Below are 52,065 nucleotides of genomic sequence, written 5' to 3' on the forward strand. Positions count from 1 at the left end.
CCTCAGCGCCGTTCCCGTGTGCAGCGACGTTTCCGTCGTTGCGAGCCGCCCATTATAGCGGGCTTTTCCGCTTCGTCAACACCTTTTTTCAAGGCCGTCTCACCGAAGTGGACGTTGTTGACTCTGCTGCTTCGACGTTGAACCCGAAGGCGTTTCGTCGTTGCGAGCCGCCTATTATGCCGGACTTTTCGAGTCCGTCAACACCTTCGTTCGATTAAATCGTTCGGCGGTGGTGGCGTGCTGTTTCCGCTCTGTTTTCCGAAGAAAGCGTTGCGTTGCAGCGAGGGAGCGAATTGTAGAGATCCTGCAGGATTCGTCAACACCTTTTTTCAATTTGATGACACTCGCTTTGCTGCGTGGTGTCGGCGGGGGTGCTGGCGCCGGCGCTGTGCTGCCGCGCGCGCGTTGCGCGCACGGCAGCACAGCGGGTATCAATGGAGGGGTCTTGCAGGGAACACACAACAATGGATGCGCTCGTACGCCGCCCGTGGTGGCGCGATCTCTCGCTGCCCGCTGTAGTGGCCGGCTTCATTACCGTCCTGGTGGGCTTCGCCAGTTCAGCGGTGATCGTCTTCCAGGCGGCCCAGGCCGTCGGTGCCGATCAGCGTGAGATCGCTTCATGGATGTGGGCGCTTGGCCTCGGCATGGGCGTTACCTGTATCGGCCTTTCACTGCGCTATCGGATTCCGGTCGTCACTGCATGGTCCACCCCCGGTGCCGCGATGCTGGTGGTGGGTGCGGGTGGCGTCAGTCTGGCCGAGGCGATCGGTGCGTTCCTGCTCGCGGCTGTCCTCGGTGCGCTCCTCGGCTTCTCCGGCATCTTCGCCAAGGTGATGAAGCGTGTGCCGATGGCATTGGCGGCCGGCATGCTGGCTGGCGTCCTGTTGCGGTTCGGGCTGGATGTGTTCGTCTCCATGGGGTCCCAGTTCGGTATGGGCGTGGCGATGTTCGCGACCTGGCTGGTCGGTCGGCGCTGGCTGCCCCGCTATGCGGTGATCCTTACCCTGGCGGTCGGCATTGCCTTCGCGGTGGCGCAGGGACAGCTTCATCTGCAGGGCGTGACCCTGCAGCTGGCCGTGCCGGTGTGGACCACGCCGCAGCTGAGCTGGGCGGCGGTGGCCAGTGTGGCCCTGCCCTTGTTCGTGGTCACCATGGCCTCCCAGAATATTCCCGGTGTCGCGGTGATCCGCGCATCTGGCTATCAGGCACCTATCTCGCCGGTGATCGGTTGGATCGGCGTCGTCAATGCGGCACTTGCTCCTTTCGGTGCGTTCGCGCTGAACCTGGCGGCGATCACCGCCGCGATCTGCATGGGGCGGGAGGCGCATGAGGATCCTGCGCGTCGTTACACCGCGGCGATGGCGGCTGGCGGGTTCTACCTGCTGGTGGGTCTGTTCGGCGCAACGGTTGCGGCGGTGTTCGCCGCCTTCCCCAAGGAACTGATCGCGTGCGTGGCGGGGATCGCCCTGTTCGGCACCATCGGCAACAGTCTTGCCAGTGCGCTGGCCGTGGAGCGGGATCGCGAGGCGGCGCTGGTCACCTTCCTGGTGACCGCTTCCGGATTGGCATTGGGGGGAATCGGGTCGGCGTTCTGGGGGTTGGTGGCCGGTGGCGTGACGCTGATCGTGCTGCGACCGCGGGCGGCTTGATGCCCGGGCGGGTAAAGCCCCTGGGTAGTGCCGACTGGGTAGTGCCGACTTCAGTCGGCACCGTCGTTCAGCAGCCGACTGAAGTCGGCTCTACCTCGCTGCGTCGCGAAGCCGACTGAAGTCGGCTCTACCTTCTACAGTGGTTGCACGGTCAGGGTCTGCTTCAGCACATGCCGGCCGCCGGCGGGGACCGTGACCACATCCGGGCCGGCGTTGGCGGCTTCCAGGCAGACATAGTCACGCCAGCCGTCGCCGACGTCGGCCATCTTCGCGGCGGCCTCAGCGCCGGGGTTCCACGCTACCAGCGCGCGGCTGCCCTGGGTGTCGAGGGTGATCCGGCGCTTCATGACCGGATCACGCAGTACGTAGCGGCCCCCCGCCTGTGTATAGATGCGGTCGCTGCGCCCGGGATCGCGCGGGTCGCGCAGGTTCCAGGGGCCCTGCTGGCGTCGCGGCTGGGCGTAGTTCTCATACTTGTCGAGATAGTCCAGCCCGTCCACGCCCTCCACGTCCACGCGCGTGGCGTCACCGACGCGGAAATAGTTATGCAGGGCCTGGGTGATGCTGGCCGCGCTGCTGCCGGTGTTCTCGGTAACCAGGGTCTGCTCCAGGGTCGCGCCGATCACCAGCACCATCTGCAACCGCAACGCCAAGGTATCCAGCACAGGCGGTGCGAGGGTGAGTTCGATACGGCCGTCCGGCAGCGTGCGCGCCTGCTTCAGCTCCCATGGCAGGGTCCGTACGAACCCGTGTGACGGGACGTCGGTGCCCTGCCCCTGCCGACCGAAGTACGGCCAGCACACCGGGCTGCCGCCGCGGATGGGGGTGGGCAGCTCCGCGCGGCGCGGCGACAGCCACATCACGTCCTGTCCCCCTCTCGGGACGAAGGACAGCAGTTGGCCACCGAATACGCTGATGGCCGCGGTGGACTGTGGGGTTTCGACCAGCCAGGCATCGAGTCCCTGGAACTGGCCACTGGTGACGCCTTTGATCTGCTGCACGTTGGAAGCACTCCGCAGCGCCGGCGACTGGGCCAGCGCGGTGTAGTTGGAAGGAAGGGTGAAACGGGTGGCCGCAGGGGCCGCGGTGGACTCGGCCTGCAGCGCCTGCAGGATCCGCCGCCCGGCGCGACCGTCCGGCGTCGGCCAGCCCAGTCGTTGCTGTTCGGCCTGGATGGCGCGGCGGCTGGCCGTCCCGATCATGCCGTCGACCGGTCCAATGTCATGGCCGCGGGCGGCCAACAGGGTCTGCAACTGTCGGCGCTCACGGCGGCCCAGGCCAGGGTCATCGGTCGGCCACGCGGTGGCCAGCCCAGCCCCGCCGCGCAGCCGGTCGGCCAGGGTCGCGATCGCCAGGGCATAGCTTTCGGCGGCGTTGTAGCTGTAGATCGCATCGTAGTTGCGGAACACCAGCAATGCCGGTCCCTTGATCCCCGCCGGCAGCAGCAGGGCGGCGCGCGCATCGCCGGGCAACCCCGCCGGCGCGATGGCATCGCCCTGCAGCGTGGTCACGCCAAGCGCCTTCCATTCGGACACGGGGCGGCGCTGGGTGCGGCCGGCCTGGTTGACGGCGAATCCTGCCGGCACGCGTACTTCCATGCCCCAGGGTTCACCGGTCCGCCAACCAGCACGCTTGAGATAATTGGCGGTGGACGCCAGCGCGTCCGGAATGCTCGCCACCAGGTCGCGACGTCCATCGCCGTCCCCGTCCACTGCAATACGGGCATACGTGCTGGGCATGAACTGGGTGTGGCCGAACGCACCGGCCCACGATCCCACCAGCCCTTCACCCTGCAGGTCACCTTGGTGGATCAGTTTCAGCAGCGCCAGCAGTTCGCCACGGAAGAAGGCCTGGCGTCGCCCGGCGCAACTCAACGTGGCCAAGGACTGCAACAGGGGCCGCTTGCCGAACACGCGTCCGTAATCGCTCTCGACGCCCCATACGGCCACGATGGTCGCCGGGTCGACACCGTACTCGGCAGACACGCGCTGCAGCAACGCTGCGTGCTGCGCCAACATGGCCCGTCCCTCTTCCACCCGCTGGTCATCCACCAGGGCAGCCAGGTAATCCCAGATCGGCGTGGTGAACTCCGGTTGCGCATCAAGCAGGTCAAGCACGGTCGGATCCGGTTGCACCGGCGACATCATCGCGGTGAAGCGCTCTGCCGGGATGCCCTGCTTCAGCGCGGCACCCTGCAGGGTGGACAGGCAGGTCGCGAAGGCGGGATCGACCTGCTGGGCATAGGCCATCGGACTTGCCGACACCGCGACCAGCAGGATCAGGGAGCGCTTGAACATGGATATCCTCCGTGCCGCCATGGCCCGGTCATCATAGCGGCAGCGGTGCCGACTCAGCGGCGTTGCAGCAGGCGCAGGCCGAATGCCGGCTCAGGTGCAACCGAATCCCACCGGCCGACGATCTGCAGATCCGCCGCGTCAAGCAACTGCTGGAAGCTCGCCTCGGTGTATTTGTGGCTGTATTCCACCTGGATGGCGTCGCCGGGCGCGAAGTGGAACTGCTGGCCCGCCACGGTGACATCCTGCTCACGGTCACTGACGAGTTGGGTTTCAATCCGCAGGTTCGGCACGCTGTAGCGCGCGCGGTGATGGAAGGCCTGCAGGTCGAAGTCGCTGCCGATCTGTTGGTTGAGCCGCCGCAGCAGGTTCAGGGTGAACGCTGCGGTGATCCCGGCGGCATCGTTGTAGGCGGCCTCGACGGTCGCGGTGTCCTTGTGCAGGTCGATGCCGATCAAGGCCATCCCCTCGCGTCCCATGGTCTGGTGCATGGCACGCAGCAGGGTGATGGCTTCGGCCTGCTCGAAGTTGCCCAGCGTGGAACCGGGAAAAAACATCAGCCGACGGCGCGGCTCTTCTTCTGGTTCCGGCACCTCCACCGGGTGGGTGAAGTCGGCGCAGACCGGCAGCATCTCGATCGCCGGCAAGGCAGGCGCCAGATGGTCGATGCTGGACAGCAGCGCTGCACGGGATATTTCGATGGGGGTATAGGCCACCGGTTCCCGCAAGGCCTCCAGCAGCAGCGCGGTCTTGCGGCCACTGCCGCTGCCCAGCTCCACGACATGCGCCTTTTCGCCGACTGCGCGGGCGATGTCCGGCAGGCACCGGGCCAACAGGGCAAGCTCGGTGCGCGTGGGGTAGTACTCCGGGGTGCGGGTGATCTGCTCGAACAGCGCAGAGCCGGCGGCATCGTAGAAATACTTCGAGGGCAGCCGCCGTGGCTGGCTGGACAGGCCACGGAGTGCATCCTCCAGCACGCGCTCGCGGCTGGGGGTCAGGTCGGTAAGCGCCTGCCGCGCCGCATGTACGGTACTCATTGAACGTTACTCACTGAAGGTCGCGGGCCAACCGCACACCGGCAAACTGCCAGCGCGCGGAAGGATTGAAGAAATTGCGGTAACTGGCGCGGACGTGGCCCCGGGGCGTGGCGCAGGAGCCGCCGCGCAGGATCCACTGGCCGGACATGAACTTGCCGTTGTACTCGCCCAGGCTGCCAGGGAAGGTCCGGAAGCCCGGATAGGGGCCGTACGCACTGCTGGTCCATTCCCACACGTCCCCGTGCATCTGCTGCAGCCCGCGGTCAGGCGAGGCGGCCGCACTGGGATGCAGACGGTCATCGTCAGCGAAATGCCCGTCCGTCGCCTGCTCAGGCGCCGCCGCTTCCCATTCGAACTCGGTGGGCAGACGTGCACCGGCCCACCGCGCGTAGGCGTCAGCCTCGTAGTAACTGATATGGCACACCGGGGCATTCGGATCCAGTGCGCGCCAGCCGCCCAGCGTGTACTCGCGCTCCAGCGCGTCATCCCAGTACAGCGGATGCTGCCAGCCTTCGGCCTGGCTCAAGGTCCACCCCTCGCTCATCCAGAGCTGGACCTGACGGTAGCCACCGTCGGCAATGAACGCAGCGAACTCCGCGTTGTTGACCGGCCGGCTGGCCAACGCGTGGGCGGGCACGATGACGCGATGGGGGGGCGACTCATTGTCATACGCGAATGCAGCGTTGTCCGGCCACGCCGGTGCGCCGATCCACGCAATGCGCTCTGGGCTCTCGATCCACTGCAACGGCTGCAGGCTGCCGGTGGTTACCGCCAGGTCCTCGCGATATGCCGGCTGCAGCGGATTGCTCCACAGCGCGTGCTTGATATCGGTCAGCAGCAACTCCTGGTGCTGCTGCTCGTGCTGCAGCCCCAGCTGCAGATGATCCAGCGTTTCGTCGTCCAGGACTTCGCGGCGCAGCAGGTTGAGCACCTGCTCGTCGATATGCGCGCGGTATCGGCCCACCTGGTCGAGACTGGGCCGCGACAGAAGGCCGCGCTGCGGCCGCGCATGCGCCGGGCCGATGGTCTCGTAGTAACTGTTGAACAGGAAATGCCATTCCGGCTGCAGCGGCTGGTAGCCGGGCTGCGTACCGAGCACGAAGCGTTCGAAGAACCACGTGGTGTGGGCAAGATGCCACTTGGTCGGGCTGGCATCGGCCATGCTCTGCACCATCGCATCCTCGGCGCTCAGCGGCGCGGCCAGGGCGAGGCTGCGTTGGCGCACGTGGGCGAAATGGTCTGCCAGCAGGGCGTGGCGGGACGAGGCGGAGGGGACGGTAGCGAGCGATCTGTTCACCCCCGCAAGCTTCGGGGAGCCGGGGTGAGGATGACGTCATCGGCTCGTTTCGTCAGGGTGTCGGCCGCGGTGTGGAGCCCATCAGATCGCGTCGAGGTAGAACCAACGTCCGTCGCGGCGGAGGAAGCGGCTGTGCTCGGTCATCTTTACCGCGCTGCCGCCGCCTATCCGATAGCGTGCGGTGAAACGCACCTGGGCGGTGTCCCCCTCGTGGGTGTGCGCATGCACGGTCAGGCCCAGCCATTGGGTTCGCTGGCCGGGTTCATCCTGAACCGACAACCCGGTCGGGCGCGTATCCGTTGCCCAGCTGTCCAACAGGTAGTCCGCCCGCTGCAACACATAGGCGCTGTAGCGCGAACGCATCAGGCTGGCGGCATCCGGGGCGGGCGTGCCGGCGTGATAGCGGCCGCAGCAGTCCGGGTAGGCCTTGCCGAGGTCGCAGGGGCAGGTGGCGGGCGTATTCTGGTTCATTTCGCTATTTTTGCACGGCCGGGCTGCGGCCGCGCTGCTGGACACGGGGCAGTGGGCGTATCCTGTCGCCCCGCTCTGCAGGCTGTGACCCGTGCTGGAACTGATCCCCCCCGAGCTCTGGTGGCTGGTGGCCATCGCGTTCATCGCCGGCCTGGTGGATGCAGCCGTCGGTGGCGGCGGCCTGGTGCAGTTGCCGGGCTTGTTCACGGTACTGCCGCAGCACACGCCGGCGATGCTGTTCGGTACCAACAAATTCAGTTCGGCCTTTGGTACGGGCGCCGCAGCGTGGCGCTATGCGCGCAATGTGCGCTTTCCGTGGCGCCCGGTCCTGTTCGCGGCGGCGACGGCCTTCGTGTTTTCGTTCCTGGGAGCGACGGCGGTCAGCCTGCTGCCGAAGGACGCCGTGCGACCGCTGGTGCTGGTGCTGTTGATCGCCATGCTGGGCTATACGCTGTGGAAGAAGGATTTCGGCGCGCTGCACCGACCCCGTGACGTGGGGCGTCGCGAACTGTGGATCGCGTTGGCGATCGGCGCGGCGATCGGCTTCTACGACGGGTTCTTCGGACCCGGCACCGGCAGCTTTCTGATTTTCCTGTTCGTGCGCTTCTTCGGGCTGGATTTCCTGCGCGCGTCTGCGGCATCCAAGGTGGTCAACGTGTCGACCAACGTGGCCGCGCTGTCTTTCTTCGTCCCCACCGGTAACGTGCTGCTGATCTTCGCCCTGCCGATGGCGGTGGCGAACATCGTGGGATCGGTGGTGGGAACACGGCTGGCGTTGCGCGGCGGGACGCCGTTGATCCGCAAGCTGTTCGTGGGACTGGTGGTGGTGCTGATCGCGCGGATGGGCTGGGATACGTTCGCCTGATCCCGTCGAGGTAAGCCGACCTCGGTAGCACCGAGCCGTGCTCGGCGAGCGCGCAGCGCGGTCTGTGTCGGCGGCCGCGAAGTCGGTCGGGGGCATGGCCAAGAGCAGCCGACTGAAGTCGGCTCTACCTGGGCGTCATGCCTCGCAGACGAGGAGCATCGTGGACGACGAGCCGGTAGCGCCGAGCCGTGCTCGGCGAGCGCGCAGCGCGGCCTGTGTCAGGGGCCGCGAGGTCGGTCGGGGCGCGTGACCAAGAGCAGCCGACTGAAGTCGGCTCTACCTGGGCGTCATGCAGCGCGGCCTGTGGCTCAGGCGGGTTCCGGTTCGCTGGCCTGCTGGCGACTGCGTTCGGGCAACTTCAGGCGCTTGCCGTCTTCGTCGTACTCGATCAGCAGCACGCCGGAGTCGTGGCGGCCGCTGATCTCGACGAAGCAGGCGCCGCCGATGAAGGGCTCCAGCGTCATCACTGATTTCAGCGGCGTGGCCACCACCATCTGGAAGCCGAAGTTGTCGAAGATGTTCATTGCCAGTGCGGTGAACTCGTTGTCGGCCTTGTCGAAGGCCTCGTCGAGCACCACCGCGGCATAGCTGGGCAATTGCCCATCGGCGCCACCCAGCTGGTAACGCAGGGCCGCCGCCAGGCAGGTGGTGGCCAGCTTCTGCCGCTGACCGCCGGACTTGCCGGCACCGCTGCGATAGATCTCGACCTGCTGGCGCGTCGCCGCATCCAGTTCCACACCGATGAACTCGACGTGCATGCGCACATCCAGCACCAGCTCGCGCCAGCGCTTGTCCTCACCTTCCTGCGAACCCAGGCGGTTGACCAGCACGCGCAGCACGGCGAACTGGGCTTCGGCCAGCTCGCGCTGTTCGGTCTGCTGCTGGGTCAACACCTCACGCAGCTGATGATGGAACTCCAGCACTTCCGGCAGGCGACGGTCGCTGAGTTCGATGGTCAGCAAGGTCCCGCGGTTGAACGGCACCTGTTCCAGGCTGGCGTTGACCTCGTCCAGACGCTGGCCGATCGACTTGCGGGCTTCGGCACTGTGTCGCTGCAGCGCAAGCAGATTGTTCTTGCTCTGGTTCTGCAGCAGATCGAAGAAGCGTTCCTCATGCTGCGGCAGGCCGTCGCGCTCCAGCCGCTCCAGACGTGCGAGGAAATCGTCTGCCGACGCCACCGACACCGTGAAGTCACCGGATTCCTCCGGCCAGCCCTGCACGAAGCGGCGGAAGCAGCCGAGCAGCTGGTTCTCCACGCGGTTGACGTCCTGCTGCGATGACGACAGCGCTTCGTTGAGTGAATTGCTGACCTGGCGCATGTGCGCCTCGAGCGTCTCCAGGCTCAGTGGGCCCAGTGCATCCAGCCGTGCCTGCAGGCCGGCTTCCTGTGTGCTGCCCAAGGCGGGCAGTATCAAGGCGCGACTCTGCTGGCGGGCCCGGTCCAGCCGGTCGCGCTCCTTGACCAGTTGGCCGCGCTCCACCCGGGTGTCTTCGTAGGTGCGGCGTGACTGTTCGATATCCGCGCGCGCGGCGTCGATCTGGCGGGCCAGCTTTTCCAGATCGGCATTGCCTTCACGCAGGTCGCGCAGGGTGGCTTCGATGTCGGCCAGGCGCTGCTGCGGGGTCGCGATGTCGATCTCGTTCCAGCTCATGCCCACCAGTTGGTGGCACGCCAGGCGGCGATCGTTGTCGAGGTCGCGCTGCGCACGCAGGCGGGCGACGTCCTCGTCGCAGCCCGCGATGCGCAGGGCAAGCTCCTGCGCTTCCTTCTCGAACACCGCCAGCTTGTCGCGGTTGTTGAAGCCCAGCAGCCAGCGGCGGCGGTCGGTGACGGCGCTGCGGTCATCCTTCTCGAAGCGGTCGCCCGGGTGCTTGACCTGGCCTTCGCGGGTGATGCCGCGTTCCACGTTGCGCAGCTGACGGGCATCCACGCACTCGTAGTCGAAGCGCTTGCCCAACTCGCGGCGCAGCCAGCCTTCGAAGACGTGGTCGCGCAGCTCCAGCTTGTGCAGCAGCGAGCGCGGCGACGGATCGCGGGCAAACGCCTCGTCGTTGCGGCGCACGCGGTAATAGGTGAAGCGCATGCCGAGGTGGGTACGGTTCACCCAGTCGGCGACTTCGTTGTAATGCTTGTCATCGACCAGCAGCGACTGCGCGAAACCGAACAGGACGCGCTCGATCGCGCCCTGCCAGGCGAGGTCGTCCTGCCCTACCTGGATCAGTTCGCCCACGAAGGGCAACGCCGCTTCCGGCAACCCGGTCTCTTCGACCAGTCGCGCACGCAGTTTCTGCAGCGGCGCAGGAATGCTGGAGGTGTTGCGCTGCATGGCATCAAGTTCGGCACGCACATCGCCGAAGCGACGCTCGTCATCGCGCCGCCCCCCCAGCCGTTCGCTGATCGCATCGTCCAGCGCCGATGAGGCGCGCTTGCGGTCCAGCAGCTCGTTCGATGCGTGCTCGACCAGCTCGGCAAAGCCGTGGGCATCGTCGGGCAGGGCTTTCTGCAACTGCGCTGCCGCCTCGCGGGCCTGGGCCAGCTTCGCATCGCGACGGTCACGCTCGGCCTCCGCACGCCCCTGCTCGCGTTCCAGCTCCTCGATGCGTTCGCCACCTTGCTGGCGGCGCTGCAGTTCCAGCTCTCCGAGTTTGGCCTGGTGGTTGTCCAGCGCTGCGCGCCGCTGCGATTCCTCACCCAGCAGGCCGCGGTCACGGGTATCCAGCTCGCGCAGACGCGCGTCGATCAGCTGTTGCCGACGGGTCTCACGGAAGCTGTCGATGCCCAGCTTGAGCGTCTCATCGTCGGCACGCCGACGGTTCATGGCCTTCAGTTCGTTGTAATGCGCGCGCGCCGGCGACAGGGTTTCGACCTGGCGACGGGCGGTGACCACGGCTTGGTGCGCGCCGTCCAGTTCGGCGAAGTCGTTGACCAGCCGCTCGGCCGCGTCGAAGGTCTTCGGCGTGTCCAGCATGAAGTCGCGCAGGAAGACGTTGAGGTCACCCAGGTTCTTCGCTGACTGGGTCTTGTGCAGCAAGCGCAGGGCCATCTCGTTGTCGATGCCCAGCAGGTGGCGGAAACGCTCGGCATAGGCGGCGAAGCTGTCGAAGTGATGCACGTCGGCGAGCTTCTGCTTCAGCTTGCGCAGGTCCAGGTCGAAGCCGCCCAGATCCTTGGCGACGTCGAACGGACGTTCGGCCACCATGTAGTGCTTGCGCACATCGGCGGCCGTGGTGCCGTTGCCGGCGATCCAGAACAGGCGCACCAGGCTGACCACGCGGCCATCGCCACTGCGATACTCCAGCACCACGGCCGTCCAGGTAGCGCCCTTGCGCAGGTATTGGGTGGCGATCTCACCGGTGCCGCGGTCCTGCTGGTCGGCCCATGCGCCGCGCACGTACGACACCAGGTTGCGGTCGCGGCCACTGCGTTCGGCTTCGCGCGCCGCCGCGTTGAAGTCGACGATCGCCGGCGGCACCAACAGTGCCGACATCGCGTCGAGCAGGGTGGACTTGCCCGAGCCGGAACGGCCGACGAACAGGAAACCGCGCTCGGCGATCGGCACTTCGGTGAGGCCGTTGAAGGTGCCCCAGTTGTGCACCTGCAGGCGGCGCATGCGGAACTGCTGCTGGCGCGCGTCGGGCTGGCCTTCGTTGAACAGGGCGGGGGTGTGCTTGGAAATGGCCATGGCGTGCTTCCGTGGTTCAGGCTTCGGCGGCCGGGGTCTCGCGCAGCTGGCGGTACACCGCCGACAACGCCGAAACGTCCTCGGCCGAGAACAGCAGCTTCAAGGCCGGTGACACTTCGTGGCGGTCTTCCTGGCCGGCAAGGCGGGTCAGGATGTGGTTGTCTTTCATCTTCTGCACGGCACTGGCGACGCGGCGGTTGAAGCCGGCGCGGTCGGTGGACAGGTTCTTCTCGTAGACCGCCAGCGCTTCGGCCATCTCGGCGTCGGCGACGACCGCGCGATTGCCGCGCGCATCGGCCTCACCCAGCTGCTGGCGCAGGTACAGCAGCAGCACCGAGTCGATGAAGGTCAGCGGCGAGGTGCGCAGCAGGACCGGCGTATCCAGATCTTCGGTATCGGCCTGGCGGGTGAAGGCGACGCCGCTTTCGCGGTCAAGCACCAGCTCCAGGAACAGGTCGGCCAACGCGGTGCGCAGGGCGGCTTCGTTGCGCAGCAGCGCCGGCCACAACTTGGCGTGGCGCTGCTGGTCGATGCTCGGCCCGATCAGCAGCTGGCACAGCGCGCGGCGCGCATCCACCGGCAGACGGCCGGTGTCGCCCAGATACAGCACGTCGTTGCCACGGCGCGGCAGCGGAGTCACCACCACCGGCTCGGCGTCGTGCGGTTCTTCGTCCCGCCCCAGGCCTGCGGTGTTGATCGGATCTTCATTCCAGCTCATGGCGTTTCTCCTGGGTGAACCAAACCAGCGGGATGCGGGCGCGCCGCCAGTGACCGTCCCCACCGCGCCAGTGCGCGAGCTCCTGCTCGCCCTCGACGACGCGGCCGAAGCGCGTACCCAGCGACAGGTAACCGATGACGCTGCCCAGCCCCTGCGGCGCTTCGCGCTGAGACAGGGCCTGGGCAATACTCAGCTGCGGCTGCATGCCCAGCAGGTCGTGCAGGTCGCGGCGCAGGGTGCGGAAGTCGATTTCCGAGGAAGCTACCAGGTCGCCGACGCTTTCCAGGCTGATCGCCGCGATGTCGTTGCGTTGCACGCTGCCATCGACCTGCGCGCTGCGCGGATCGTGCAGCTTCCACTGCGACCACGAACGCAGGCGGGTGGTGGTCAGCTGCAGGTCGCGGCCGATGGCGCGCTGTGCGGGGAATTCATCGCGCAGCGCCAGCGCCTCACCCTGGGCCTGCTTGAGCAACTGGTTGAGGCGGCGCTGCTCCAGGTAGCCGCGGCTCTGCACGAACCCGCGCAGGCTGCGCGCGAAGTGCTGCAGCACGTCGTGCACCTGGCCACCGCGCTCGAGCATGGTGCCGGTGAACCCGCGCAGGAAGGCACGTTCCTGGCGGTCCAGCCGCCGCGCGAAGCCACGCGCAAGCACGCTCTCCAGGGCGGCGTCGAGCTGCGCACTCTGCTCTGCGTCGTTCAGCAGTCGCCAGAAGGCCTGGAAGCTGCGCCCGGCGTCACTGTCACCGATCACATCCACGCCCTCGAACAGCTTGGACAGCACGTCGCCACGCTCACCCTCGTCGTCGATGATGCGCTCGCGGAACTCGCGGTTCAGGCGCTCGAAGTCATCGCGGACGCGGCGGAAATCTTCAGTCAGTTCGTCGGCCAGGCCGATGATCTGGCGGGCCCGCTCCAGCGCGCGCTTGCCGTCCAGCGCAGCGACACGGCCCTCGCCGACCCGCGCGATTTCCGCGTCGATGCGATCGCGTTCGTCGCGCAGCGCGGACAACCGCGCATCGGGATCGGCTTCAGTCTGCGCGGCCAACTGGGACAACTGGTTGATCACCAGCGCCAGGCGGCTTTCAGTGGCGGCGACGCGGCTCTGCTCCAGGCTGTCGGCAAAGCGGATCGCCTGCAGGGCCTGGGTGGACAGTTCGTACTGTTCCTGGTCGGCGCCTTCGGGCAAGCGGCGCTCCAGCCAGCCCTGGGCGAGCCAGTGCGCCACGTACGCCTGCGCGGTGCGCGGCAGCTCACGGGACAATTCTTCGCCATTGAGCTGATCCAGCGCACGCTGCAGCCGCTCGTGCAGGACGGCGGCCGGCAATGTGCGCTCACCGTCCATCAGCAGGGCCTGCAACAGGCCGATGATCTCCGGGGCGTGGGCGGCGGCCAGCAGCTTCCACTGTGGCTGCTCGCGCAGGTGACGGTAACGGATGATGCGATCGCGGTGCTTCATGCAGCAGGAGGATCCGGAAAGACGGTCAGCGGCAGCCAGGTGTGCAGCTGGAACGGTGCCCGCCGTGACGGCAGGCACCGGGCCGGCGACCTGCTCAGCGCTTGCCGCCGACTTCGATGAAGCGCAGGAACTCGGCGCGGGTGCGGGCATCTTCGCGGAAGCTGCCCAGCATCTTCGAGGTGACCATGCTGACGCCCCGTTTGTGGATGCCGCGGGTGGTCATGCACTCGTGCGCGCCTTCCACGACGACGCCGACACCGATCGGCTGCAGCACGTCCTGGATGCACTGGGCGATCTGCGCGGTCATCTTTTCCTGCACCTGGAAGCGGCGCGCGTAGGCTTCCACCACGCGTGCCAGCTTGCTGATGCCCACCACTTTGCCTGCCGGCAGGTAGCCGACGTGCACCCGACCGATGATCGGCGCCATGTGGTGCTCGCAGTGGCTTTCATATTCGATGTCGCGCAGCACGATCAGCTCGTCGTAGCCGGCGACCTCTTCGAAGGTCCGCTCCATGTAGGCGCGCGGATCATCGCGGTAGCCACTGAACCAGTCGCCATAGGCTTCGGCCACCCGTCGCGGGGTGTCCAGCAGGCCTTCACGGGTCGGGTCTTCACCGGCCCAGCGCAGCAGGGTGCGCACGGCCTCTTCGGCCTGCGTCTGGCTGACATCGCCTTGCGGCGCCTTGGAATTCTTGTCGTTGCTCATTGCGGACGGCTTCCCGGATGGGGCGAGCATGGTAGCCGACCGGAAGGCGGATCGTCCGGGATCCCGTTGCTTTTCATGCAGGAAGAAAGCGGTGGCATGAACAGAAAGCGGCCCTGTCCTATTGATAGGCATGAAATTAGTAGTATCCTATCTATCTGCCATGAATGATTCCCTCGACGAACGTACCCGGCTGCAGATGCAGCTCAGCTCCGGCCTGCTTCAGTCAGGGCGGCAATGGCAGCGCTTGGCCGATGGCACGCTGGGCAGCTATGGCATTTCCACCGCCTGCACCATGCCGCTGCTGATGATCGGCCGCTCGGGCGGTGGCATCCGCCAGGTCACCCTGGCCCAGCAGTTGGGCCTGGAAGGCCCCTCGCTGGTGCGCCTGCTGGACAAGCTGTCGGCCAGCGGGCTGGTGCGCCGTGAATGCGATGCCAGCGACCGTCGCGCCAACCTGCTGTGGCTGACCGATGCCGGCCAAGCGCTGGTCAGCGAGCTGGAAGAGAAGCTGATCGGGCTGCGCCAGGACGTGTTCGGCGAGCTGTCCATGGAAGAACTGCGCGCGGTGTTGAAGGTGTGGCACGTGCTGGCCGCCGCCGTCGATCGCATTACGTAAGCGCTGCACTCCCGGGCGACGCCGCTGCCGTGCAGACGCCAGTGGCTTTCGCCCGTTGCTGTTGATGTCCCTCCCCCCGTCTAGAAGCCAGATCCCTGCCGATGCCCGGTGAATTCAGTCTCCATGGCGTGTTTGTCCCGACCCTGCTCGGGCTGATGCTGGTGGCCTATGTGCTCAACAGCGGCCTGCGCGTGCTGCTGCAGCGCAGTGGCGCCTATCGGCTCGTCTGGCACCCCGCCCTCTTCAACCTGGCCCTGTACGGCATCGTGCTGGGCGGGTTGTTCCACCTCCTGCGTTGGATGCAATCGTGAACAAGATCGTCAAGAAAGCCCTGCCGCCGGTGCTGACCGTGCTGGCCGTGATCGTCGCGCTGCTGGTGCTGCGGCAACTGTGGGTCTACTACATGGACGAGCCGTGGACCCGCGATGCGCATATCGGCGCGGACGTCGTGCAGGTGGCCCCGGATGTATCCGGACTGGTTGAAGCGGTGGACGTGGCCGACAACCAGGCAGTGAAGAAAGGCGCGCTGCTGTTCGTGGTGGACCGGGCGCGTTATCGCATCGCCGTGGAGTTGGCGCGGGCGTCATTGGCCGAACGCCAGGCCGCGGTGGCGCAGCTGCGCCGGGAGATCGCCCGCGACCGCAGCCTGCAGGATCTGGTCGCCGGCGAAGATGCCGAAGTGCGCCGGGCCAAGCTGCAGGCTGCACAGGCCGCGCTGGCCACGGCGCAGGCAGCAGTGGACCTGGCCGAGCTCAATCTTGCGCGGACCGAAGTGCGGGCGCCGGCCGATGGCCAGATCAATGACCGCACCGTGCGCGTCGGCGACTACGTAACGGCCGGCAAGCCGGTGCTGGCCCTGCTGGACACCACCTCGTTCCGCGTGGATGGCTATTTCGAAGAGACGCGGCTGCGCGGCGTAGCCCCCGGCCAGTCTGTGGATATCCGGCTGATGGGTGAAAACGTGGCGCTGGTCGGCCATGTCGAGAGCATCGCCGCCGGCATCGAAGACCGGTACCGCACGGCGGGAAACAGCCTGTTGCCGAACGTGACCCCGGCCTTCGACTGGGTGCGTCTGGCCCAGCGTATTCCGGTACGCATCCGAATCGATGCCGTACCCGATGGCGTGCAGCTGATTTCCGGCCGCACTGCCACGGTGACCGTCAACGTGAAGGGCCACACGAAGGACACCGCTGCCACGGTGCCGGCGCGGGCCGCGCTGTGAGCGCGATGGTGCATACGCTGCGCCGCGTGGCGCTGGTCGTCGCGCTGACCGGCCTGGCGGCGTGCCGCACGCTGGGCCCGGATTACGCCGTGCCCGAGGCATCGGCCTTCCATCGGCCGCAGGCCAACGACGCCTTCATCGATACCGGCAACCCCGAGATTGCCGCGAGTGCCGACCTGCCCTCGCGCTGGTGGTCGTTGTATCAGGACCCCACGCTGGACGGCTTGGTTGAACAGGCGCTGCGGGACAACGTCGAACTGAAGGCCGCCGACGCGCATCTGCGGCGCGCCGCTGCCCTGTACGAGCAGGCGATGGATGCAGGGGGATTCGAGTACGAAGCAGAAGCCGGTGTCAGCCGGGCCCAGCTGTCTGCCGAATCGTTCCTGCTGGAGCACGAGCTGCCGCCGATCAACCTGGCCGACGGCAAGTTCGCGGTGAGCTATCAATTCGATCTGTTCGGCAAGCTCAGGCGTGGCGCGGAAGCGGCGCGCGCGGACGAACAGTCGGTCGCCGCAGCGCGCGATATTGCCCGTATCACCGTGGTGGCCGAGGTCGCCGACAACTACCTGGATATCTGCCACGCCAATCATGAGCTGCAGGTGGCCGCGCATTCCCTGCAACTGCAGCAGCGCGGCCGGGAGGTCACCGAGCGCCTGATCGCCGCCGGTCGCGGTACCGCCCCGGAGCTGGCGCGCGCGAATGCCCAGGTGGCGCTGCTGGAAGCCGCGCTGCCGCCGCTGCAGGCCAAGCGCCAAGCGGCGGCGTATTCGCTGGCGGCGCTGTTGGGGCAGACCCCGGGGCAATTGCCGCCAGGCGTGCTGGATTGCGCCCATGCGCCAGCACTGCAGCAGCCCCTGCCGGTCGGCGATGGCCGCGCGTTGCTGGCGCGCCGTCCCGATGTGCGCCAGGCCGAGCGCAAGCTGGCCGCCGCGACCGCGCGCATCGGCGTGGCGACTGCCGCGCTGTATCCAGATATCCGCCTGGGCGCATCGGTCGGTGCCGCTGGCCTGCTGGCCGACTTCGGCGAGCCGCTCACCCAGCAGTGGTCGTTCGGCCCACTGATCTCGTGGACCCTGCCCTCTTCCGGTACACGGGCCCGCATCCATGCCACCGAAGCCGGCGCTGACGCCGCGCTGGCCGAGTTCGACCACACCGTGCTGCAGGCGTTGCGCGAAACACAGACCGCGCTGGATCGCTATGCGCAGGATCTGCGTCGGCTGCAGTCGCTGCAGGTGGCGCAGCAGCAGGCCACGCTGGCCGCCGCGCAGAACCGCCGGTTGTACCAGGGGGGCCGCACGCCGTACCTGTCCAGCCTGGACGCCGACCGCAGCCTGGCCACCGCCGACGCCACGCTGGCCGAGGCGCAGGCACAGGTATCGCGTGACCAGATCCATCTGTTCCTCGCCTTGGGCGGTGGCTGGGATGCCGGCGCCGATGCCGCGCCCGCCGCCGCACCGACAGCGGCGAGGTAGACGCGATGTCCGTGCTGCTGGACCGCCAAGGCTGGCTGTTCTCGATCAAGACCTTCCTGGCGTCGATCACGGCGCTGTACATCGGGCTGGCTGGCAACCTGTCGCGGCCGTACTGGGCGATGGCCACGGTGTACATCGTCAGCCAGCCGCTGCTGGGCCCCACGCGGGCCAAAGGCTTGTACCGGATACTGGGTACGCTGCTGGCCGGCGTGGCCACGCTGATCATGCTGCCCCATCTGGTGGAAACCCCGCTGCTGCTCAGTGCGGCGATGTCGCTGTGGCTGGCCGGCTGCCTGTTCCTGGCGCTGTTGAACCGCGGCCCGCGGGGCTACGCCTTCCTGCTGGCCGGCTACACCACCGCCTTCATCGGCTTTCCTGCGGTCACCTCGCCGGAGATGATCTTCGACACCGTGGTGGCGCGCAGCGAAGAGATCATCCTCGGCACGGTCGTGGCGCTGTTGTTCGCTGCACTGGTGTTCCCGGCCTCGGTGCGGCCGATGCTGAGTGGCCGCATCAGTCGCTGGATGGACGACGCGGCGCAATGGTGTCGGCAGATCCTGGAAGGTGGCCGCGCGCACGCACCACGCAACCGGCTTGCCGCTGACCTGGTGCAGTTCGAGGCGCTGATCGAGTTCCTGCGCCGCGATGATCCACGCCATGCCGGCGCGGCCGTGTCGATGGCCCGCCTGCGCGAACGCATGCTGCTGTTGCTGCCCGTGCTGTCTTCGATTGCAGATCGGCTGGACGCGCTGCGTGGTAACGACAAGGCGCTGCCTGAGGATCTGCAGTCCGTGGTGGACGACACCCGCGAATGGCTGGTGGCTGACGATGCCACCGCTGCCGCTGGCCTGTACACGTCGCTGCGGGCACGCATCAGCGCATTGAAACCGCAGGTGGACGCTGACCTGCAGCGCCTGCAGCTGGCCACCCTGTTGCTGCGCCTGGAGGAGCTGGTGGACCTGTGGCAGGACTGCCGCATGCTGCACCAAGCCATCGAGCACGGCACGGCGCCGCGCGAGACGCCGCGTTACCGCATCCGCGCGCGCGCGGTGACCGACGCCCGCCACGTGGACTACGGCATGGCGCTGTTTTCCGCGCTCAGTGCCGGTATCGCGCTGATGAGCTACTGCGTGCTGTGGATCGGGCTCGGTTGGGAAGGAGGTGGCAATGGCGCGATGATGGCCGCCGTGGCCGCGGCGTTCTTCGCCGCACAGGACGATCCCGCACCGAGCATGATGTCTTTTCTGATATGGGCGGTCGTGGCGAGCATCGTGGCCGGCATCTACCAGTTCGGCATCTTTCCGGCGGTGCACGATTTCGGCCTGCTGGTGCTGCTGCTGGCCGTGGTGTTCCTGCCGCTGGGCCTGCTGCTGCACAACCCGAAGACGATGCTGTTCGCCCTGCCGTTGACGGTGAACCTGGTGGCCCTGCTCAGCGTGCAGAACACGTACAGCGGCAACATCCAGGGCTTCGTGAACTCGGCCGTGGCCATGTTCATCGGCATCGGGTTCGCGGTGGTGATGACCCGGTTGTTCCGCTCGGTGGGCGCCGAGTGGAGCGCGCGGCGCTTGGTACGCCAGGGCTGGGGCACGCTGGCCGAAGCCGCCGAAGGACGTGGCCAGCAGGACCGCGAACGCTTCGCTGCGCGCATGCTGGACCTGCTGGGCTTGCTGGCACCCCGGCTGGCCGCCACGCCGGAGGGCAGCGACATCGCCTCGGTGGACATGCTGACCGAGGCCCGCGTGGGGCTGAACATCCTGCAGCTGCGGCGCGCCCGGCTGGACCTGCCCGAGCGCAGCCGGGAGGCGGTGGAGCACATCCTGGCCGACATCGCGACGCACTACCGCCGCCAGGTTGCCGCCCGTCGGCCGGTACCGGGCGAGGCTGCGCTGCGCGAGCGGCTGGACGCCTCGCTGGCGCGGGTGGGCAGCGTGGCGGCCGGCAAGGCCCGCGATGAAGCCCTGATGGGGCTGGTCGGCCTGCGCTTCGCGCTGTTCCCCGCAGACCTGCCGGCGCGCGAAGGCAGCGCCGCGCTTCCTGCTTCGTAACCCGCCGGTCCTTTTCCGACGGTAGTCATCCCCCCGCAAGCACGGTCGCGCTACCCTGCGCGTCCGCGCTTGCTGCGCAACGTCAACAGGAAGATCCGATGAGCTACGACATGATGGTGTTCGACCCCGCCGTGGCACCGCGCGAAGCGGCTGCCTTCATCGCTTGGTACGAGAAGCAGACCGACTGGAACGAAGATCATGACCACGATGATCCCAAGGTCACCACCCCGGCTCTGCAGGCCTGGTTTGCCGAAATGGCCGAGCATTTCCCGCCGATGAGCGGCCCGCTGTCCGACGATGAGGACGACCGCGATGAAGTGACCGATTACAGCATCGCCGCGAGCGTGATCTATGGCTCCTTCGACGACGCCGTCGCCGAGCGCGCGCATGAAATGTTCCAGGTGCTGGCACACCAGCACGGCCTGGGCTTCTTCGATGCGAGCAGTGATGAAGCGGCGATCGTGTACCCGGACGGCACGGTGCTGGTGCTGGAGTAAGCGGGTGGAGCACCGTGGTTTGACCGCTTTGGTTTGACCGCTTTGGTTTGACCGCTTTGGCTTGGCTGCTTTGGTTTGGCTGCTTTGGTAGAGCCGACTTCAGTCGGCTGCGGAGGACGTCAGCCGACTGAAGTCGGCTCTACCAGGGCGGTGGCTCTACCAGGGTGGGTTGTACCGACGCTGCTGTCCGGCATCAGCCGAACAGCGAGGCCTGCACCGGTTCGGCGCCCAGGCGCCACGCCAGCCCGGACATCCGGCTGGCGTGGCGGTGCAGGGCTTTTTCCAGCACATCGGCCGGACCGGCCAGGTGCAACCGCTGCCGCGCGCGGGTCAGCCCGGTGTAGACCAGTTCCCGCGACAGTACGCGTGCATCGTGCCGCGGAAGCTGCAGCCACACTTCGTCGAATTCCGAGCCCTGCGCCTTGTGCACGGTCATTGCGAACGCACTTTCATGGGCAGGCAATGCGGCCGGGTGGAATGCACGCGGCTGGGCCAGGTCATCGCCTGCAAACCAGGCCACGATCGCGCCCGTTGCGTCGCGCAGGCAGATGCCGATATCACCGTTGAACAGACGATGGCGGTAGCTGTTTTCAGTCACCAGCAGCAATCTGCCGTGGAAGTAGCCTGCATTGGCACCGGCCAGCAGCGTTTCAATGCGATGGTTCAGGCCGCGCGCGCCCTGCGGGCCCTCGCGCAGTGCCGTCAGCACGCGCAGGCGGCTCGCCTGCGCCAGTGCCTGCGCGGGATCTGCCGTCTCGCCCAAGGCCTGCCAGTGCCCGAGCAGATGCTCGCGCTGCACCGACAACGGGTCCAGCACATCTTCGTGGAAGCCGACGCCTGCCAGTGACTGATCCCGCAACAAGCGCAGCGCGCCGTCGCTGTCACCGCGACGCACCGCGGTAGCCAACGGCGCAAGGTCCAGGGTGGCTGTCTGCCGGTAGCCCCGCTGCAGCTGCACCCGGCGGCCGGCGAAGGCGCTGGGTGGCGCCTCGGGCAGCAACGATGCCGGTGCCAGCAGCGGCTTCAGCGCGCGTGCGTCATCGGCACGCGTGCCCTGCCCGTCGCCGCTGGCACGCAGGATGGCGCTGAGCACATCGCCAGCCTCCACCGACGGAAGCTGGTCCGGGTCACCCAGCAGGATCAGCCGCGTGCCCTCGCTGATCGCCTCCACCAGCTTGGCCATCAGCGGCAGGTCGATCATGGAGGCCTCGTCCACCACCACCACATCGAATGGCAGGGGATTGTCCGCATGGTGGCGGAACCGCGGCGAATCCGGAATCACCCCCAGCAGGCGGTGCAGCGTGGTTCCACTGCTGGGCAGGCCCTCGCACAGCACAGCCTCGATGCCCTCGCCCTGCAACCGCTGCATCGCCAGCCGCAGGCTTTCCGCCATGCGCTCGGCGGCGCGCCCGGTCGGGGCCGCCAATGCCATCCGGGGGACGGCGCGGCCTGCCTGGGCCGCCTGCGCGATCAGCAGCAACAGCAGGCGGGCGATGGTGGTGGTCTTGCCCGTGCCTGGGCCACCGGTCACCAGAGCGAGGGGGTGACGCAGCGTCACCGCCGCCGCGCGTGCCTGCTGGTCCGCGCGTTCTGCAGCGTGTGGAAACAACTGCGCGAACAACGGCGCGAGCGGTTCAAGGCCTGCGTCAGGCAGGGAGAAACGCCCTATCCGTTGCAGCCCCTCGGCCAGCGTGCGTTCGTATTCGCGGTAGCGGCGCAGATACAGCAACCCGTTTTCCAGCACCAGCGGTGCGTCATCACTGACCGCATCCGCCGTGGCCGGCGTGGCCACCCAAGGCGAGGCGCGCAGCTGGTCCGCCCAGTCCGCCGCCAGGGGCCAGGTGAAATCGCCTTCCACCAGCCGCTGTGGCTGCGCCGGATCGAAACCGGCGTGGCCCTGCGATACCGCCAGTGAGGCCAGCGCAGCGGCCACCAGCACCGCCTGCGGAGTATCCGCACGCAGACGCCCCAGGCTGAGCGCCAGGGCATGGTCCAAGGTGCGCAGCTGGCCACTCTGCTTCAATGCGGTCAGCAGGTTCATGCGACGCCTCCCAGCACGCGGGACACCAGCGCGGCCTGGGCGGTTTCGCCCCCGGCAAACAGCGCATCCAGCGCATCGACCAGTGCCACGTCGAAGCGCGCCGCGTGTACACCGTGGCCCGGCACCTCCAGGCCGCGACAGAACAGGTAGCGGATACCGCCCATGTCGCGCGCGTAGTCATACTGGTTGCCCAGCCGGAAACGCAGCCAGCGATGCAGCGCAACGGTATAGATCAGCGCCTGCAGATCGTATTCGCTGTGCTGCATGGCCACCTGCAGCAACGCCGGTGCGTAGCCGAGAAGGCGGTTCGACTTGTAGTCGAGCACGTACCAGCGGCCGTCGCGGACGTAGGTCAGATCGATCTTGCCGGTCATCAACCCTTCCAGCTGGCGACGCAGGCCGAAGCCGCGGCGGGCCGGCACGATGCCGAAGCGATGCAGCACCTGCAGCAGGGCGGGCACGGCTGTCGGCTGCATGGCGAAGTGGAACTCGATTTCGGCGCGGCGCTCCTCGGATGGCAGGCTGTACAGGGCACCGCCTTCCGGCAATTCAACGGTGAGCGTGTGGCCGACCAGCGGGGTCAGCACGGCGATGCCCTCGTCCAGGTCCGTATCGGCGTAGCCCTCTTCGCGCAGCGCCTTACGCAGCACCGCGTCCTGCCCTTCCGGTGCAGGTTCGCCAGGCTGCCAGAGACCCCACGCCGCAAAGTCGGTGTTCTCCAGCGCATCGTGCAGCACGTTGCCGAAGCGGCTGCCCATGAAGCGGGGATCCACCGGCACCGCGTCGGGCTCTGCACCGGCAGGCAGCGCCGGCTCCAGCGGCAGTTCCGGACCCGCCGGTTCGTCGGCGGCCGGTGCGGGTACTTCGGTTGCTGCCGCGTCCACATCATGGCCTGCATCGGCGTTGGCCAGCTGGGTGAAGCTGTAGACCCACCAGTCATGCGGCACGCGACGGTCGATGCGGCGAACCGGTGGCAACGCCCCTTCGCTTTCCAGCGCAAGCTGCGGCGGGCGCAGCGGCGGGCCGCTGTCATCGACCACGATATCCGGGTCTGCCGCCAACGCCGCCGCGTCGGCCAGCATGGGCGCCAGGCGGGTCTTCGGCAGGCCGGCCAGGTCGCCCACGGCAATCCACAGGGCGTGCTCTGCACGGGTCAGGCCGACATACAGCAGTCGCGCATCTTCGGCACGCTGCTCCTGGTCACGCAGTGCCGTTGCGCTGTCCCACGCCGCGTCCTTGTCCAGCTTCCAGTGCAGTTCCCGGCGATCGTCAGCGTGCACGGTGCAATGGCTGGCCGTGTTCGGCGCCCCGCCCTCGATGCCGACGAAGGGCAGGTAGACCAACGGATATTCCAGGCCCTTGCTCTTGTGCAGGGTGATGATCTGGACACGACGCGCGTCCGACTCCAGTCGCAGCAACTGCTGCTCATCGTTCTGGTCGGCGTGCGCCATCTGCCCCTGCAGCCAGTCCAGCAGGCCATGCATGCCCAACGCCTGCGCGGATGCTTCCTGCAGGAGTTCGCCCAGCTGCAGGTAATTGGTCAGTCGTCGCTCGCCGTCGATCAGCGCCAGCAAGCGCTCGGCCTGGCCAGCACACGCATCGGCGATGACCGCGAACGGCCCGCCACGGGTCCAGCGCTCGCGCCACTGCAGCAGCTGCGACTGGAAGCCGCGCTGCACATCGCCCTCGCGTTCCATGCTGGCGATGGCGGCCGCATCCTGTCCCAGCAGCACGGTGGCCAGCGCCGCACGCAGGCGCCCTTCATCGGCCGGCTGCAGCAGGGCCATCAGCAGCGCGCGCAGGTCCTGCGCCTCGGCGCTGGCGAACAGACTCTGCTTGCCCGCCGCCACGGCGGGGATGCCCACGGCCGCCAGGCCCGTCTGCACCAGGGTGGCTTCGCGGTGCGAGCGCACCAGCACGGCGATGTCGCCGGGCGCCACGGGTCGATCGCGCAACACGGCAAGGCCGCTGCGCGCCTCCAGCAACACGCGGTGGATGTCAGCGACGCAGGCCCGGCACGCCATCTCGCGCGACGGCTCCGCGTTGAAAGGCTTGCCTCCTTCGTTGCGCAGCACGCGCAGCGTGAGCCCGGGGGCAGGGACTCCGTTGCGCAGGTAGTCGTTGTCGCGGCGTACGCCACCGGCCGCTACCGGTTCGAACTGGATGGCGGGGTCCAGGAACGCATCAGCGCCGGCGCTGGCGTACAACGTCTGCAGCGCGCGCAGCACGGCCGGGCGCGACCGGAAGTTGCGGTCCAGCGCCGGCGCGACCTGCGCCTCGCGCCGGGCGTTCAGATAGGTGTGGATATCACCGCCACGGAAGCCGTAGATCGCCTGCTTCGGATCGCCGATCAGGAACAGCGCAGGTGGCAGGTCATCATCGCGGTTTTCCGCAGAGTCGCCGAACACGCTGTCGAAAATGCTCCATTGGCGATCATCGGTATCCTGGAACTCGTCCACCAGCGCAATGCGGTACTGCGCACGCAGGTGGCGCACCAGGGTGCGACGGTGCGGCCCGTCCAGTGCATCGGCGACCCCCTCGATGAGGTCGTCGTAGGTCTGCACCCGCCGCACCTGTTTCAGGGTGGCCAGGCGCTGCCGTGCCTCTTCGCGTACGGCGTGCAGGAAGTTGATGGCCTGCAGGCGCAGCCACGCCTGTCGTGCATCGCGCGCATGCAGGTAGTCCTGCAGCGGCGCCTGCAACGGCGACACCGGTGCGCGGCCGGCATGCGCCTTGTTGGTCTTGGCGGCCAGTGCCTCGGGCAGGATGGCCGGCAGCCGCTCGCTGTCCAGCGGCGCGGTTTCGTCCCCGCGCAGTGCCCACTCGCGCAGTGCGCTGCAGACCGGCTGCACCCAGGTCAGCTTGTACGACGCCCCGTTCAACCACTTGGCATCGACGGCGTCGCACAGGGCCTGGAAGAAGGCATCACCGTGCTCGCGTACGGCCTGCGCCAGCGCGCGGGTGGCCTGCTGCAACGCGTCGATCGGATCCGATCCGATCGGGCCCGGCGCAGGCAGCAGGGGCAACGACTTCAACAATGCGGGAAGATCCGACGCCAGCGCATCGGGGCTTTTCCAGAGCCATGTCAGTGGATCGATCGCGGCCGGGTCGCTGGCATGCACGCGCCACAGGTCCGCCGCCAGTTCTTCCAGCAGACTCCGCTCGCTGGCCAGCAGTTCGGGCGGGTCGAAGGTGTGCCCGCTTTCCAGCGCATGTTCGCGCAGTACGCGGGTGCAGAAGCCGTGGATGGTGAAGATCGACGCCAGGTCGATTTCATCGGCCGCTACCTGCAACCGCCGCTGCAGGGCGCTGGCACGTTCCTGGCCGCCCTGCAGATGGCGTTGCAGCACGAAGCGGGTCAACGCCACATCCGGCGATTCGCCCTCCTGCGGCGCGCTGTCCACCAGCTGCGCCGCCAGGGCCAGACGCTCGCGGATACGCTTGCGCAGCTCCTGCGTTGCCGCATCGGTGAAGGTCACGGCGAGGATCTGGCCGATGCGCAGACCCTGCTCCACCACCAGACGGGTGAACAGCGTCGCCAGGGTGAACGTCTTGCCGGTACCCGCGCTGGCCTCGATCAGCTGCACGCCCTGCAGCGGCAGCGCCAGGTACGGGTCTTCGTGCAAGGGCGTGGCGATGTGGCTCATACCGTGTCGTCCTGCGGGAAATCGGCCAGCGCACGGCCTTCGCGCACCGCCGTGAATATCAACCGGCTGATGTGCAGCAGCTCGGCATAGTGGGTGTCGTCGACGAACGGGTCCTGTCCGCGCAACGTCAGCTGCAGGGCTTCACTGCGTGACTCGCCCCAGCTGCGGTCCGATCCGTGCCAGCGCTTGGCGCCTTCAGCGCGCTGCTTCTCCGCGCTGGCGGTGTGGATGGCCCAGCCGGTGTACGGGCCGAAACGCAGCGGTTCGCGCAGGCCGCGCTGGCGCAGCCGGAGCAGCGCACGCAGCGCGTCGCTGGCCTGCGCCACGGAGAGCGCCGGCTGCACATGCGGCCCGATGCCCGCTTCCCCGTCATCGTGGAACTGCACCAGCGGCAGCGCGTCGCCGGCCGCATTGGCGAGCAACCAGTCCAGGCCGTGGCGGATGGCGGCCGGTCCGTTGAGGCTGCCGGTACGCAAGCGCACCAGCCCATCCGGATGGCGGTCTCGCACACGGCCGTGCAGGCGCACACCATCGATCTGCACGTCGTAGCGGCGGCTCTGCAACGGCTCGGCGCGCAACCACGCACGCAGGGCATCGGCATAGGGTCTTGTCTGTGCCTGCAAGGCATCGAAGCCGCGCTCGCCCAGCGCCCCGGACGGCAGCAGCGCACGTGCGCGCAGCCGCGGATACAGCGGTGCGTCGTCCTCGGTCAACGTCGCCTGCACGACGGCCAGTTGCACGCTGCGGGCGGCGGGGCTGCGGTCATCCAGCACCAGGGGTTCGATGTCGTCGGTCTCTTCCACGTCACCGGGCAGGCGCAGGCCCAGTGACAGCGCCAGGAACTGGCCTGCCGGATCAATCAGAAAGCGGCGCAGTTCGTCCAGCGACAGGGTGTCTTCGGAGCGGTCCGTGGCGCCCGCCAGGACCGGCAGCGCCGTCGTGCACCACGGTGGCAACGCGGCGCGCGCACCGCCCACGCTCCCTGCGGCGGGATGCCATTGCCGCCGGTAGCTGAAACGGCGTGGATCGCCGCCACCGAAGGCCGCCGGTGAGAACGGCTGCAGCGCATGCCGCACCACGAAGCCTTTGCCGGCGTCCACGGGGTCGACGTGGTACTTCATCGCCGCATCGATCAACTCGCTGACCAGCACGGACGGTTCGCGCGCGGTGCCATCGCGCGGATCAGCGCCCAGGTAACTCAGGTAGAACGCATCCTGTGCGGCGGCGAACAGCTGCAGGAACAGGAAGCGATCGTCTTCGCGCAGTGAGCGATCGCCCGGGCGACGGCGCGGCGAGTCCAGCTCTGCGGTCAGCTGATTGAGGCCGGCGGCAGGGTCCCGGCGCGGGAAGTCGCCATCGTTCAGGCCCAGGATGCAGATCACCCGGAACGGCAGCAGGCGCATCGGCACCATCCGGCCGAAACTGATGCCACCGGTGAGCAGCGGTGCACGCGTATCGGCCTCGGCCAGCGCCGCGGCGAAGTGGGAACGGATTACCTCTGCCGGCACCGCCGCATCAGATCCGGCCTTCGACGCGTCCTCGGCGAACTGGTTGATCAGTCGGCGCAACCGCTCCAGCGCGCGCTGGCTGTTGGGCGAGGAAGGCGGCGTAGGCAGCACCGCATCCAGCAGGCCCAACAGGCGCTGTCGCCACTGGTCAGGCGGCAGACGCTCACCCAGCCGTTGCTGGTACACCGCCAGCACGCGCAGCAGTCGGATCAGCCGATCCAGCGCATCCAGCGCGCTGCCTTCCAGTTCCGGCCACGGCGCGACGCCGGCGATGTCGCCTTCGCTGCCACTGGCGTGCCCCAACAACAGGCGGTCCAATGCGAACTGCCAGGTAAAGGCATCGTCGGCCGGTGCTTGGTGCTGGCGCCGGTGATCGGCGTTCAGGCCCCAGCGCACGCCGGCCAGCTGCAGCCAATCGTGCAATCGATCAAAGGCTGCCGCGTCCAGACCGGCCGCTTCCGCCAACGGCGCACTGGCCAGCAGGTCCAGCACTTCGTTCAAGCCGAAGCGCGCGACGGGCAGGCCGAGCAGGTGCACGAACACATCAGCCAGCGGTTCACCGGCCAGTGGACTGGTGTCGGCCAGCGCATAGGGAATGTGGTCATCACCGCCGCTGCGGCCGCCGAACACCGCTTCCAGATAGGGCACGTAGGGATCGATGTCCGGCGCCAGCACCGCGATGTCGCGCGCCTGCAGGGGCGGATCGAATCGCGGATCCTGCAGCAGCCCGCGCAGCTGGTCATGCAGCACCTGCAGTTCGCGCAGGCGGGTGTGGCAGGCATGCACCTGCAGGCTGGGGTCATCCAGCCGCAGCGTGGGGCGGAGGGCACCAGAGGGCAGTCCGCGGCGATGGAACAGGTCGCGCTGCAGGCGGTGCAGCAGGCTGTCGGACAATCCGCCCTCGTCCAACGTGGGGCCGGCATCCTCTTCGGGATCGACATACGCGGCGATCTCGCCGGCGGGGTGCACGACTTCGTAGCTGCCGAGTACCGCCATGAAGTCGCGCCCGGCTGCACCCCAGGCTTCCAGCAGACGGTTCTCACCTGCGGATTCGCCGAACGGATCCGGTGCCCCGCTGCGCAGCTTTTCCGCCAGCGTCTGCAGGTCTCCCCAATAGGCCTGCACCGGCGTAGGCAGGTAGAAGTGCAGTTCGCCGACGCGTGCCTGGGTGGCCATCACCCGCAGCACATCAGGGGAGATGTTCAGGGTGGCAAACGCCGAAAGGCGCGGCGGAAGGCCCTGTGGCAACGGTTTTCCGGCGCCTTCGAACTGATCCAGGTAGGCCTGGATGCGGCGCGCGCGGTAGCCTCGCCCCTCGGCGATGGCCCGCCACAGGATCGCCTGCGGATCCTGTGGATCGGCGCCGGCCTCCCAGCGCAGCAGCCAGTCACGGCGCCATGCCTGGTATTTCTCGAACACGCTGGCCAGCTCGCCGGCCAGCGCCCACGGTTTCAGTGGATCGCCGCCGGACAGGTACGCCTGCAGCGCGCGCATCGGTGGCCGGGCGATCAGGCCTGCATCGCCCAGCGCGGCGTACAAACGCCAGCGCAAGGCGGCTGCGTCCAGATCATCGGTTTCACCGGGCACATTGGCATTCAGCGCACGCGCGACGAATTCGCCGGGGGTGAGGAACTCCAGGTTGGCTGCCACGCCATATTCGGCGGCCAACGTGGATTGCAGCCAGCGCCGCATCGCCACCTGCGGAATCAGCACCACTTCCGGTGCCAGCAGGGGCTGGCCGGGCATCGGCGCGCGGACGTGCCGGGCCAGGAGCGCGGCGAGCACATCGAGGGAATTGGAATGGTAGAGGCGGAAATCGCCGGCAGGGTCGCTCATCGCAGACAGTGTGCCGCAGCGCGGCGATAAATGAATGCCGGGGGGTGTGTAGCGCGCGGCTGACGCGTTCGCCACCGTGCAAGGCAGGCAACCGATTGTTCCGGTGCCCTTCCCGACTGTCCCACCCTACTGCCGCCCCAGCTCCGGCAGCGCGTGCGACAATACTGGACGGTCCAGTACGCTTATGTTCAGGCGCAGCTGCTGATTCTTCAACGTTGGAAAATCGTTAACGGTGCCCATGCAGGCTTCAGCCACCCCCTTGGTGCAGTTGTCCAACGTCCGCATCGATCGCGGCGGTCGGACGATCCTGCGCGACGTTTCGCTGCAGGTGCCACGGGGCAGCATCACCGCCGTGCTGGGGCCGTCCGGCAGTGGCAAGTCCACGCTTCTGGCTGCACTCACCGGCGAACTGCGTCCGGTGCAGGGTGAAGTCACCCTGTTCGGCAAGCCGATCCCTACCGGCAACCGCGACCTGTTGGAGATGCGCAAAAGTGTCGGCGTGCTGCTGCAGGGCAATGGGTTGCTGACCGATCTCAGCGTTGCCGAGAACGTGGCTCTGCCCCTGCGCACCCATACCAAGCTGCCGGTGCCGGTGCGCGAACGCCTGGTGCAGATGAAGCTGCACGCGGTGGGCCTGCTGGCTGCCGGAGACACCTGGCCGCGCGAGCTGTCGGGTGGCATGGCGCGACGGGTGGCCCTTGCGCGTGCGCTGGCCCTGGACCCGCCGCTGATGATCTACGACGAGCCGCTGACCGGGCTGGACCCGATTGCCTCGGGGGTGATCATGAGCCTGATCCAGCGCCTCAACCACAGCCTGGGGCTGACCAGCATCATCGTCAGCCACCACGTGCACGAGACCCTGCCGATCTGCGACCAGGTGATCGCCATCGCCAACGGGGGCGTGGTGTTCCAGGGCAGCCCGGCCGCGCTGGAGTCCAGCCAGGATCCGCTGCTGCAGCAATTCCTGCATGGTCGTCCGGACGGGCCGATCCCCTTTGACGCCGCGCCCCGCACGAGGACTGCCTGATGCCCTTTGTTGCCGGAACCCGCGCGCTGGGACGCGCCGGCCTGTTTTCGCTCACCGTGCTGCGCGGATCGCTTCCGACGGCGGACTTCCTGGCCGAGCTGACCCGTGAAATCTACAAGATCGGTGCGCGTTCGCTGCCGATCATCGCCGTTGGTGGTGCATTCGTTGGTCTTGTGCTGACCCTGCAGGGCTATCGCACGTTGACCACCTTCGGCGCCGCCGATGCGCTGTCCACGCTCTTGGGCCTGTCGCTGTACCGCGAGCTGGCTCCGGTGCTGACCGCGCTGCTGTTCATCGGCCGCGCCGGCAGCTCGATCGCCGCCGAACTGGGCCTGATGCGGGCCACCGACCAGATCAAGGCGCTGGAACTGATGGCCATCGATCCGATCGCTAAGGCCGTAGCACCGCGCTTCTGGGCGGCGGTGCTGACAGTGCCCCTGCTGACCGGGGTGTTCTGCTCGCTGGCCATTTCAGCCAGTTACTTCGAAGCGGTCCACCTGCTTGGGCTGGATAACGGTGTGTTCTGGTCGGCGCTGCGCAACAGCGTGGACTTCTGGAACGACTTCGGCGTGGCAATGCTGAAGTCCGCCATCTTCGGTGGCACCGCCGCCCTGGTCGCCTCGTACGTCGGCTTCCATGCGGAACCGACCATCGAAGGCACCTCGGTGGCCACCACGCGCGCGGTGGTGAACGCGTCGCTGCTGGTGCTCATGTTCAACTTCGTGCTGTCGGCGATGCTGTTCCAGTAACGATGGATTCCTGGTTCCTGCGCTTTGCAGCGCGGGGATGATCTGAAACTCCCGCTTCGGCATCGGCCGGGGCACCTGTCAAAAATGGTGAAACGAACATGGCCATCCGCGGTCCCAGACTGGAATTTTCCGTCGGCGCCTTCCTGTTGCTGGCATTGGCTTCGCTGATGGTGCTGGCCGTCGCTTCAACCAACCAGCGCTGGGGGCTCGGCGGTGGCGGCTATGAGCTCAAGGCCCGTTTCTCGCAGATCGGCCAGCTGCGCAAGCAGGCGCCGGTGAAGATCGGCGGGGTCAACGTCGGTCAGGTCGCCGCCATCGACCTGGACCCGGTGAAGTTCGACTCCATCGTCACCATCAAGATGGACGGCAAGTTCAAGGACCTGCCGGCCGATACCTCCGCCGGCATCTTCACCAGCGGACTGCTCGGCGAGAGTTATATCGGTCTGCAGCCGGGCGGTGATCCGGACGTGCTGAAGGCCGGCGATGAAATCGTGTTCACCCAGCCCGCTGTAGACCTGATCCAGCTGGTCGGCAAGTACATGTTCGGGGGTGGCGGCGCCGGTGGCGACGCAGCCCAGTCCACTGAATCCCATGACGGCGCTGCCGCGCCCGCAACGGAACCGCAACCATGAAAATCAAACTTCTTCCGCTCCTGCTGGCCTCCAGCCTGTTCGCCGCCACCCCGCTGCTGGCGTCTGCCCAGACGGCTCCCGCCGCGGCGCCGGCTGCCCAGGGCCAGGCCGGCAAAACCGTCATCGATGCCAGCACGCGCATCATGACCACGCTGCAGCAGCGCAAGGCCGAGTTCAGCAAGGACCCGGCCGCCCTGCGCAACTTCATCAACAGCGAGCTCAACCGCACCTTTGACCGTGACTACGCCGCACGGCTGGTGCTGGGCGCGCATTCGCGCGGTGCCTCCGACGCCGACATCAAGCTGTTCGCCGATGCCATGGCCGACAACCTGATGCAGCGCTACGGTTCTGCGCTGCTGAACATCCAGGGCAAGCCGACCTTCCGCCTGAAGGGTGAGACCCCGCTGCCGGGCGATCGCGGCGTGCGCGTGGCCACCGAACTGGTGCGCTCGGGCGACCAGCCGACTCCGGTGGAATACCTGATGCGCAACAGCGGCGGCCAGTGGAAGATCTTCGACGTCAACATCGAAGGCATCTCCTACGTGCAGACCTTCCGCAACCAGTTCGATGCCCCGCTGCGCCAGAAGGGCATCAAGCAGGTGGCCACTGATCTGCGCAGCGGCGCCATGCAGGCGGCACCGGGCAGCAATGGCAAGTAATCCTGCCCCCACGCAGCAGGCCCAGGTCCGCCTGGACCAGGGCACGCTGCGGGTGACCGGCGCACTGGACCGCAGCGCGGTGATCGCGCTGTGGCCGCAGCTGCAGGGCATGGTCAAGGGCGCACAAGCGCTCGACCTGACCGATGTGCCGCGCGTGGACAGTGCCGGCGTTGCACTGCTGGCCGAACTGGCTGCCCGGGTACGCACCGAGGGTCGCGTGTTGGCCATCCAGGGCACACCCGCAGGCCTGACCGAACTGGAGGCCGCCTATCGGCTGTCTGCAGACCTTGATTTCACTGCCCCTACTGCCGCGAGCTGACATGAACGTCGTACGCATTCTCCCCCTCTTCGTGTTGGCCGCCGCGCTCAGTGCCTGCGCCGCCAAGCCCGCCCGTGATGCCGCACCGGTTGCGGATACCGTAGTGCCCGCCGCCGATGCGCCGGTCAGCGATACGTCGGCGTCGACGGATGTCGATACCGCCGCCGTCGCCACGGGCCCGGCCGTCGATGCCTCTGCGGCGTCGGCAGTGGCTGCTGCACCGCCTGCGTCGGCTCCCGTGGATGCCGACGGTGATGGCGTCCCGGAGCCGGCCGAAGACGATTTCACCGCCCTGTATGGCAGCGATGGTGTCAGCGGCGGCTCGTCTGCGGTCTACGACCCGTGGGAACCCTTCAACCGCCGCGTGCATCGTTTCAACGTGGTGGTGGACAACGCCGTGGCGCGTCCGCTGGCAACGGCGTACACCAACGTCGTGCCGCGCTTCGCACGCACCGGCGTCAGCAACTTCTTCAGCAACATCCGTTCGCCGGTGACCATCGTCAACCAGGTCCTGCAGGGTCGCCCGGATGATGCATGGGACACCTTGGGCCGCTTCCTCATGAACAGCACGCTGGGTGTCGGCGGTCTGTTCGATCCGGCCAGCAAGGCGATGATCGCCAACCGCAAGGAAGATTTCGGCCAGACGCTCGGCGCATGGGGCTGGCGTCCGTCGCGCTACGTCGAGCTGCCGTTCTTCGGCCCGCGTACGGTGCGTGATGTGTTCGGCCTGGCCGGTGACATCCCGCTCTCGCCGATCCGCCAGATCGAAGAAGACAAGGTGCGCATCGGCCTGCAGGGCTTGCAGCTGGTAGACGCCCGTTCGCAGCTGCTGGCGGCCGATGACATCCGCTCCAGCGCCGTGGACGAATACGCCCTGGTGCGCGATGCCTGGCTGCAGCGCCGTACGTATCAGATCGAGAATGACCTGCGCGGCAAGCATGCACGTGGCAAGGACGATCTGGATTCGGCCATCCCGGTGGATGCGATGCCGATGCCCCAGTGGGGCAACTGATCACCGCTGCTGGATGAAAAAAAACCCCGCTTCGGCGGGGTTTTTCATGGTCGCCGCGGTGGTAGCGCCGACCCATGGTCGGCGGGATCGGTCAGGCGGCGAGTGCGGCGTCCACGGCGTCGCGGAGGCGCGCATCGTCGGCCGCTACGTCCGGGGCGAAGCGGGCGATGACCTTGCCGTCGCGGCCGATCAGGAACTTCTCGAAGTTCCACAGGATGCCCGGTGCCGGCTGGGCGAGGTCCTTCGCGGCCAGGCGCTCGCGCATCGGTCCTTCGCCGATGGTCTTCGGCTGGGCGGCGATCAGCTGCTGGTACAACGGATGCACGTCGTCACCGGCGACGCTGATCTTGGCGAACATCGGGAAGCTGACATCGTAGGTGAGCTTGCAGAACTGCTGGATGTCCGCTTCGCTGTCAGGCTCTTGGCCGAGGAAGTTGTTGGCCGGGAAACCCAGCACCTCCAGCCCCTTTGCCTGCTTTTCCAGATACAGCGTCTGCAGGCCTTCGTACTGCGGGGTGAGGCCGCACTTGGAGGCGACATTGACCACCAGCAGGACCTTGCCCTGATAGTCCGCCAGCGATGCGGGCTGGCCTTCGATGGTGTTGATGGAGATCTGTTGGATGGGTGCGGTCATGACGGGATCCTGTCTGGAACGGGAAAGAAAAAATCGGGAATGCAGCGCGCGCTCAGTCGACGCAGATCGTGCCCTGCGCCACGCCACCGTCGATGCGCTGGCGGCAGCCGAAGTTCTCGCTGGCGTCGCGCTGGCAGACACCGGATGCCGGTGCGCCGGCAACGACTTCACCGATCGCCAGGCACTGGCCACTGCAGTCGGACTTGGTGGTGCAGGTCTTGCCGGCATCGGCATTGGGCACCACGCACTGCACCCGCTGCAGGCGCCCCAGGGGACGCAGCTCGCCGCCCTTCGCGGTGCAGGCATCTACTTCCGGCATGGACGCTGCCGTATCCAACGGTGCGCGGCTGCCGCCGAAGGCGCAGCCGGCAAGGGTGAGGGTCAACAGCAAGCTGGTCAGCAGAGGCAAGCGCATCGGTGGCATCCATGAGGTGTGCAGGTAGACCAACGAGGATACCCAAGCGGTATGTCTATTCTTCGTCAGGTCCCGCCAGCTGCTGAACCACTTCGGGTTGCAGTTCAGGCGGCAGCGCCTTCTTCGCTTTGCTGCCCAGCTCGGCCAGGCGACGCGCGCGGCTGATCGCCGAATTGCGCGAATCCTGCAGGCGGTTGCGTGCGTTGGAGAACGCCGTCGTGGCGTCTTCCAGCTTCTTGCCGACGTTGTTGAAGTCGGCCAGGAAAGCGACCAGTGCATCCAGCACCAGTCCGCCGGCATCGCTGATCTGCAGCGCCTGCTTCTGCACCTTGTCGCGCGTCCACAGACGTTCTGCCACGCGCAGCAGCGCCATCAACGTGTTCGGCGAAGCAAACACGACCTTGTTGTCGAAGGCGTAGGTCTGCAGCGAGGGGTCGATGGACAGTGCTGCCGACAGGGCGCCTTCGATCGGCACGAACGCGATGGTCACATCCAGCGTCTGTTCTTCGCCCATGGCCTTGGGGTAGTTGCGCACGCCGAGATCGCGCACATGCGCGCGCAACGCCGTGGCATGGCGCAGCAGCGCTTCGTTGCCGGCATCGGGCGTATCGGCGTTCATGGCTTCCTGCCATGCCACCAGATTGACCTTGCTGTCGACCACGATGCTGCGCTGGTCCGGGAAGTTCACCACCACGTCCGGACGCAGGCGTTCGCCTTCGTCGTCCACCACGTGCTGCTGGCGCTTGTAGTGCACGCCCTCTTCCAACCCGGAACTACGCAGCACCGTTTCCAGCATCAGCTCGCCCCAGTCACCACGCACCTTCGCGTTGCCTTTCAGGGCATTGGTGAGGGCGGCAGCCTGCGAGGCCATGTCCTGGTTGAGGGTCTTCAGTTCACCCACGGCACCGAGCAGGCTGGCACGTTCGCGTGCTTCTTCGGCGTACAGCACGTCGACGCGGCCGCGGAACTCCTGCAGCCGCTCGGTGAAGGGCTTGAGCATGTTTTCGATGTCCAGCCGCGACTGCCCGGTCGCTTGGCGGACGTTCTTCTCGAACTGCTGGCCACGCTCCTCGAACACCTTGCCGGCCAGTTCAGCGAAGGCGCCGCTGAGCTTTTCCTTCGCCGTATCCAGATAGATGCGCAGCTCGGCGCTGGCCTGCTGCTGGTGCTGCAGGTTGGCCTGCAGGCGGGTGTGGTCACCGTGCAGCTGCTGGTAGGTTTCGCGCTGCGCGTGCAGTTGCTGCTGCAGGTCGACCAGTTGCTCCTGCATCTGCTGCAGGGCGTTGCCTCGTTCCACCAGGCGGGTGTCACGCTCGCTGGCCAGGGCGGCGTCGCGTTCGATGCGGCCCTGCGCGGCGCTGAGTGCCTGTTGGGCATCCTGCGCGCGGCGGCGTTCGCCTTCGATGTCGTCCTGCAGGGCCTGCAGACGTCCGCGCAGCTGGCCGGCGTCGACCTGGGCGGCGAGGCTGCGCTCGCGTTCTTCGCTCAGCGTCTGGCGCAGCGCGTCGAGTTCGTGGGTGTCGGTGCTGCCACTGGAGCGGCGCAGCACCACCACCAGCAGCACGAGGATGATGGCGAGCAGCAGCACGGCCAGGAGTACAAGGGTCTGGGTTTCCATCCGCCTAGTTTAGGCGGGTGCTGTCTCATGCGCTGCGTCGGGGTGGTCGATCGGGCTGGGCCCCCTCGCGGCTGACAGCGTGCGAGCTGCACCCGCGCGTGGGTCGGGCGGGTGGGCTATGCGGAGCACGCGCAAGTACGTCCATGTAGCTCTTCGCGGCTCCTGCCGCTCAAGGCCCCGCATACCCCCACCCGCCCGACCCGCTGACAGGTTCCGTGTGCTGTCTGCCGCGTTGAAAAAAGAAGGAAGAGAAAAGCGGGCTTACCAGCCTTCGAGGACGATCTTGCCCTTGGCTTTCTGGCTTTCGATCAGGGCGTGGGCGCGGCGCAGGTTGGCTGCGTTGATGCGGCCGAGATTCTCGCCCAGGGTGGTGCGCAGGACGCCGGCATCGATCAGGCCGGCCACGCGGTTCAACAGGACGTGTTGCTGCTGCATGTCAGCGGTCTGGTGCAGCGGGCGGGCGAACATGAACTCCCAATGCAGCGAGGCGCACTTGCGCTTGAGGGCCATGACATCCAGCTGGCCGGGATCGTCGATCAGACCCAGCTGGCCCTGCGGCGCGAGCACCTCGATGATCTGCGCGTAGTGCTGGTCGGTGTGGGTCAGGCTGGCCACGTGCTCCACCTGCTGGATGCCCAGCCGCGACAGGCCCTCGGTCAGCGGCAGGCTGTGGTCGATCACGTGATGGGCGCCCAGCGCGTACACCCAATCCTGGGTTTCCGGTCGCGATGCGGTGCCTACCACGGTCAGCTTGGTCAGCTGGCGGGCCAGCTGCACCAGGATCGAGCCGACGCCACCGGCTGCGCCGATCACCAGCAGGGTCTGGCCTTCGCCACCGCCTTCGGCGATGCGCAGGCGATCAAACAGCAGCTCCCACGCGGTGATCGCGGTCAACGGCAGTGCCGCGGCGCTGGCGTCGTCCAGGCTGGCGGGCTTGCGGCCGACAATGCGCTCGTCTACCAGTTGGTATTCGGCATTGCTGCCCGCCCGGTCGATGGCACCGGCGTAGTACACCGCGTCGCCGGGCTGGAACAGGGTGACCTCACTGCCCACGGCATCCACCACGCCGACCGCATCGAATCCAAGCACGCGCGGGGTCTCGGTGGCGGCGCTGCGGCGCACCTTGGCATCGACCGGGTTCACCGCCACTGCGGTCACCGCGACCCGCAGGTCCCGTGGACCCGGGGTGGGGATGTCCATCTCCAGATCAACCAGGGCCTTCGGATCATCGATGGACAGGCCGGCACGGGTATAGGCAACAGCGCGCATGGGGAACTCCGCAGCAAAGGGGGATTCAGGCCAGCATGGACGCTGCGGGGGCCGCTGGAAAGGCGCAGAATCCAACATCACTTTCTCTCTCGTGGTGAAAATGATCCGCTTCGATGACCTGCAGTTGTTCGCCCGCACTGCGGCGCTCGGCAGCTTCAGCACGGCAGCGCGCGAGGCGGATCTGCTGCCGGGGCAAGTCGCGGCGGCGATTGCCCGGCTGGAGCGCGAGCTGGACCTGCGCCTGTTCGTTCGTACCACCCGCAGCCTTCGGCTGACCGCCGAGGGCGCGGTGTACCTGCCATACGCACACGACGTGCTGGCGGCGTTGCGCGAGGGTCGAGCCCGGGTACAGGGCGAGGATGCCGAGCTGGCCGGCACGCTGAAGGTGGCCGCGCCCTCGGATCTTGGCCGCAACGTGCTGCTGCCGTGGCTGACCGCCTTCCGTCGCGCACATCCCCGCCTGCAGTTGCATCTGCAGTTGTCCGACCAGGTGACGGATGTATTCCGCGATCCGGTCGACATTGCCTTTCGCCTGGGTCGGTTCGACGACGCCAGCTACGTCGCCCTGTCGCTGCTGCCGGACAACCGTCGCGTGCTGGTGGCCTCTCCCGGCTATGTGCAGGCACACGGCGCGCCACACAGCATGGATGCCCTGAAGGACCATGCCTGCCTGCTGTACCAACTGGGCGGGCGCACGCACGATCGCTGGAACTTTGAACACGATGGACGGCGTAGCGTGGTGGTGGTGCGCGGCGCACTGCTGTGCGATGACGCCGATGTGGTGCGACGGTGGGCGGTGGCGGGTGAGGGTATCGCCTACAAATCATGGCTCGATGTGGGCGACGACGTACGTGCCGGGCGGCTGCAGGTGCTGCTGGACGGCAGTGGCGAGCCGCTGCCGTTGAACCTGGTATGCCCACATCGCAAGCAGTTCTCGCCGGCGGTGCGGCAGTTGCATGGGTTCCTGGGCGAGCGGCTGGCACCGTTGCTGGAAGGGTTGCCCATCGCCCGGTAGTGAGGGCCGCTTATCGTCCCGGGGCTGCCGCTGCGCTCGCCGAGCGTGGCTCGGCGCTACGGGATCGCAAGCCCCGGCCACATCGCGGCAACCGGGCTGGATCAGCGCCGCGCCACTACAATGGCAGCCCCCTGCGTTGAATGAGTGAGCCGCCATGCCGTGGATGGGCATCCAGGACCTGTGGACCTTCCTGGTCGCCGTGCTGGTGTTCCTGGCGTTGCCAGGCCCGGGTACCTTCACCCTGCTCACGGCCACCGGTCGGGGGGGTGTGCGCGGTGGCTATACGGCACTGGCCGGGTTGCTGGTGGGCGACCAGATCCTGATGTGGCTGGCGCTGGCCGGTGTGGCCGCCCTGCTGAAAGCCAATCCCACCGTCTTTCATGCCGTGCAGTATCTCGGCGCGGCGTATCTGGTGTGGGTAGGCATCAGCCTGTTGCGTACGCCCAAGGGTGACGGCACCGACACGCCCGGCACGATCCGCCTGGCGCCCGGCCATTACTTCCGCCAGGCGATCCTGGTCAGCCTGCTCAATCCGAAGGCGATCCTGTTCTACATGGCCTTCCTGCCATTGTTCATCGACCCAGGCCAGCACCAGGGCCTGGCAACCTTCGCCGCACTCGCCGGCATCATCTTCGTGGTCAGCATCGCCTACTGCTCCCTGCTGATCGGCGCCGGCAACCTGGCGCGGCGCCGGTTGATCCAGCATCCCCGCGTCAGCGATGTCCTTCGTCGCGTGGCCGGCGTGTTCCTGATCGGCTTCGGCATTCGCCTGGGCTTTAACGGCTGATTGATCGATTGTGCCGATTCCGGCAACCCTCGTCGCGGACAACCTCTATCGCGCCGCAGGTGAGCGCTTGGCAGTGGTAATGCTGCGCCGCGTTCGTTCACACTCGGGCACTTGTCGTTCCCAGTCACCACGAGGCCTGCATGTCTTTGCTCCGGCGTAAATCCCTGGATACCGTCACCGTCCACGAAGCCGGAAGGCAGTTGGTCCGTACCCTGAGTTGGCCCCATCTGATCGCGCTGGGTATCGGGGCCATCGTGGGCACCGGCATCTACACGTTGATCGGCGTGGGCGCCAATCTGGCCGGCCCGGCCGTGTTGATCTCCTTCGCCATCGCCGGGGCCGTCTGTGCCTGTGCTGCGCTGGCGTACGCCGAGCTGGCCACGATGATGCCGGCTTCGGGCAGCGCCTACACCTACAGCTATGCCGCATTGGGGGAGATCTTCGCCTGGGTGGTGGGCTGGAGCCTGATCCTGGAGTACTCGCTGGTGGTGAGTACGGTGGCGGTCGGCTGGTCCGGCTACTTCGTCGGCTTCCTGGAATGGGTGCATACCCAGATGGGCATCGACATCCGCCTGCCGCTGGCACTGTCGGCCGGTCCGCACGTGGAAGGCGGCATGTTCAACCTGCCTGCGGTGCTGATCACCTGGGTCGTGGCCGGTGGCCTGATGCTGGGCACCAAGGAAAGCGCCACGCTCAACGCCGTGCTGGTGGTCTTGAAGATCATCGCGCTGGCAGTGTTCGTTGCGGTTGCATTGCCCGCCTTCGATACGGCCAACCTGCAGCCGTTCATGCCGTACGGTTTCGCCAAGTCGCTGGGCCCGGACGGGCTGGAGCGTGGCGTGATGGCGGCTGCCGCGATCATCTTCTTCGCCTTCTATGGCTTCGATGCGATCGCCACGGCGGCCGAAGAAACCAAGAACCCGGGGCGTGACCTGTCCATCGGCATCATCGGCTCGATGATCGGCTGCACCATCATCTACATGCTGGTGGCGCTGGCTGCCATCGGTGCCATGAGCTACGCGGTGTTTGGCAGCAGTGCCGAACCGCTGGCCCTGATCATGCGTCAGCTGGGCCACCCGACGGCCGCACTGCTCATCGGCGTGGTGGCCATCATCGCGCTGCCCACCGTGCTGCTGGCTTTCATGTTCGGCCAGAGCCGGGTGTTCTTCGTCATGGGCCGCGACGGCATGCTGCCGCGCAGCCTGTCCAACGTGAGCAAGCGCACGGGTACGCCGGTGGCGACCACGCTGTTCAGTGCCCTGCTGGTATCGGCGCTGGCCGGTGTGGCGCGGCTGGATGAAATCGCCGCGCTGGCCAACGCCGGCACGCTGGCCGCCTTCACCGCAGTGGGCATCTGCCTGGTGGTGCTGCGCCGCCGTGAACCCAACCGCGAGCGCAAGTTCCGCACGCCGCTGGCTTACGTGGTCGGTCCGGCCGCCGCACTGGGTTGCGTCTATCTGTTCTTCAGCCTGCCGCAGAGCACCCAGCTGTACTTCCTGATCTGGAACGTGATCGGCCTGGCGGTGTACTTCCTGTACAGCCGTCGGCACGCGCTGCTGGGCAGGTAGTGACGGCCGCTGGCCGTCAATCGGAGTGACGGCCAGCAGCCGTCACTCCCGTCTGGTCCGTCAGCGTTCGGCGTGGTCCTGCGCCTGCTGCATCACCCGCAGCAGGTTGCCGCCCCAGATGCCGGCAATCTGCTTTTCGTCATAGCCACGGCGCAGCAGCCAAGCGGTGATCTTCGGCAGGTCGCTGACATCGCGCAGGTCCGTCAATCCACCGCCACCGTCCCAGTCCAGGCCGATGCCCACGTGCCCAGGCCCGACGACCTCCAGGATGTGGCCCATGTGGGCGAAGAAGTCATCCAGGGTGGCGTGGCGCACCGGGTACTTCGCATCCAGGGCGTCTTCGCCGCGCTGCAGTTCAGCGCCCTGCGCGATGCTCATCGCTTCCCAACCGCCAAGGCGCTTGCTGAGCGCGTCTTCGGCGGCCTTGCGCTGCGGGCTCTTGCCGGGGTCCACCAGATAACCGCCGTAGGCGTTGACCTGTATCACCCCGCCCGCTTTGGCCAGCTGCCGCAGGCGCGTGTCGTCGAGGTTGCGCGGGTGGTCATGGATCGCTTTCGACGCACTGTGGGACAGCACGAACGGCACCGGCAACATCGCGATCAGCTGGTCGAATACCGCGTCGGAGGCGTGCGACTGATCGATCACGATGCCCTGCTTCACTGCATCCAGCACCAACGCCTTGCCCGCCGCGCTCAGTCCGTTCCACTCCGGGCCCTGCGGATTGGTGGCCGAGTCGGCGAATTCGTTGTTGGCGAAGTGCACGGTGCTGAGCATGCGCAGTCCGGCCTGGTGGTAGAAGCGCAGCAGTGAGGGATCGGCCACCAGCGGGCTGGCGTTTTCCATGCTGATGAACACTACGCGCTTGCCATCGGCCTTGATCCGCCGTGCGTCGGCCGGGGTGAGGGCCAGTTCGAAACGGTCAGCGTTGGCCGCCACCATGGTGCGGATCTCCAGCAGGCGCTGCAGGCCCGCATCGCGGTCGCGCAGATGGGCCGCGGCGGTGCGGTCGCCCTGACCGGTGTAGATCGCCCAGAACCCACCATCCAGCGCACCATCGACCATGCGCGGGTAATCCACCTGCGACAGGGCATTGTGATCGTGGCGGTTATCGATGTCGAAGCCATCGCGGGCGAAATTGGCCGGCGTATCCAGATGGCTGTCGAGCGTGAGCAGGCGCTGCTGCAGGGCTTTCGCGCGCTGCAGCTCCGCCGTGCTGAAGTCGATGGCCTGGGCGGACAGCGGCACGCTGAGCGCCAGGGCGAGCAACGGGGACAGGCGACGCAGGATCATGCGGGTCTCACCGGGAACGGGAAAACCCGACAGTAGCCTGCGCGTGACAACACCGGTAGAGCCGACTTCAGTCGGCTGCACCTCCCGTGCCCCCGGATACCGTCCGCCGAGCATGGCTCGGCGCTACCAACTGCTTGGATCAGCGGTTACAGCACCCGGCAGAACACGGCCTTCAGGTAGCGTGATTCCTGCACGTGCGCCATGAACGGGTGGTCAGGGCCGGCGCCGGACACCTTCAGGATCTGGATCGTGCGGCCGGAGTAGAACGCCGCGCGGCGCAGCATGTCCAGGAACTGATCTTCAGCCACCAGCCCGGTGCACGAGAACGTGGCGAACAGGCCACCGGGCTTCACCACCCCCAGCGCCAGCTTGTTCATGTCCAGGTACTTCTTGAGTGCGCTGATCACCTGGTCGCGGTCGCGGGTCATCTTCGCCGGGTCCAGGATCACCACGTCGTACTGCTCGCCGCGGTTGGCGGCATCCCGCAGCCACGGGAAGATGTCGGACTGCACGAACTTCGGCCGCACATTGTTGAGCTTGGCGTTGCCCTTGGCGATCTGGATCACGTCCTCGTCGATGTCGATGCCCACCACTTCACTGGCACCGCGCGCGGCGGCGTACACCGCAAACCCACCGGTGTTGCAGCACAGATCGAGCACGGTCTTGCCTTCGACGTGCTGGCTCAGCCACTCGCGGTTGTCGCGCTGGTCGGCAAAGAAGCCGGTCTTGTGCGCGCCGGCCGGATCGGCGCGGAACTTCACGCCGTACTCGGTGATCACCGAGGCTTCAGTGGTGGTGTTGCCGTGGAAGTCGAAGCTTTCCTGCTTCTGCACGTGCTCGTCGGCGAAGCTGTGGAAGCGGCAGCCCGGGAACTGTTCGCTCAGGGCTTCGTAGATCCACTCGCGATGGCGGAACATGCCGGCGGCGAAGAACTCCACCACCACCAGATCGCCATAGCGGTCCACCACCAGGCCGGACAGGCCGTCGCCTTCGCTGTGCACCACGCGCCAGGCATCGCTGACCGCATCCAGCTTCAACACATCGCGGCGCAGTTCCACGGCCTGGGCGATCTTGCGCGAGAACCAGCCCGCGTCGACCGGCACGCGTTCGTCGGTTTCCAGGATGCGCACCGCGATGCGCGAATGGCCGTTGTAGAAGCCGCGCCCGATGAAGTCACCCTCCACGCCGAAGACATCGACGATGGTCCCGGGCTTGGGCCGGACGGCCGGTTTTTCGACCAGTTTCTGGAAGATCCACGGGTGGCTGGAGCGCCAGGCATTCTTGAGACGGACAAAGGGGGCAGAGGTATTCATCGGTCCATTGTAATCGCTGCGGCAGGGGCGGCCGCGTTCGGGTAATGAAGGCCGCTGGCCCAGCAGCCTTCATCTGCGGTTGATTGACGCAGCGCCGTTATGCCCGCAGAATCGGCCGCAGAAGGGGAGTAGCTCCCAACGTTGTCGCCGTCAATTCGAGCCCGCAGGCTCCGGTGCAACGGCAGTCCCAGTACATCGGGGCTGCGAGCGAGACCTTCGCCGTACTGGCGAAGCTCTGTCCCTGGATCCCCTCCCGATCCTCCGTTGCAGACCCTCGCCGTCCGGCTTGAGATGTTTCCTTTTCTTAACGGACAAACCCATGCAGACGATCGGCAATTTGTGGTTATGGCTTGGCTTCGGCGCGGTGGTGATCATCGCGCTGCTCGTCGACCTCGTATTGATGCGCCACGGCGGCCCGCACAAGGTCACCTTCAAGGAAGCCCTGTGGTGGTCGATCGGCTGGGTGCTGCTCGCCCTGGCCTTCAACGGCGGCCTTTGGTACTACCTCAATGAGACCGCGGGCCAAGTGGTGGCCAACAAGGTCGGCCTCGAATTCCTGACCGGTTACCTGGTCGAAAAGGCGCTGGCAGTCGACAACATCTTCGTCTTCCTGATGATCATGGGCTACTTCGCGGTGCCCGAAGAGCAGCGGCAGAAGGTGCTGATCATCGGCATCCTGGGCGCGATCGTGCTGCGAACGATCATGATCTTCGCCGGTAGCGTGCTGATCACCCAGTTCCATTGGCTGCTCTACGTGTTCGGCGCCTTCCTGCTGTTCACGGGTTGGAAGATGTGGTTCTCTGCGGGCCAGGAGCCGGACCTGGAAAGCAACCCTGCCCTGCGCTGGATGCGCAAGCACCTGCGCCTGCTGCCGGACTATGCCGGCAACGCCATGAGCGTCATGCGTGACGGCAAGCGGTGGTACACCCCGTTGTTCGCGGTGCTGATCCTGATCGCGGTCACCGACGTCATCTTCGCGGTGGACAGCATCCCGGCGATCTTCGCCATCACCACCGACCCGTTCATCGTGCTCACCTCGAACGTGTTCGCGGTGCTGGGCCTGCGCGCGATGTTCTTCCTGCTGGCCGGCATGGCCGATCGCTTCCACCTGTTGCCGTATGGCTTGGCGCTGGTGCTGGGCTTCATCGGCATCAAGATGATGATCATCGACCTGTTCAAGATCCCGACCCCGATCTCGCTGGGCGTGGTTGCGCTGATCATCGCCATCACGGTGGTGCTGAGCCTGAAGATCCCGCCCAAGCACGACAAGGTGTGATCCCCCGCGTCGCCGGTCCTGCGGGGCCGGCAGCGCGCGCTGTTCTGACGGGTCGGCGGGGATTGTCCCGCCGGCCCGTTTTACTTTCCCACCCTGCCGGGGTTGGTTTCGCCCCGGCCACCGCCATTGCTTGGATATGAACGCCAACGCACCCGTGCCAGCCGGCAAGACCCCGGCCCCGCCTCCTGACCGCCTGCGCATCCTGCGCGCCTTCAACCTGAGCCTGGGAACGGTCGTGCTGCTGGTGGCGATCTTCGCCCTGCAGAGCTACTTCGATTGGCGGCCCTGGGCCGTCGCGCCACTCGACATCGCCGGCCTGCTGGGTTTGCTGGGTGCGCCGCTGCTGCACGCCTCTGTGGAACACGTGGCCGCCAACAGCGTGGCGCTGCTGATCCTGGGCACGCTGGCCGGCAGCGTGTACCCGAAGGCGACACTGCGCGCGCTGCCGCTGCTGTGGATCGGCTCGGGCATCGGTGCCTGGTTGCTGGGCGACCCCGGCAGCCTGCACTTGGGCGCAAGTGGCGTTACCCATGGCTTGATGTTCCTGCTGGCCAGCCTGGGCCTGCTGCGTCGTGACCGTGCCGCCATCGCCACCGGCCTGATCGGCATGCTGTTCTACGGCGGCATGTTGATGACGGTGCTGCCGCATACGCCGGGGGTGTCGTGGCAGTCGCACATGGGCGGAGCGTTCGCCGGCATCATCGCGGCGTTGCTGTTCCGCCACAGCGACCCGATGGCCGTACGGCCACGCTACAGCTGGGAAGACGAAGAAGAGTCCATCGAAGCCCTGCCCGACGACGAACTGGAGCCCCCCTCACCGCGCCAGGTGCCAGTGCTGTGGCAGCCGCGCGAGGGGAAAGACTACGTGGTGCTGCCGTTCCGCCGCCCGGGCCAGGACGACGCGCGCCAGGACTGACCCTGCTCCTGGGGTAACGCCGAGGCGTGCTCGGCGGGAGCTTTGCACGCGTTCCGATGGATTCCGCCGAGCGTGGCCCGGCGCTACCGTGCGACGTCAGGGGCCGTCGACGGCCTTACGGCCCAGTGCCGGATCATCGGTGAAGAATGCATCGATGCCGGTGGCCAGATAGGCCCGCATCTCCGCGACGGACCCCTCGTTGTTGCGAGCGTTCGGCTCACCGGTGCGCAGGTTCGCGGCAATGAAGGAGTTCTCTGGCCGGAAGGTATAGGGGATCACCATCAGCCCCGCCGCGTGCGCGTCGCGCACCACTGTGGTCGGCGCACCCAGCGCGCCCTTTGCGTCCAACGGAATGATCGAGCGCAGTTCCGGACCAATGCCGTCGGCGTAGGTGGCGATCTCTTTCAGGCCGGCCGGGGTCAGCATCTGCGCATAGGTCAGCGCGCCACCGGCCTTGGCGATGTCCGCGGGCTGCGCTTCGCCTTTCCAAGTCAACTGCAGCAGACGGATGTTGCTGCCACGTCCGATTTTCCCGCGCAGGTAGCGCAGGTTGGCGGTCTCGAACGACTGCAGCGTGACCGGCCCTACCTTGGTGTAGGGGTTGGCCTGCAGCGCGGCCAGCACCTTGTCCTCCATCGGCAGGCCGATGGACTGGAAGTAGCTGGGGTGCTTGATCTCCGGCACCAGGCCGATGCCCTTGTTCGCGCGCCCGGCCTGCTGCACCAGGAAGGCCAGGATCTCGTCGAAGGTGGCGATGCGGAACTGACCATCGAACGCGGTACTGCGCAGCGCCGGCAGGCGCTCGCGCACGTACAGCGTCTTCAGCTCGGCCAGGGTGAAGTCCTCGCTGAACCAGCCATCCACCTGCTGGCCATCGATCGTCTTGCGGGTGCGGCGGTCAGCGAACTCTTTGCGCGACGCGACGTCGGTCGTACCGCCGATCTCGTTCTCGTGGCGCGCCACCAGCACACCGTCCTTGGTCATGACCAGGTCGGGCTCTATGTAGTCGGCGCCATCGCTGATGGCCTGCGCATACGCGGCCAACGTGTGCTCGGGCAGCAAGGCACTGGCCCCACGGTGGGCATAGACCGATGCCTTGCCCGGTGCAGCTGAAGAAGTTTCGGCGCTCATGGCCACCGATGGTGCCACGGCCAGAGAGAGCAGCAACGCACAACCCCACGACTTCACAGACGTTCCCCTTGGATGATGAATGCGGCGAGTATGCGTCGGCAATATGACAGGGGGAGGTAGCGTGTCACCCGGCTTTGGTCGGACCGTCTGCAAGCTCCTTCTCTATCTGTTCGATGCTGGGGAGGCGTGTCTGCAGCGCTTCGGGCAACGGGCCCAACACGTGGTATTCCGCGATGCCCATGGGTTGCACGTTCTCACTCAGGGCGTACTCGGCCACCACTTTGTTGCGTTCCTTGCAGAGCAGGAGTCCAAGCGTTGGATTGTCGTCGGCTCGCTTGCGTTGCTGATTCACGGCGGTGAGATAGAAGCCCAGCTGCCCAAGATGCTCGGGTTTGAACTTGCCTGCCTTCAGCTCTACGACAACATAGCAGCGAAGGTGCAGGTGATAGAAAAGAAGGTCGATGAAGAACGCTTCGCCTGCGACTTCGAGGAGCACCTGCCTGCCTACGAAGTCAAAGCCGGCACCCAGCTCCAACAGGAAGTCCGTGGCATGTCGGACCAAGCCGTCTTCCAGTTCGCGCTCACTTGCCTCACGCCCTACCGCAAGGAAATCGAATCGGTAGGGATCCTTCAATGTTTCACGGGCAAGATCCGAATGCGGCTTGGGAAGACGCATCGCGAAGTTGGTGACGGCAGAGCCGGTGCGTTCGAGCAGTTTTCCTTCTATGTTCAGCACCAGCACGCTCCGCGACCAGTTGTGCTGTATGGCCTGGTTCGCGTACCAGACACGTTGTGGGGCAGTCGACAGCTTTTCCAGCAGAGTCAGTTGGTGATACCACGGTAATTGTGCAAGCACCTCTTGCACAAATGCAGGGTCCGGCCAGGCGTCGGCAAAGGCACGCATGTACTTGAGGTTTCGCGGCGAGAAGCCTTTGGCGTGGGGGAAGGCCAGCCTGAGATCATGGGCCAGGCGCTCGATGACCTTGCTCCCCCATCCCTGCCCGGACTGGCGGACGAGGATGTCCCGTCCCATCTCCCAGTAGAGCAGGACGAGCTCACGGTTGACGGCCAGCGCGGCGCGTTGCTGGGCAGAGTTGATGCGCTGTTTCAGCTCCTCCAGCCAATCGGCATAGCCTTCTGGCGGGACAATGAGGGAAACGGGATATGGGGTCATGGGCAGGCTTCCGGCGGTCACACCAGCGTGTGATGCGAGGAAGGGTCAGACCATGCGTCTATCTTCAACTGATCATCGTTCTTACTGAAGATTGCGGACGATTTCCTGTCGTCCGCTTATCGTCGGGTGTCGTGGTGCCTTTGGAAGGCAGCCGACTGAAGTCGGCTCTACCAGGCGGCCTACTTGCCGATGCAGAAGCTGGAGAAGATGCGGCCCAGCAGATCGTCCGCGCTCATCGCGCCGGTGATCTCGCCCAGGGCGTCGTGTGCCAGACGCAGCTCTTCCGCCGCCAGTTCCAGATGCTCGTGTGCCAGCTCGCCATCGGCCTGCAGCGCATGTTCCTGCGCGCGCTCGATGGCATCGACGTGGCGGGTACGCGCGGAGAACTCGCCGTCCACCTGTTCGCCGGCACCGGCGCTGGCGATCGAACGCAGCCGTGCGTGCAGGTCATCCAGACCGGCACCGGTGGCCGCTGAAACGAAGACGCGGTCCGCGTCGTTGCTGCCAGAACCCGGCGGCAACAGATCGGACTTGTTATGGATGTAGACCTTGTGCGGCACGCCCTGCAACGACGCACCGATGGCCGCTTCGCCCGCGGCGGGATCGCGCGCATCCAGCACGATCAATGCAAGATCGGTGCGTTCGATTTCGGCGCGTGCGCGTCGCATGCCTTCACGCTCGATCGCATCGCCGCCCTCGCGCAGGCCGGCCGTATCGACCAATGTGAGCTCCAGCCCGTCCAGGCGGATCGTCTCGCGCAGGGTGTCGCGGGTGGTGCCCGCAATGTCGGTGACGATCGCCCGTTCGCTACCGGCCAGCGCGTTGAGCAGCGAGCTCTTGCCGGCATTCGGCGGGCCGATCAGCACCGCATGCAGGCCGTCGCGCAGGCGGCGCCCACGTTCGGCATCGCGGCGCAGCAGCGACAGCGTTTCACGTGCCTGCAGCAGGCCGCGTCGCACCTGCTCACCGCCCAGCGTATCCAGCGGCTCATCGGCGAAATCAATGGCCGCTTCCACATGGATGCGCAGCCTCACCAACTGTTCTGCCACCTCATCTACGCGGCGCGAAAATACGCCGTCCAGGGAACGGCGCGCGGCGCGCGCGGCACGATGGTCGCCGGCCGCGATCAGGTCGGCGATGGCTTCGGCCTGGGCCAGGTCCAGCTTGCCGTTCAAGAACGCGCGTTCGCTGAACTCGCCCGGTCGCGCCTGACGCGCACCGAGTGCGATGCAACGTGCGACCAGTTGCTGCAGCACCACCGGGCTGCCATGTCCCTGCAGTTCCACCACTTCTTCGCCGGTGAAGCTGTTCGGTGCCGGGAACCACAGCACGATGCCATCGTCGATCACCTCGTTGTGCGCATCGCGCAGGCGCGCGTAGTGCGCATGGCGCGGCCGCAGCACCGGTGCGCCGAGCAGGTGGGCGATGGTCGCCGAGCGCGGCCCGGAAAGGCGCAGCATGCCCACGCCGCCGGCACCGGCAGCGGTGGCGATGGCAACGATGGTGTCGGTAGCAGTGGTATCCATGGCGTGCATTGTGCGGCGTTGCTTCACGGGGAGCCAGAAGCAGGAAACCCGCCTTTCGGCGGGTTCCTGTGTGGCTTACTTCTTGGTCGCGACGGCGGGGACCGGGTCGCCGCCATGGCGCTTGGTCATCCACCACTGCTGCAGCAGGCCCAGGCCACCGTTGACCACCCAGTACAGCACCAGGCCGGACGGCATGAAGGCCATCATGACGCCGAACACGATCGGCATCATCTGCATCATCTTCTGCTGCATCGGGTCCATGCCCGGTGCCGGCGTCAGCTTCTGCGTCGCCCACATCACCGCCACGTTGATCACCGGCAGGATGAAGTAAGGGTCACGCGCGGTCAGGTCCTGGATCCAGCCCAGCCAAGGGGCCTGGCGCAGTTCCACCGATTCGACCAGCACCCAGTACAGCGCGAAGAAGATCGGCATCTGGATGAGGATCGGCAGGCAGCCGCCCATCGGATTGATCTTTTCCTTCTTGTACAGCTCCATCATCGCGGTCTGGAACTTCTGGCGGTCATCGCCGTAGCGTTCCTTCAACTGCGCGATGCGCGGCTGGAAGCGACGCATTTTCGCACCGCTCTTGTACTGCACGGCCGACAACGGATACAGCACCATCTTCAGCAGCACCACCAGGCCGACAATCGCCCAGCCCCAGTTGTTGACCAGCTTGTGCACCTGGTTCAACACCCAGAACAGACCCTGGCCGATCACGGCCATCAGCGAGAAGCGGCTGTAATCGACGACACGGTCCAGGCCGGGCACGTCTTCCTTGGCGATCTGGCTGACCAGCTTCGGGCCGACCCACAGACGTGCTTCGCTGCTGACCTGCTGGCCAGGCGCGACGTTGAATGCCGGGCCGCGGGCTTCGATCTGGTCACGACCGTCATGCTGGGACAGCACGTAGTGGGCGACCTGATCCTTCTGCGGGATCCACGCGGTGAAGAAGTGGTGCTGCAGCATCGCCAGCCAGCCGCCGGTGATGTTCTGGTTCAGCGCGCCATCGTCCAGGTAATCCTTGAACGCACGACGCTGGTACTTCTTGTCGTTGTCGTACCAGGTGGCACCGTTGAAGCTGAAGGAGTCCGGGTTGGTCATGCTGCGCGACAGGATGGTCGGGCTGCGGTCCAGCGTCCGGTAGACATAGCCGCTCCACGGCGCCGCGCCGTTGTTGCGGACCACGTCCTTCACCTGCACCGCGTAATGGTTCCGCGACAGGGTCAGGGTGCGGTCGATGACCACGCCATTCGGGCCATTCCAGACAAACGGGACCTGCAGCTCGTTCTGGCCGTCGGCCAGCACGAAGTCGCGCTGCTCGCCCACCAGCTTGAAGCCTTCTGCGCCCGGCACCGGCACGCTCTTGTCTTCGCTGGCCCAGCCACTCACGGCGCTGTACGGGTGAACGGCATCTTCGGTCAGCAGCCGCACCGGCGGGCTGTTGTCGTCCTTGGTCTGCGGGAACTGCAGCAGCTCGGCATCCAGTACGCGGCCACCATCCAGCACCAGGCGCAGGACGTCGGTGGTGATGGTGATGCGCTGGCTGGCCGGCGCGGCCGTGGCCTGTGCCGTGGCGGCAGCCGGGGCACCATTGGCGCCGGGGACCTGCGCGCCGGGCACGCCGCCCGGGGTGGTGCCCGGCACAGCCTGCTGGGTTGCCGGGGCCGACGTCGTGGCGGCGGTGACCGGCGGGGCAGCCTTTTCACGGCCCCACTCCATCCACAGCAGCACGGCTACCATCAGCCAGGCAAAAATCAGGAAAATACGGGTCTGGTTCATCAGCGGACAGGCTCTGCGTTGCCGGGACGTGGTGCCGGCTCATTCGAAGAAGGCGATGCGACGCCGTCGGGAGGCGGCATTGTGCCGTCCAGGACCGGAGCGGGCAATGCACCAAGGCGACGCAACAGGCGCAGGAAGGCCTGACGGATCTCGTCGTTGCTGGCTGCGCGCGCCGCACTGCGGGCCACGACGACAACATCGCCTGGCTGCAGGTCGGCACGGCAATGACGCATGGCGTCGCGCAGGACGCGCTTGATCCGGTTACGCCCTACGGCGTGCGGATCCACCTTGCGTGAAACGGCCAGACCCATTCTGGCCGGCCGGTCTCCCGGCAGCCAGTGAAGGGTCATCAGCGGTTCGGACACCCGGCGGGCGCCGTTGAAGACCGTAGAATATTCGGCACGCGTGCGAACACGCGCAGAGCGAGGGAATCGCTTGCGCGGGTCGGCATTACTCACTATCGGAAGGATTGCGTCTGCCGCGGGAAGCGGCATGGCAATCAGGCGCTCAGGACTTTGCGGCCCTTGGCGCGGCGACGCGACAGGATCTTGCGGCCGTCTGCGGTCTTCATACGGGCACGAAAACCGTGGTCGCGCTTACGCTTGAGGTTGCTGGGCTGGAAAGTGCGCTTGGTGGCCATGTTGGGCCTCTCGTATGAAATGGACGGAAAGAACCGGCAATTCTGGAGGTCATACCCCCCTCAAGTCAAGCCCTTGTGACTACGTTATTTCATGGGGCTGTGCAATAGCTGTGGATGATTTTGTGAATAACTGGGGGACAACCATTCCAGAGCCTGCCGCGCGGTGGTAGTCTGAGTCATCCTTTTCCCCCTTTCCGGCCAGTCGGGACGGTGCTTTCCTGCGCCCTCCCCCGGCCCAAGATGATTATTGCCG

At 66.8% G+C, this 52,065-nt stretch carries 40 protein-coding genes and 2 pseudogenes; 19 read left to right on the plus strand and 23 right to left on the minus strand.

The genetic code is table 11. The annotated features are described in order from the left end of the window. Positions 1-464 precede the first annotated feature (464 nt). Positions 465-1,649, plus strand: coding sequence for a benzoate/H(+) symporter BenE family transporter (locus ICJ04_RS17975; RefSeq protein WP_188325503.1), 1,185 nt, complete (start codon positions 465-467; stop codon positions 1,647-1,649). A gap of 134 nt (positions 1,650-1,783) precedes the next feature. Here ICJ04_RS17975 and ICJ04_RS17980 read toward each other — a convergent pair whose 3' ends face one another. From ICJ04_RS17980 to ICJ04_RS17995, 4 genes are all read right to left on the minus strand, one after another. Next, positions 1,784-3,898, minus strand: coding sequence for a lytic murein transglycosylase (locus ICJ04_RS17980; RefSeq protein WP_188327391.1), 2,115 nt, complete (start codon positions 3,896-3,898; stop codon positions 1,784-1,786). A gap of 101 nt (positions 3,899-3,999) precedes the next feature. Next, positions 4,000-4,980, minus strand: coding sequence for an L-histidine N(alpha)-methyltransferase (gene egtD, locus ICJ04_RS17985; RefSeq protein WP_188325504.1), 981 nt, complete (start codon positions 4,978-4,980; stop codon positions 4,000-4,002). Positions 4,981-4,990: 10 nt separating this feature from the next. After that, positions 4,991-6,277 carry an ergothioneine biosynthesis protein EgtB gene (egtB, locus tag ICJ04_RS17990; RefSeq protein ID WP_188325505.1) on the minus strand — a complete coding sequence of 429 codons (1,287 nt, stop codon included), beginning with the start codon at positions 6,275-6,277 and terminating at the stop codon, positions 4,991-4,993. An 81-nt stretch (positions 6,278-6,358) separates the two neighbouring features. Beyond that, positions 6,359-6,748: a YchJ family metal-binding protein gene (locus ICJ04_RS17995; RefSeq protein ID WP_188325506.1), complete on the minus strand. Its 390-nt coding sequence runs from the start codon at positions 6,746-6,748 to the stop codon at positions 6,359-6,361. A gap of 91 nt (positions 6,749-6,839) precedes the next feature. On the opposite strand from ICJ04_RS17995, the gene ICJ04_RS18000 reads away from it, so the two are divergent. Further along, positions 6,840-7,613: a TSUP family transporter gene (locus ICJ04_RS18000; RefSeq protein WP_188325507.1), complete on the plus strand. Its 774-nt coding sequence runs from the start codon at positions 6,840-6,842 to the stop codon at positions 7,611-7,613. Positions 7,614-7,921: 308 nt separating this feature from the next. Here ICJ04_RS18000 and ICJ04_RS18005 read toward each other — a convergent pair whose 3' ends face one another. The 4 genes and pseudogenes from ICJ04_RS18005 to folE all read right to left on the minus strand — a co-directional run bounded on the left by ICJ04_RS18005 (position 7,922) and on the right by folE (position 14,176). Further along, positions 7,922-11,296, minus strand: a complete 3,375-nt coding sequence (locus tag ICJ04_RS18005) for an SbcC/MukB-like Walker B domain-containing protein (RefSeq protein ID WP_188325508.1) — start codon at positions 11,294-11,296, stop codon at positions 7,922-7,924. Between the two features lie 16 nt (positions 11,297-11,312). Beyond that, positions 11,313-11,903, minus strand: a pseudogene (locus ICJ04_RS18010) (DUF4194 domain-containing protein); the annotation flags it as partial. Between the two features lie 97 nt (positions 11,904-12,000). Next, the gene (locus tag ICJ04_RS18015; protein ID WP_188325510.1) at positions 12,001-13,470 is read right to left on the minus strand and encodes a DUF3375 domain-containing protein; all 1,470 of its coding nucleotides are present in this window, start codon (positions 13,468-13,470) and stop codon (positions 12,001-12,003) included. A 94-nt stretch (positions 13,471-13,564) separates the two neighbouring features. After that, positions 13,565-14,176 carry a GTP cyclohydrolase I FolE gene (folE, locus tag ICJ04_RS18020; RefSeq protein WP_188325511.1) on the minus strand — a complete coding sequence of 204 codons (612 nt, stop codon included), beginning with the start codon at positions 14,174-14,176 and terminating at the stop codon, positions 13,565-13,567. A gap of 160 nt (positions 14,177-14,336) precedes the next feature. On the opposite strand from folE, the gene ICJ04_RS18025 reads away from it, so the two are divergent. From ICJ04_RS18025 to ICJ04_RS18050, 6 genes are all read left to right on the plus strand, one after another. Continuing rightward, on the plus strand, positions 14,337-14,792 hold the full coding sequence (locus tag ICJ04_RS18025; RefSeq protein WP_188325512.1) for a MarR family transcriptional regulator: 456 nt from the start codon (positions 14,337-14,339) through the stop codon (positions 14,790-14,792). A 101-nt stretch (positions 14,793-14,893) separates the two neighbouring features. Further along, positions 14,894-15,103, plus strand: a complete 210-nt coding sequence (locus ICJ04_RS18030) for a DUF1656 domain-containing protein (protein ID WP_188325513.1) — start codon at positions 14,894-14,896, stop codon at positions 15,101-15,103. Beyond that, positions 15,100-16,014, plus strand: a complete 915-nt coding sequence (locus ICJ04_RS18035) for an efflux RND transporter periplasmic adaptor subunit (RefSeq protein ID WP_188325514.1) — start codon at positions 15,100-15,102, stop codon at positions 16,012-16,014. The genes ICJ04_RS18030 and ICJ04_RS18035 overlap by 4 nt, the downstream gene beginning before the upstream one ends. Before the next feature lie 5 nt (positions 16,015-16,019). Further along, positions 16,020-17,486, plus strand: coding sequence for an efflux transporter outer membrane subunit (locus tag ICJ04_RS18040; protein WP_188325515.1), 1,467 nt, complete (start codon positions 16,020-16,022; stop codon positions 17,484-17,486). Between the two features lie 5 nt (positions 17,487-17,491). Next, positions 17,492-19,534 (plus strand): FUSC family protein, encoded by a 2,043-nt coding sequence (locus tag ICJ04_RS18045; RefSeq protein ID WP_188325516.1) that lies wholly within the window; start codon positions 17,492-17,494, stop codon positions 19,532-19,534. Between the two features lie 98 nt (positions 19,535-19,632). Further along, positions 19,633-20,031 (plus strand): hypothetical protein, encoded by a 399-nt coding sequence (locus ICJ04_RS18050; protein ID WP_188325517.1) that lies wholly within the window; start codon positions 19,633-19,635, stop codon positions 20,029-20,031. A gap of 193 nt (positions 20,032-20,224) precedes the next feature. Here the strand turns inward: ICJ04_RS18050 and recD are convergent, their stop codons facing one another. Genes recD through recC form a run of 3 tightly spaced genes read right to left on the minus strand, consistent with a single transcriptional unit; the run spans position 20,225 to position 29,063 of the window. Further along, complete coding sequence (gene recD / locus ICJ04_RS18055; RefSeq protein ID WP_188325518.1) at positions 20,225-22,072, minus strand: exodeoxyribonuclease V subunit alpha; 1,848 nt, start codon at positions 22,070-22,072, stop codon at positions 20,225-20,227. After that, entirely contained in the window at positions 22,069-25,719 is a 3,651-nt protein-coding gene (locus tag ICJ04_RS18060; protein WP_188325519.1) for an exodeoxyribonuclease V subunit beta, read from the minus strand. The genes recD and ICJ04_RS18060 overlap by 4 nt, the downstream gene beginning before the upstream one ends. After that, positions 25,716-29,063 carry an exodeoxyribonuclease V subunit gamma gene (gene recC / locus ICJ04_RS18065; RefSeq protein WP_188325520.1) on the minus strand — a complete coding sequence of 1,116 codons (3,348 nt, stop codon included), beginning with the start codon at positions 29,061-29,063 and terminating at the stop codon, positions 25,716-25,718. The genes ICJ04_RS18060 and recC overlap by 4 nt, the downstream gene beginning before the upstream one ends. Before the next feature lie 238 nt (positions 29,064-29,301). Here recC and ICJ04_RS18070 point away from each other — a divergent pair, with 238 nt between their 5' ends. The 6 genes and pseudogenes from ICJ04_RS18070 (at position 29,302) to ICJ04_RS18095 (ending at position 33,461) form a co-directional block, all read left to right on the plus strand. Continuing rightward, positions 29,302-30,090 carry an ATP-binding cassette domain-containing protein gene (locus ICJ04_RS18070; RefSeq protein WP_188325521.1) on the plus strand — a complete coding sequence of 263 codons (789 nt, stop codon included), beginning with the start codon at positions 29,302-29,304 and terminating at the stop codon, positions 30,088-30,090. Beyond that, positions 30,090-30,839, plus strand: a complete 750-nt coding sequence (locus ICJ04_RS18075; protein ID WP_188325522.1) for an MlaE family lipid ABC transporter permease subunit — start codon at positions 30,090-30,092, stop codon at positions 30,837-30,839. Before ICJ04_RS18070 ends, ICJ04_RS18075 begins: the two co-directional genes overlap by 1 nt. A 98-nt stretch (positions 30,840-30,937) precedes the next feature. Then, positions 30,938-31,411, plus strand: a pseudogene (gene mlaD, locus ICJ04_RS18080) (outer membrane lipid asymmetry maintenance protein MlaD); the annotation flags it as partial. Between the two features lie 56 nt (positions 31,412-31,467). Continuing rightward, entirely contained in the window at positions 31,468-32,130 is a 663-nt protein-coding gene (locus tag ICJ04_RS18085) for an ABC transporter substrate-binding protein (RefSeq protein ID WP_188325524.1), read from the plus strand. Continuing rightward, positions 32,120-32,449 carry an STAS domain-containing protein gene (locus tag ICJ04_RS18090; protein ID WP_188325525.1) on the plus strand — a complete coding sequence of 110 codons (330 nt, stop codon included), beginning with the start codon at positions 32,120-32,122 and terminating at the stop codon, positions 32,447-32,449. The genes ICJ04_RS18085 and ICJ04_RS18090 overlap by 11 nt, the downstream gene beginning before the upstream one ends. Before the next feature lies 1 nt (position 32,450). Continuing rightward, complete coding sequence (locus ICJ04_RS18095) at positions 32,451-33,461, plus strand: VacJ family lipoprotein (protein WP_188325526.1); 1,011 nt, start codon at positions 32,451-32,453, stop codon at positions 33,459-33,461. A 91-nt stretch (positions 33,462-33,552) separates the two neighbouring features. On the opposite strand, the gene ICJ04_RS18100 is transcribed toward ICJ04_RS18095, so the two are convergent. From ICJ04_RS18100 to ICJ04_RS18115, 4 genes are all read right to left on the minus strand, one after another. Then, positions 33,553-34,095 carry a glutathione peroxidase gene (locus ICJ04_RS18100; RefSeq protein ID WP_188325527.1) on the minus strand — a complete coding sequence of 181 codons (543 nt, stop codon included), beginning with the start codon at positions 34,093-34,095 and terminating at the stop codon, positions 33,553-33,555. Positions 34,096-34,147: 52 nt separating this feature from the next. Further along, entirely contained in the window at positions 34,148-34,510 is a 363-nt protein-coding gene (locus ICJ04_RS18105; protein ID WP_188325528.1) for a hypothetical protein, read from the minus strand. Positions 34,511-34,565: 55 nt separating this feature from the next. Next, positions 34,566-36,128, minus strand: a complete 1,563-nt coding sequence (gene rmuC / locus ICJ04_RS18110) for a DNA recombination protein RmuC (protein WP_188325529.1) — start codon at positions 36,126-36,128, stop codon at positions 34,566-34,568. Between the two features lie 261 nt (positions 36,129-36,389). Next, the gene (locus tag ICJ04_RS18115; RefSeq protein ID WP_188325530.1) at positions 36,390-37,397 is read right to left on the minus strand and encodes a zinc-binding alcohol dehydrogenase family protein; all 1,008 of its coding nucleotides are present in this window, start codon (positions 37,395-37,397) and stop codon (positions 36,390-36,392) included. Positions 37,398-37,491: 94 nt separating this feature from the next. On the opposite strand from ICJ04_RS18115, the gene ICJ04_RS18120 reads away from it, so the two are divergent. The 3 genes from ICJ04_RS18120 to ICJ04_RS18130 all read left to right on the plus strand — a co-directional run bounded on the left by ICJ04_RS18120 (position 37,492) and on the right by ICJ04_RS18130 (position 40,767). After that, on the plus strand, positions 37,492-38,412 hold the full coding sequence (locus ICJ04_RS18120) for a LysR family transcriptional regulator (protein ID WP_188327392.1): 921 nt from the start codon (positions 37,492-37,494) through the stop codon (positions 38,410-38,412). Between the two features lie 154 nt (positions 38,413-38,566). After that, a complete protein-coding gene (leuE, locus tag ICJ04_RS18125) occupies positions 38,567-39,199 on the plus strand; it encodes a leucine efflux protein LeuE (protein WP_188325531.1) in 633 nt (210 codons plus the stop codon). Positions 39,200-39,339: 140 nt separating this feature from the next. Next, complete coding sequence (locus ICJ04_RS18130; protein ID WP_188325532.1) at positions 39,340-40,767, plus strand: amino acid permease; 1,428 nt, start codon at positions 39,340-39,342, stop codon at positions 40,765-40,767. 60 nt (positions 40,768-40,827) lie between these two features. Here ICJ04_RS18130 and ICJ04_RS18135 read toward each other — a convergent pair whose 3' ends face one another. After that, positions 40,828-42,057, minus strand: coding sequence for a dipeptidase (locus ICJ04_RS18135; protein WP_188325533.1), 1,230 nt, complete (start codon positions 42,055-42,057; stop codon positions 40,828-40,830). A gap of 146 nt (positions 42,058-42,203) precedes the next feature. Then, entirely contained in the window at positions 42,204-43,370 is a 1,167-nt protein-coding gene (locus ICJ04_RS18140; protein ID WP_188325534.1) for a class I SAM-dependent rRNA methyltransferase, read from the minus strand. A gap of 319 nt (positions 43,371-43,689) precedes the next feature. Between ICJ04_RS18140 and ICJ04_RS18145 the strand changes: the two genes are divergently transcribed. Both ICJ04_RS18145 and ICJ04_RS18150 read left to right on the plus strand, forming a co-directional pair. After that, on the plus strand, positions 43,690-44,646 hold the full coding sequence (locus tag ICJ04_RS18145) for a TerC family protein (RefSeq protein ID WP_188325535.1): 957 nt from the start codon (positions 43,690-43,692) through the stop codon (positions 44,644-44,646). 136 nt (positions 44,647-44,782) lie between these two features. Continuing rightward, positions 44,783-45,562, plus strand: a complete 780-nt coding sequence (locus tag ICJ04_RS18150; RefSeq protein ID WP_188325536.1) for a rhomboid family intramembrane serine protease — start codon at positions 44,783-44,785, stop codon at positions 45,560-45,562. Between the two features lie 96 nt (positions 45,563-45,658). Here the strand turns inward: ICJ04_RS18150 and ICJ04_RS18155 are convergent, their stop codons facing one another. The 6 genes from ICJ04_RS18155 to rpmH form a co-directional block, all read right to left on the minus strand. Continuing rightward, a complete protein-coding gene (locus ICJ04_RS18155; RefSeq protein ID WP_188325537.1) occupies positions 45,659-46,750 on the minus strand; it encodes a glycerophosphodiester phosphodiesterase in 1,092 nt (363 codons plus the stop codon). A gap of 67 nt (positions 46,751-46,817) precedes the next feature. Continuing rightward, positions 46,818-47,867 carry a PDDEXK nuclease domain-containing protein gene (locus ICJ04_RS18160; protein WP_188325538.1) on the minus strand — a complete coding sequence of 350 codons (1,050 nt, stop codon included), beginning with the start codon at positions 47,865-47,867 and terminating at the stop codon, positions 46,818-46,820. Positions 47,868-48,046: 179 nt separating this feature from the next. Then, positions 48,047-49,393, minus strand: coding sequence for a tRNA uridine-5-carboxymethylaminomethyl(34) synthesis GTPase MnmE (gene mnmE / locus ICJ04_RS18165; RefSeq protein WP_188325539.1), 1,347 nt, complete (start codon positions 49,391-49,393; stop codon positions 48,047-48,049). Between the two features lie 75 nt (positions 49,394-49,468). Then, positions 49,469-51,172, minus strand: coding sequence for a membrane protein insertase YidC (gene yidC, locus ICJ04_RS18170; protein ID WP_188325540.1), 1,704 nt, complete (start codon positions 51,170-51,172; stop codon positions 49,469-49,471). Then, positions 51,172-51,666, minus strand: coding sequence for a ribonuclease P protein component (rnpA, locus tag ICJ04_RS18175; protein WP_188325541.1), 495 nt, complete (start codon positions 51,664-51,666; stop codon positions 51,172-51,174). Before rnpA ends, yidC begins: the two co-directional genes overlap by 1 nt. Before the next feature lie 5 nt (positions 51,667-51,671). Beyond that, positions 51,672-51,812, minus strand: coding sequence for a 50S ribosomal protein L34 (gene rpmH, locus ICJ04_RS18180; protein ID WP_006404565.1), 141 nt, complete (start codon positions 51,810-51,812; stop codon positions 51,672-51,674). Between the last annotated feature and the right edge of the window lie 253 nt (positions 51,813-52,065).

Source organism: Stenotrophomonas sp. 169 (assembly GCF_014621775.1).
Classification (GTDB): Bacteria; Pseudomonadota; Gammaproteobacteria; order Xanthomonadales; family Xanthomonadaceae; genus Stenotrophomonas.

Excerpts from the sequence above, each read along its gene's own strand:
- ICJ04_RS17975 (WP_188325503.1), top strand. The coding sequence starts at position 465 with ATGGATGCGCTCGTACGCCGCCCGTGGTGGCGCGATCTCTCGCTGCCC.
- ICJ04_RS17980 (WP_188327391.1), bottom strand. The coding sequence starts at position 3,898 with ATGGCCTATGCCCAGCAGGTCGATCCCGCCTTCGCGACCTGCCTGTCC.
- egtD (WP_188325504.1), bottom strand. The coding sequence starts at position 4,980 with ATGAGTACCGTACATGCGGCGCGGCAGGCGCTTACCGACCTGACCCCC.
- ICJ04_RS17995 (WP_188325506.1), bottom strand. The coding sequence starts at position 6,748 with ATGAACCAGAATACGCCCGCCACCTGCCCCTGCGACCTCGGCAAGGCC.
- ICJ04_RS18005 (WP_188325508.1), bottom strand. The coding sequence starts at position 11,296 with ATGGCCATTTCCAAGCACACCCCCGCCCTGTTCAACGAAGGCCAGCCC.
- ICJ04_RS18015 (WP_188325510.1), bottom strand. The coding sequence starts at position 13,470 with ATGAAGCACCGCGATCGCATCATCCGTTACCGTCACCTGCGCGAGCAG.
- folE (WP_188325511.1), bottom strand. The coding sequence starts at position 14,176 with ATGAGCAACGACAAGAATTCCAAGGCGCCGCAAGGCGATGTCAGCCAG.
- ICJ04_RS18025 (WP_188325512.1), top strand. The coding sequence starts at position 14,337 with ATGAATGATTCCCTCGACGAACGTACCCGGCTGCAGATGCAGCTCAGC.
- ICJ04_RS18030 (WP_188325513.1), top strand. The coding sequence starts at position 14,894 with ATGCCCGGTGAATTCAGTCTCCATGGCGTGTTTGTCCCGACCCTGCTC.
- ICJ04_RS18040 (WP_188325515.1), top strand. The coding sequence starts at position 16,020 with ATGGTGCATACGCTGCGCCGCGTGGCGCTGGTCGTCGCGCTGACCGGC.
- ICJ04_RS18045 (WP_188325516.1), top strand. The coding sequence starts at position 17,492 with ATGTCCGTGCTGCTGGACCGCCAAGGCTGGCTGTTCTCGATCAAGACC.
- ICJ04_RS18050 (WP_188325517.1), top strand. The coding sequence starts at position 19,633 with ATGAGCTACGACATGATGGTGTTCGACCCCGCCGTGGCACCGCGCGAA.
- recD (WP_188325518.1), bottom strand. The coding sequence starts at position 22,072 with ATGAACCTGCTGACCGCATTGAAGCAGAGTGGCCAGCTGCGCACCTTG.
- ICJ04_RS18060 (WP_188325519.1), bottom strand. The coding sequence starts at position 25,719 with ATGAGCCACATCGCCACGCCCTTGCACGAAGACCCGTACCTGGCGCTG.
- recC (WP_188325520.1), bottom strand. The coding sequence starts at position 29,063 with ATGAGCGACCCTGCCGGCGATTTCCGCCTCTACCATTCCAATTCCCTC.
- ICJ04_RS18070 (WP_188325521.1), top strand. The coding sequence starts at position 29,302 with ATGCAGGCTTCAGCCACCCCCTTGGTGCAGTTGTCCAACGTCCGCATC.
- ICJ04_RS18075 (WP_188325522.1), top strand. The coding sequence starts at position 30,090 with ATGCCCTTTGTTGCCGGAACCCGCGCGCTGGGACGCGCCGGCCTGTTT.
- ICJ04_RS18085 (WP_188325524.1), top strand. The coding sequence starts at position 31,468 with ATGAAAATCAAACTTCTTCCGCTCCTGCTGGCCTCCAGCCTGTTCGCC.
- ICJ04_RS18090 (WP_188325525.1), top strand. The coding sequence starts at position 32,120 with ATGGCAAGTAATCCTGCCCCCACGCAGCAGGCCCAGGTCCGCCTGGAC.
- ICJ04_RS18095 (WP_188325526.1), top strand. The coding sequence starts at position 32,451 with ATGAACGTCGTACGCATTCTCCCCCTCTTCGTGTTGGCCGCCGCGCTC.
- ICJ04_RS18100 (WP_188325527.1), bottom strand. The coding sequence starts at position 34,095 with ATGACCGCACCCATCCAACAGATCTCCATCAACACCATCGAAGGCCAG.
- ICJ04_RS18105 (WP_188325528.1), bottom strand. The coding sequence starts at position 34,510 with ATGCGCTTGCCTCTGCTGACCAGCTTGCTGTTGACCCTCACCCTTGCC.
- rmuC (WP_188325529.1), bottom strand. The coding sequence starts at position 36,128 with ATGGAAACCCAGACCCTTGTACTCCTGGCCGTGCTGCTGCTCGCCATC.
- ICJ04_RS18115 (WP_188325530.1), bottom strand. The coding sequence starts at position 37,397 with ATGCGCGCTGTTGCCTATACCCGTGCCGGCCTGTCCATCGATGATCCG.
- leuE (WP_188325531.1), top strand. The coding sequence starts at position 38,567 with ATGCCGTGGATGGGCATCCAGGACCTGTGGACCTTCCTGGTCGCCGTG.
- ICJ04_RS18130 (WP_188325532.1), top strand. The coding sequence starts at position 39,340 with ATGTCTTTGCTCCGGCGTAAATCCCTGGATACCGTCACCGTCCACGAA.
- ICJ04_RS18135 (WP_188325533.1), bottom strand. The coding sequence starts at position 42,057 with ATGATCCTGCGTCGCCTGTCCCCGTTGCTCGCCCTGGCGCTCAGCGTG.
- ICJ04_RS18140 (WP_188325534.1), bottom strand. The coding sequence starts at position 43,370 with ATGAATACCTCTGCCCCCTTTGTCCGTCTCAAGAATGCCTGGCGCTCC.
- ICJ04_RS18145 (WP_188325535.1), top strand. The coding sequence starts at position 43,690 with ATGCAGACGATCGGCAATTTGTGGTTATGGCTTGGCTTCGGCGCGGTG.
- ICJ04_RS18150 (WP_188325536.1), top strand. The coding sequence starts at position 44,783 with ATGAACGCCAACGCACCCGTGCCAGCCGGCAAGACCCCGGCCCCGCCT.
- ICJ04_RS18160 (WP_188325538.1), bottom strand. The coding sequence starts at position 47,867 with ATGACCCCATATCCCGTTTCCCTCATTGTCCCGCCAGAAGGCTATGCC.
- mnmE (WP_188325539.1), bottom strand. The coding sequence starts at position 49,393 with ATGGATACCACTGCTACCGACACCATCGTTGCCATCGCCACCGCTGCC.
- yidC (WP_188325540.1), bottom strand. The coding sequence starts at position 51,172 with ATGAACCAGACCCGTATTTTCCTGATTTTTGCCTGGCTGATGGTAGCC.
- rnpA (WP_188325541.1), bottom strand. The coding sequence starts at position 51,666 with ATGCCGCTTCCCGCGGCAGACGCAATCCTTCCGATAGTGAGTAATGCC.
- rpmH (WP_006404565.1), bottom strand. The coding sequence starts at position 51,812 with ATGGCCACCAAGCGCACTTTCCAGCCCAGCAACCTCAAGCGTAAGCGC.